Below are 43,346 nucleotides of genomic sequence, written 5' to 3'. Positions count from 1 at the left end.
AGAAATATGGGCAAGAGTAGCAGGAAATCGATCCTAATCGATCGTTCTGTTCCTTTAAAAGCTCAACTTGGCCTTGCTATTCAATCTCTCCTATCAACTTTTATGCAAAACCCACAACCAGTTATAACAAACCGCCGTAGCGATCGTTTGGGTCTGAGTATCAGATAGCGGTTGAGGGGTGTGATGAGTGTTCATTGGAGTGAACTCGGAGGGATGAGGTTACAGGGCAACGGGAATCCACAAGCCCTGCTTTGCATCAATTACCCGTTTAGATTGCGGTACAGCGCGACAGCCAATGCCTGTGGCTCGACCTGTTGATGACAGGTAAACGGTAAACATCAGCAATAGCGATTCATCTTCAAACGAGTAAGTGGGCATTGGGCAGTCCTCCTGATAAACCGCCAACATGTTCTTATACCAGTCCTTATCATCAAAGCTGGGGTCATAGGTATCGATCACTGCTTCATTGTCCTCCCACAGAACAATCCCTGCCCCTTCTCGACCGTAGATGGGCTTTTCCCACACCTGTCCTAGCTGATGAGACTTTGCCTCTTCATAGGTGCAGTAGGTTTGAGGAATGAGCGTTTTGATCCAGTGTTGGGTGTCCGGATCAAAGCGATCCGAGTGAACGCCTTCCCACAGGAATGCGAAGAAACCTTTATTTTGAATGACTTCAGACCGGATGGGCGGCACCCGATAAAGCTGATGCTCCAGCACAAGCTGCTGAAGATAGTCCCATGGTCTTGCCGCAGGAATGGTGCTAAAGTCATGGTCGCTAACCATTTCACCCGTATCTTCAACTAGCCATTCGTTGGGATAGTGAAGAAACAGGTATTGAACGACATCACCCTCCGGTGTCTTCAGGGCAACGTTTTTGGCGATGTCTGTTTCAATCACCAAGTCCTCAGTGTATAGAAATTTAGCCTTGCCGCCAAGCTGCTGGAAGTATCCTATTCTGGCATCGAACGACAGAATATCCTCATGCGCTCCAGCATACGGAAAGGAAAAGTAGACCACATCCTTCCCGTGTCGATAACTTGGGAAAGCCTTCTTAAGGTACTGAACAAAGTCCTGGGTCTGAACCTCTCCCAAGTGTTTGTTTGGACACTGATATCCAAAATGCTCGGCAATCAGCGTGTTGAACACGAATGTCTCTGCCCAGAATCCCGGTGTCGCAGCGTTCGCTTCCAGTACTTTGAAGTCGCTTAGCTGAAACTGACCTTGACTGAAAGCGATGGGATTGACAGCAATATCTAGCCGCATTTCTAAAGCGGGAGTGTTGCATGCCAGGAACTGAGGAACATAATCCTCAGGATAACCCCATTCTAAAATTTCTATATCTGTCAAATTTTGGAAAATCTGAGCGGTTGACGTGGAAAGTGCCCAAAATTCTTCAGCCGCTTTTCGGATGGCTTGACAGAAATTAGAACTGACTACCAGCGGGTCAAAGACAAGATAGGGTCGATGATCTTTGTCGCTTCCTTCGAACAAAGTTAGAACGTCAGCGGGAAGATTGGAATACGCTTCCTCAGATAAGCGATCGAAGAACTGTTTTTTTGATTGGCTACTTAGAGCATCCTGTAGTGATTTCATGTCTAACCTCCAACTCCTCTAGATCCACTACGACCAAAGCTGAGTCCTCGACTGGCACTGGTTGTTTTTCCAGCATTGACCCTGCCAACGCCCGGTGCGTCAAATGAGGCGGTGGAACGAACGGGAGTTGTATTGATCGTTGTTGAAGTGCTCCTTGAAGTTGATGTGATTACCGAATCGCCGTTCATCAACGGACTACCGGATTGATTTGTAATGACCGGGGCTTTTAGAGGAACTGTACCGCCTGTGTTCGTTTGATATCGAGGAACATTTCGTTCCACAACAACTGGATCTCCAGTTCCACTGCGGTAGAAAATGGTGGAGCTACCGGGGTTGTAGTAGTAGCCAGAAGAACCATTGTTGTTATTACAATCGTCCTGGAAGGCAGGCGTGCGCTGTTGATAATCGCAGACCTTGGCACCGTTTACTTCATACACTTGCGTATCTTTTGGAATCGAAGCTTCACATCCGCTGAGGTAAAGCGCAGTGATTAATCCAAGAGAGCCGTAAATCAGAAAGCGCAAATATTTCTTAACCATAATAGGATATACGCTAGGCTTACCTTACTATTCACCAATTTTTCGACACAGCCGGCTTAAGGGGCTAGAAGATACTCGCTTGAAGGAATTTAGGAAGCGTTCCGCACTTCAACAGGGGTAAGTTTAGACTACACCTGGAAGAGAACCAATCCCTAAAGATTATTAAAGCAAGCCAGCAGGTTGTGTCGCAAAAACCATTTATGAAGCCTGTGATGCAGTTTATCCGCTAGAGCCAGAGTTTGACGATCGGGCTGATTTATATTGTCTAATCTGGTATCTTAGTCCCAGGTATTATTCTCCTCACCCTGATGACATTGAGGCTAATAATGCGATCGTCGATCCTATCTTAAACAGATATTTCGGTCAGCATTTCGATGGCAGATTAAAGAAAATATCAGCCATAATGTACGCAGTCTCAGAAATTTCAGATTGATTTCAGTAGGAATTAAAACGATGATGGCTCACTTTTCTAGCCGGCAAAATATGTGACGATCGCGGTGATTAGCTTTACAGCCTTATTTCTCCTCTGGTTCATATCTCCTGTTTTATCTCAGGAATTGACAGAAGAGAAAGTATTCGGCGAAGTGTGGCAAAGTTAATGAGAATTTCCATGATGAAGATTTTAACGGTATTGGCTGGATGGTGATACAGAAAAAATATATGAGCATTGATATCTTTACGAACGCTAATCATCGCAATTAATCAATAAAGCGAACCTTAATCATTCACTTCAGCTTGCGCGCCACCAGCCAGAAAGTAAGAGCCGAGAATTCTATGAGCGCAACCAGATCAATAACGATGTGCTGGAGCATAGGTTTTAGCAACGTTTGTTTTAAGGCTGACGCTGCATAGGTTGCCGGACTCAAATATCCAATGATCTAAACAGTTTCTGGAAGACGACTGGCAGGCAATAAAACGGATCCAACAAACAGTGCCAGCTATCAGTCTCGCAATGTTAACAGCCATTGGTGTAGCATTGGTGATTCGTAGTCTCCTGTATCTTCCTCAATGGAAACGAAAGATCCACGCGACACCCAAATGGCAGATAATATTGGGCATCGCATGGATGTTTTTTCCGTTTGTTGTAGCGCTTGTGGTGTCCTGGCTAATGGGAATGACAAGCGATCTCGAAGAGATATCTGCTAAAGCAGATCGCATCTTCAACTACCAGCAACTATTTCGAGCTATGCCGGATGCCATGCTTTGGCTCAGTCGTTGTGCAGGACTTGGTTTCATCAACGGAACGATACGTCTTATTGCTTGCGCCAATAATGGGCGGTCATGAAGTGCTGCCACTGCCCGTCATCTCTCAACATATGGGAGGTCAATACCCGGTGATCATCGCTTTTGAACTCGATCACATCTTTGTACTTTCCTATTTTCTCCTCACCCGTCATGACAGGTCCATCAGAGTTGAGCGTCAGCACGGTTTCCCCTGCATCTAATTCACCCTCGTATTGCCAGAGATACGTCATCATTGAGCCGATCCAGGTGCCCACATAACGTTGCTTCTGTGGGTCGTAGCCGAGGGTCATTAGCGTTGTTGCATGACCAGTGCAAGGCATCTCGCCCTGTCCTTCTGCCAATATCCAAAGTCCACCCAGTGAGCGCACAGTTTCTGCTCCCGTTGATTTTACGGGAGGTTGATCGGGTCCTATCATCGCTTCGGTTTCATAGGTCCACTCACCGATGAGTTTCTGGAGCCACTGATGTTCTTTTTGAGGTTGAGCAGGCATAGGTGAAGTTTGTTGAGTTTGCGTAGTTTCCATTTTTTGTCTCCTTGTGATGAATGATGGAGGATTCAGATTGCAGTAAAGCTGGCGTAGAAGTGCCGCGTCTCATCCATACGTCGGCTTTTGCGGATACCCAGGTGGTGAGTCTTCAAAGTCTTCCTGCCGTCCGTAGGGAGTCATATCCAGCAGGCTGTAGGCGTCGGTCAGAGATTCAACGCCACGGGCGTAAGTCGAGTAGGTGTGGAAAACATCGTTACCCAAGCGGAAGAAAACGCTGAGTCCGTGACTCTCGCCTTGCATTACATTCGGTCCATTTCGTTTCTTTAACTCCGCTTTGTCCCGATAGTTGTATTCAATAGGCGCGATGTTTTCGTCTAGCGTGACATGGAAATCGTAGTTAAAATCGCTGCCAAAGGAGGAATACCAGGGAACCGTCCATCCCTTCAGCCTCTTGTAGGCTTCCAGTTTGGGGAATGGGGCACGGGAGACCAGCACGAAGGTTGTGTCACGCTCATTCAACGTTGACAGATCACCCAAGGCATTCACGTAGCCTGTGCAACCCATACAGCCATTCTCCCACTCTGGAGCAAACATGAAGTGATAGACGATCAGTTGGGTTCGTTCCTCAAACAAATCAACGAGTTTGGTAGAACCATTTGACCCTTCAAAGGTATATTCCTTCTCAAGTTTGACCATTGGTAGTCTGCGTCGTTCTACGTTGATCCGATCGCGATGCTTGGTCAATTCTTTCTCATGTTCAAGCAATGTTTTACGAGCAGACAGCCATTCGTCTCTTCCAACGATTTCTGGATGTGCAATTGCATTTTGAATCATGCAGATCTCCATAGTGTAATGATTGAACTTAGATCAAAAGCTATGTTGCTGTGATAGCTTACACCTATACCTTCTGGGTAGATTCAGCTTAATCGCTTGCGCTGGGTTCCATGTAAACCAGTTCCCAAATATGACCATCTAAATCTTGAAATCCATGACCATACATAAATCCATGGTCTTGCGGCTCTTTATAGGTTGTGCCACCAAAGGCGACTGCTTGACGAACCATCTCGTCTATTTTTGCTCGGCTCTGAGCCGATAGACATACCAGCACTTCGGTACTTTGGGTAGCATCACAAATCGCATTTGGCGTGAACGTCTTGAACTTTTCATGAGTCAAGAGCATCACGAAGATGTTCTCAGAAACAATCATGCAAGTGGCCGTTTCGTCGGTAAATTCAGGATTGAACTGAAAACCGAGTTGTGTAAAAAACTCGATCGATTGCTTGAGATTTTTGACAGGTAGATTGACGAAAATTTGAGTACTCATGGTTTCTCCTGTGTAGTGTGTTGTAGGACAGTCTGTGAAACTAGAGGTGAAGGGCGGTAAGAGGGTCAAACAACCTGCTCACAGTTGACCATCCAAGGTGTACCGAACTGATCGACCAACATACCAAAGCGAACTGACCAGAAGGTTGGGGCGATCGCCATTTTCACTTTGCCGTTTTCTGCCAGAGCGTGAAAAATTCGTTCTGCTTCGGATGGTTCAGGTACACTAACCTGCACGTAGAAACCTTGAGGGGTTTCAAAATATCCGGGTGGGCAGTCAGATCCCATTAAGAGGCGATCGTCCAACTCAAGACAGGCGTGCATAATTTTGTCATGCCATTCCGGTGAGACCTCTTCTGCGGAAGGTGCTTCTTTGTGAGTCATCATCATAGTGATTTTGCCGCCGAGACATTGCTCGTAGAACTTGAACGCTGCCTCACAGTTGCCGTTGAACATCAGGTAAGGATTGAATTGCATTGATTTCTCCTTTCTTAATTGATTCTGCGTTTTGATGAGCTGATCGTTCGCGCGTGAACATCATTTGCGCGGCAACTGATGAAATTACTCTTGCTGTTGCGTTTCAATCTGGGCGCGAATGCGGTCTTCCTGCTCCCTTAATTCGGGGGTCAGGGCTTCACCAAAATCCTCTGCCTCGAATATGGGACGGATCTCAATCTCGGATTCTCCTGGCATTGGGTTAGGGCAGCGCTTCACCCAAGCGATCGCGTCTTCAATTGAGTTCACCTGCCACAGCCAGTACCCTGCAACTAGTTCCTGCGCTGGAGTGAATGGTCCCTTAATGACAGTGCGATCCGTTCCTGAAAAGTGAACTCGCACCCCTTTTGAACTAGGATGAAGCCCCTCACCAGCTAGCAAGATACCGGCCCTGGCTAATTCTTCGTTGTACTGTCCCATTTCAGTCAAAAGCTGTTCGCTTGGCATGATGCCAGTTTCGGAGTCTTGGGTTGCTTTGACGATGACCATGACTTTCATTGTGAAATCTCCTGTTGAGTGGTTTTAAGTTGAATTGCTAGGGGTTTGGTGTGCTGATTAGCGCAAAGCGCAACTCCGAAGGAACCGCTAACTCGCAGCGACACGCTTGAGTTCATCAATTTCGATCTTCTTCATTTGCAGCATGGCAGTTGTAACTTTTTGAGATGTTGCCGCATCGGGGTGATTGAGCAATTCAATGAGAATGCGAGGAATAATTTGCCACGAGACGCCATATTGATCTTTGAGCCAGCCGCATTGCTGTGCGGTTTCATCCCCACTTACAGACAGTTTTTGCCAGTAATCGTCCACTTCCTCCTGGGTATCGCAAGAGACCTGGAAGGAAATTGCCTCGTTAAATTTGAAGGCCGGACCTCCGTTCAGCGCTGTGAACGGCTGACCATCTAGTTCAAAGCTGACGGTCATAACGGTTCCGGCTGGTTTTCCGTGAATTTCCTGCCCTGCTTCTCCATATCGGCTGATGTGGACGATCTTGGAATTGCGAAAAATTGACGTATAAAACTGAGCGGCTGCTTCGGCTTGATCATCAAACCATAAACAGGGAGTGATTTTGGGATTGTTTTGCATGAAGGTTCTCCTTAAGTTCAAGCGGTTGAGGACGGTCATGACTGTGCTGGTAGTCCCGCAACTTCAATTACAGGACGGATTTCGACGGTACCAACTTTTGCACCTGGGATTTGGGTGGCGATCGCAATGGCTTCATCCAAATCCTGAGCATTAACGAGGAAGAATCCGCCCAATTGTTCGCGGGTTTCGGCAAACGGTCCATCTGTCACCAGTGATTTGCCGTCACGGACTTGAACACTGGTTGCGGTTGCCACAGGATGGAGTGGAGCCGTTGCCACAAATTGTCCCTTCGTATGGAGATCCTGGGCGACTTGGGCAGATTCCACGTAGCAATGCTCTCGCTCAGAGTCGCTCATGGCGGTTTCGTCCATATATATCAGCAGCAAATATTTCATTGGGTTGCCTCCTTTGTAGTTAAGTCGAATGGGAATTACTCAAATCGACATCTTGTTGAAAAACTTCTATTTAGTACAATTGAACCTTACTGCCTTTGTTACTCAGTCGAACGAGAACTCCTCAAATCGACACCTTGCTAAAAAAACTTTGTGTCTTTTTATGACAGGTATGGCTTCAACTCCAAAATCAGATGTTGCTCAAGCAATTGCCTCGATTTATCGAACTGAATGGGGACGCATTGTTGCTATCCTGATTCGGCTGCTAGGAGATTTTGATCTGGCTGAAGAAGCCGCACAGGAGGCGTTTGCAGCAGCAGTAAACCAGTGGGAAACCAGTGGTATTCCCGATCTTCCCCGTGCCTGGATCATCCGAACCGCACGGTACAAGGCGATCGATCGCCTCCGACGACGGACACGACTGACCGAAAAACTAGACTGGTACGCGGCATCAGGGTTGATTCCATCGAGCGAAGAACCAACCTACGACAGCGATGAAATTGGAGATGATCGCCTGCGATTAATCTTTACTTGCTGCCACCCGGCACTAGCGATCGAAACTCAGGTGGCATTGACCCTACGAATGCTCGGTGGACTGGAAACTGACGAAATTGCTCGCGCCTTTCTGGTTCCTACTGCAACGATGGCGCAACGACTAGTTCGTGCCAAACGCAAAATTCGAGACGCAGGCATTCCCTACAAAGTGCCTGACATAACTGATCTATATCCGAGGATAGAGGCAGTATTGGCAGTAATCTACCTCATCTTTAACGAAGGTTATGCCGCGACGAAAGGAGACTCGATGGTGCGGGCGGACCTCTGCACTGAAGCGATTCGACTGGGACAACTGGTGCGGCAATTGATGTCACCCCAACCCCCGTCTGAAGTCACAGCACTGGTGGCACTGATGTTGCTGCACGACTCGCGGCGCGATGCCCGTCTGGATGAAGCTGGCAATCTGATTCTGTTGCAAGATCAGGATCGGAGTCGTTGGAACCACCAACAAATTGCGGAGGCTTTGCCCTTGGTGGAAGAAGCCCTACGCAGTGGAACGGGAGTGTATGCCCTGCAAGCAGCGATCGCCGCCCTGCACTGCCAGGCTGGACGAGCCGAAGAAACAGATTGGGCACAAATCGTGCGGCTCTATGAGGTGTTGGAACGCTTGCAGCCTTCACCCATTGTGACCTTGAATCGAGCGGTGGCGATCGCGATGGCAGATAGTCCTCAAGCGGCGTTTGAACTGATTGATAGCCTTGCCCCAGAACTTGACAGCTATCATCTGTTTCATGCTACCCGTGCGGATTTATTACGGCGTGTCGGAGCATCAGAGGAAGCGACCCAGAGCTATAGGCGAGCACTAGAATTGGTGACAAATGACAGTGAGCGCCGCTTCCTAAAGCGTCGGTTGAGCGAAGTTCAGTCTAACATCCAATCTAATTAGAAATTTGCAACAGTTTAGATTGAGTAAAAGATATGAAAGCTGTCCACTTTCCATATCTCCTAACTGCGTTTCGGCTCGTAATTCAGAGCAACAATACCACATTCAAATGATGTTGATTTTACTAATGTCAAATCTTGTCTACGGTCAAGTTCTCTGAAAATAGTCATTCCATTACCAATTGCAACTGGATTAATAAACAAATAAAACTCATCAATAAGCTTGTGTTGGATGAGAGCCGATACAAAGGTTACACCGCCATAAGCAATGATATCGTTCCCCTCCTGGTTTTGGATTAACGACGCGAGCATAGAATTGGCACGCCATTGCTACCTATCCCACCTTAGTTTAATGCACCACTAAAAACCGCGACTAGAAAGAGAGCTAAAAAGCTGGATCGTGCACCGTGCCAACCCAGATGGGCTGCAAGGTTTACTGGATTCGAGTAATCTGATTCATAGGGTTTCATAGTTGGAATGTGGTAATTCTCATGAAACCCTTTCCTGCTCTTCCTTTGCAAGCTTTTGTCCCGTACTGAGCTCTGAAGGAAGCTGCTGAGAACTCGTCAAACGTTGTAGAGTTTCTGATAAATCAACGCCCGTCGTTTGTTGGAACTGCTCTATAAAGGCAGCGAGTTTGGTGGCTGTCGTGCCGCCCTGAGCATCAATCACTGTCAGATTGTGTACCGTGACATCCGGTACAGCCTCGGTGAGCGTTTTGAGCAAGGTTTCCAGTCGCTGAAGCAGGTAAATATCGCGGGCGTTGGGTCCAGCCGATCGCCAGGATTCTGCCAGACGGCGGGTTCCTTCAGCTCTTGCTTTCCCTTCTTCGATAATTTGGGAAGCATTCCCCTGCGCACGGGCGATCGCTTCCTTACAGCCTGCTTCTGCGAGGGCTACAACATCAGCCTGGAGTTGTTGTTCAACCTGCTTGATCCGTTCGTGCTGGACAGGCACTTCAGCCTGAATCCGCACCAGTTCTGAAGCAATTTCTGCCAGGGCTTCTGCAATTACGGCATCGCGTTTGGTAATGGCATCTTTCACTCGGCGATCAGCATCCGCTCTTGCAATCCCGGTATCACGCTCAATCCGGCTCAGTGCCGTAATTTTTTCGTTCTCAGCCGTTTGGATTGACGATTCAGATTTTGCCTTAGCTTCGGCAATCCGGGCATCGCGCAGCATATCTGCTTGTTGTTTGCGCCCGATCGAATTGAGGTAGCGCACATCATCGGAAATATTCTGGATTTGCAGCGTATCCAGCACCAGTCCCAGTTTGCCCAGATCTTCTTCAGCTTCGTCCAGCAGGCTTTTCGCAAACGCAATTTTGTCTTCGTTCACCTGCTCTGGTGTCAGGCTTGCTAATACGCCGCGCAGATTCCCTTCCAGGGTTTCCTTTGCCATTTGTTCAATCTCCTGGCGGCTCTTCCCCAGCAAACGCTCGATCGCATTATGGATCGCAGGTTCTTCCCCCGCAATTTTAATGTTTGCTACCCCTTCCACCGTCAGCGGAATGCCGCCTCTGGAGTAGGCGTTCGATACACGCAGATCAATAATCATATTGGTTAAATCCATGCGCAGCACCCGCTCTAACAGCGGAACTCGCACACTGCTGCCGCCTTTCACCAGGCGATACCCCACCTTACGACCGTCGCCAAGCTCGTGAGAACTGCCTGCAAAAATCAGCACTTCGTTGGGCTGGCAGATGTAATACAGGTTGCGAATGACGAAAAATCCGGTTCCGGTTCCCGCTCCTAAAATTGCCAGTAAAGCGACGAGTGCCTCAATCATGACTGTTCTCCGTTGTAACCCTTATGGCCCTTATGACCGTTATAACCGTTGCGATGTTTTAGCGTAGCGGCGACATCGATGCCCAAAGTTTGATCAACGCGATCGAGGAATTGACGCACAACTTCGGGATAGACGTTGATTAAGCTCGCGAGTGCCTTGCCGTCACCGTTGTCGATTACGCTCACCTGTTGCAGATTCAACCGAGTTGGAATTTTTGCCGCTTCTTGCAGCACCATCTCAATCTGCTGAATCAGAAAGACTTCTGCCGCATCGACTCCCGTTTCCTGCCACACTTTGGACAGCATATCGTTGACCAGTGCTGCTGCTTTGGCATTTTCTGCAAGCTGAGCCGCACTGCCTTTTGCCTGCAATGCTTTTGCCTGTTTCTCCGCCTCAGCAGGAAGAACCTGATCCGCTTCCAGACGTAACCGCTCCAGTTCAGCGCGAACCGTTTGAAGCTCCTGTTCCGCACGAGCACGGGCTTCCTTTTCGGCAGCTTTGGTTCGTTCTTCTTCCGATCGTGCCTGCTGCTCCAGTTCTGCCTTAATTTTGCGTAGCTCGTTCTGCTTCTGCTGAATGACTGCCAGTGCTTGGGATTTTGCCACCGCTGCCTGCTGGTGACAGTCTGCTTCAATCCGCTCTGCCTGGCTCATTGCTTCCGCTTCCGCGATTTCGGCATCTCGGACAATCTGAGAAATGCGCTTGCGTCCAATCGAGCTGAGATAGTCCACATCGTCAGCAACGCTTTGAATTTTGAGAATGTCCAGCTGCAAGCCCAGTTTTGCCAGATCCCGCGACACATCTCCAGCCATACGTTCAGCAAACTGTAGTCGATCTTCGTTGATCTGTTCCGGCGTGAGCATGGCAACAACGCCCCGCAAGTTGCCTTCCAGGGTTTCGCGCGCCACACGGGAAATTTCAGACCGATCGCGTCCCAAAAACCGCTCGATTGCATTGCCGACTACAACCGGATCGCTGGATACTTTGACATTGGCGATCGCCTGGATTCGCAGCGGAATACCGCCCTTAGAATACGCATTTTTGACTTCTACCGGAACGGGCATCGTAGTTAAGTCCATCCGTGTCACGGTTTCCAGAATGGGTATGACGATCGTGCGTCCGCCAAAGATGACCCGATAGCCAACTTCTTGCCCTTCCTTGGTTCGATGCTTACGCCCCGATAGAATTAAGATTTCGTTGGGATTGCAGATCTGCATGAAGCATTTGACAAACCAGACAAACAGAATGGCTCCCAGGATAGATAGTCCAAACAGCGGAGCCATCGACAGCAAAGAGGATGAGTCGTTTGTTCGATTCTCTCCTCCGATATTCGCCTGAGCAATTTCAACGGTTACACCTTCCGATGTCTGTGCTGCTTTGAATTGATATCTAGGTTCAGTAAATTGTTTGCTCATCACATTCTGCTATCTAATCATTAAATCGGAAAAATCGCTTCTTTTTTGATGTACTAGCACTGCTTCTAAGAAGCTGCGCTATCACTGGTTCAGTACTCGTTTAACCCTCTATCCCAGATTCTTATCCTCCTCACCTAAACTCTCTGCGGCTACAACCCACAGGCGATTCTGCTCTCTGCCAATGACCAGCACTCGGTCTCCCACGTTCAAGGATTTATCGTCACTGGTATAGGCGATCGAATCGATCAAGTTCCCTTTAATCTGTAACCGCACCTTCCCGCGACTCTCCTTGTCAAACGGTAGCTCGACCGTTCCAGTTAATCCCACTAAATCATCAGACCGAATCAGGCTATTCGATTTTTGCTGGCGTAATGCCCGCAGACTACCTGCAACGAGAGCTCCGCATAGGATGCCCATCAGGACGGAAACGATCGCTACTACCAGTGGAGCCACAGAAAAAGAAAGGTGGGATAATACCAGCCCGGTCAGCCCAAAGAAACAAATGCTGAACGTCCAAAACTTGAGGCTACTGAAGATACGGAGCGCGGAAGACCAAGAGTTTTGCTGGTAGATAGAAGCTTGCTGAGGACAATCGGCTGCATCCAACAGCTCTACATCGGGATCGAAGGGAACATCAGCATCGCCAAAATCTGCGCCGTCAAGTCCACCCAGGACAGCCAGAAGTACAAATGCCCCACCGATCGCGAAACAGAGCCAGTAAACGTTCAACATGACGGACGATCAGGAAAATCATCCCCATCTTGGCACCTATTTCTGGCAGACGCTTTAATTCGGAACGATTGTTAATCTATGGCAGTCCGGGTTTAAGTAGCATTGAAACAATAAACAATGCTAAAGCTAGAACCTTGAGTTTACAGGGCTTTCAGGAGGGGTTGTGTCGCAAGAACTTGTTAAGGACAAACGATGGTATCGTCTGCATTCTCGTAACCAGCAATTCTAAAGATCGCTTCGATAAATTTTACTTGAGACATCCTGTCCCCTTGTTTGATGCCGTTTACTTGTCCTTTGCAGACCATGTTCATCGCCTCGATCCCATGCAAAGTGCTTCTCGCGCTGTTGAACGTCTTAAATTCCATCATCGGTTTCACAACGCGTTTAATCGATCGATGCTCTTGCTCAATCCCATTATTCAAATATCCGCCCTGCCTTAATTTGGTCTCTTTTTCCATCGTCTCATCTGCTTTGAGAGCGTCTATTGCCACTGGGTAAGCCGCATTCTTGTCCACTGTAATCACTCGTGGAGCTTGAGTGTGCTGACTCTTGAGCACTTTGCGCAAGAACCGGGCAGCTGCCTTGCCACCCCGCTGGGCACTCAGCATAAAGTCCAGCGTGTTACCCTCTGAATCGACCGCTCGGTACAAATACTTCCACACGCCCTTGGCTTTGATATACGTCTCGTCCACCCTCCAGGAATCGTTCGTTGGCTTTAGATGCGGTCGAATCCGTTTGTTCAGCTCTGGCGCATACTTCAGCACCCAACGATTGATCGTCGAATGATCCACTCCCATCCCCCGCTCCTGCATCATCTCCTCCAGGTCTCGATAGCTGGGGGAGTAACAGCAGTACCAGCGGGCATTGAGCAGGATGATTTCAGGCAGAAAGTGCTGCCACTTAAACAGAGCAGCAGTAGACATCGGAGGGCAAGGGGAGAAGTTTGAGCCTGCTCACTTTACCATTGGCTGTTTTTTGCGACACAACCCTTAGGTTCACATATAACTCATACGACATCTGGCTTGACCGACTGCTAGGGGCACAGAAGTATCAACTACCAGCGTGACCGGAGCCGATGACTCTTGTAGTGGGGACAGTTAAAGCCGACGACTGATTCCTGGAAGGTGGACGAGACGTATATCAAAATTAGGGATGTGTGGAAATATCTGTATCACGCAGTCGATTCGGAAGGTAATAGATTTTTTGTTCTCCACCCGTTACGATCGCCACTTTCCGATCATTCAGTAGCATTTAGATAAAGTCAGCTCCTGTTATCTGTATTGCATTACTGTTGTTAAGAACCGCTAGCGTTTTACCGTTCAATTCGATCGCCACATCATCATTTCGTTGCACGACCTCTAAATTGCTGAACTTCAATCCGTTCAACAACTGTAGACGATCGCGGCTATCCTGATAAGTTTGAATAATGGCAAGTCCGCCTTGTTCAATCCCAAATGTATCCTGCCCTTGCTCACCGATATAGATATTGCGACCTTTTCCGCCGATCAAACTATCATTGCCGAAACCACCGACTAGCCGATCATCACCGCCTTTGCCGCGCAGAGTATCTTTACCCTCATTACCCAGCAAAATATCACGACCTGCCTTACCGTCCAACGTATCATTATTTCTGAGTCCCTTGATCCGGTCATTACCGCCTGTTCCAGACAGCACATCTTTCGCATCTGTTCCCAGTAAGCTAATTTGCTTCGGATTAAAGCCCACTGGATCAATTGTGAACTGGCTGACAATGAACGGTTGTTGTCCAGCAATAGCATCTGGATTTGCCTGTAAATCGGCTTGAGTATAAGGATTAACCCCATAGGTTGTTACTAACAACTTTTGAGTACGCGGGTTAATCTCAAACTCCGTCCAACCATAAGTATGAGCCGCAATATACTGACCTTGGAGCAGTTGAGCATTAATGCCTGAGCCTTCCAAGCCGATCGGATCATTGCCTAATGCTGTAATTCGAGTATCCAATACTTCTCGGACGAACTGATCTTTGGCAGCGCGATCGCTCAATCCAAGATATTGAGCTTGAGACTTGCCTTGAGTTGCCAGCAGACTCGGCGGTGTAAAGGCAACGGTTGCCGTTCCAAACGGAGCAGCAAAGGTTTGATTAAACGGCGCAGGTAAGAATGGAACAGTGAGTTGAATGCCAACCGGACTAGTCATCACATCCACTACCCCCGTCGGAATTTGTGGCTGACCGAATCCTTCTTGATAAGTGACGTTGTTAACTACATTGCCATGAAAATCTCCAGTGACAAATACAACATTCTCAATGTTGTTCTGCTGAATGAAACGCAGTAAATCAGCTCGCTCTGCGGCAAATCCTTCCCAGCGTTCTCCTAAAGTTGGTATGCCAAAATTTTGAATTGGTACGCTTGACATGACGAACTTCCAGGTCGTACCGGCTTTTTGAGCAGCTAATAAATCAGCTTTAAACTGCTGTAGCTGTGCTGCTCCCAGCATGGTGCGTCCAGGCTGAAAGGCGTTTTGCAAATACTGATTGACAGCATCAGGAGAAGCCGTTTCAGCCAAAAACGGTAGCGGTGCATCGCGGAACGATCGCACATCTAGGACAAAGGACGCAGCATCTCGCCCAAATTGGTTAAAGCGATATAGCTTTTGCTCATTGGATGTTCGAGGATCTGCCGTATTGCCATAAAACTCATCACGCAATGGTTTATAGTCTTGAAAGGCGCGCAGAGCTGCATCAAATACAGGCGTGTCGTTGACAAACCCTTCTGTCGCTGTACCAAAAATGCCTTGCTTCTGAGGCGATCGCGCTGGCGTCGCTCCACCAGCAAAGTCATTGGTAATTTCGTGATCGTCCCAAGTCGCATAGGTAGGCGTTGATGCTCTCAAATCAGCCCAGAAATTGCGTCCAAAGCGATCGCTATAGATCTCAGCATGTTTGATACGAAACTGTTCTAGAGTCTTTGCCTGTGTGACTCCAGGTAAAGCTGGAGATTCGCTATCTGCTTCTAGCGTATCGCCCACCTGCATAAAAAAATCTAAGTTACGTTCATCTGCGTTGCTAATTGAAGCATAGGGACTCAGTTCACCTTGCCAATCCCCCGAAACTCCAAATCGTAACCCCTGATAAAATCGTTGTGGGGCAGGCGTTCGAAAGCGACCAACTGTTGCCTGTCCAGTCGGGTCGGTCGCGCGGTAGTAATACTGTGTAGCAGGTTCCAACCCTTTAATCTGCACTTTAACGGGAATGGCTGGATCACTCACCTGTCGTCTTGCCTTGCCGAAAATTGACTTGAAACCAGCATCAGTAGCGTATTCAAACAGGACTCTACCAGGAGTGGTGCTGCGAGTCCAAAGCACTGTGGAAGTTTGAGTTGTGTCGCCGCTAGCCACACCATTTACGAGAGTTCCAGCCATAGAGTATTGAAAAGAATTACTTCTAAGCAGGTATCGCTAACTAGTTGAAAGAAGGGAGCTGAGGCTATACGCCTAGGCAGAGAATATACTCTTTTCAACCCCAAATTCTATCTTCAATAAAGCACCAACTTAGTTTGCTTAGTCGTTTTATCACAGTTAACCTTGCCTTCCATCATTTTCTATTTGAATTTAAGATTCTGTTTACATCAGGACTTACGATCCTTCAAGCTGCTTAACAAAAAAAAGGAGCAGGGAAGATATCTTTATGAATAAAGAGGCGAGATTGAATACTCAGCTTTGATAATTTCTTTGTCAACAGCAGTTCTCCAGAATGATAGCCAATTTACCCTTTATTACACCAGACTGTTAAGCGCGATCGGCTAGAGTTGAGAAGTTACTGGCAGTCGGTGAATGTCGCCGTTAGGCACAAGAAACACATCTGTTAGGAAGATCAGTAGGGAAACTTGCTTACCAAAGCTATTGCTTCAACTTCTTTTTCTTCGCTTATTTCTCCCCTTCGCTACTCTAATTGCCCTTGACTCTAGTTGGAGTTCTGGGATTTCCCTTAATTGAGCATCATCCAGGTTGTATTGTTCACAAACGAGGCTCAGGCGAATACCTGGACTCGTCACAGGATTCACGGAATGGGTCAAATCTCCCTGAAAAAATAGCAGGGTGTTTGGTTGGGGGCGAATCTGTCCAATTTGGCGTTTGTGTGATCGCAGCACCAGTTCCCCTCCGTCTAAATCTGTGGGTACCTCGACATAAAGAACGCTGACTACAACAGGAGGGGCGATCGTTTCGCAGTAGGAGCGCAGGGAGCGATCAATGTGGGGGTCTACCCGAGACCCTAGTTCGAGTAGTAGGGGGTTGAGGTAAAAAGCATTGCACTCTTGTTGCACTACCCGATTCAGGTAGAGCTTGAGATAAGGGAAACGCTGCTTGACCTCCATTAGATGAGACCGCCGAAATACTATAGAAAACCCCTTCGTCCCTACAAAATCACGATTTAGATTATTTACGGCAAAGTAGGGACAAGCTAATATTTGTCCTTGCAACTCACTCAGGTAAGTTTGAGAAAACGCTTGGGGATACTGATGATAGTAGGACAAGGGAAGAAGTTATGCTTTGAGTTGAGCCATCAACATTCTACCTACTTATCTCCCTAGATCTACTAAGCAAAGCAAACTACAATACAACACCTCAGTTAGTTACTCTTTCAGACTCAGTCCGTGCCTAACACATTCTCTGAGGAGGACGAGATCAGGTAGTCACTTAATCTGTTTCATTAGATACAGCCGTTGCCCGCGATGGAAATGCTGCTTCAGCCAATATTTGAGGATGGGCAACCACAGAGTTTTGAGATTCAACTGCGGCAGTTGTAGAAATCGTTAGTTGTAGAAATCGTTGGAGATTCCGGCGGCGACTTTCAAATTGAATCGGTTGAGCAAACAAGGTGGCTAACCGCTCGATGCTCACACAGCGTTCCTGTTGTAACAGGGCAACCAACATTTTCAAAGTGATGAATTGGATTGAACTCAGTTGCGCTTGCAGACAAACCTGATAAATGGAAGCAACATTTTTTGATTCTGGGGTGAGTCTTCGGATTTACCCTATTTTTTCGGCCGCAAAGCGTCGTTTCTCTCTGCTATCAGCCTTACCTCTCTGCCTTGCTGTCACCCCATCAGGCCAGGTAGTCAAAGCGTAGATTGCTGAATCCTTCCCCGCGTCCGGTTTGCTTGCGGATTCCCAACCAGGTAATCACGCTGCCGTTATGCCAGCGGGTGCGCTGAAAGGTCTGCATCACGCGAATACCCGCACGGGGGACTTCTTCTTCGTGGAGAAAATAGGCGGCATTGACGGCTCGCCCCTCGCCCAGTAAGGCAGTTCGCGGACGAATCTTTTCAACCATCGAGGCTGGATTGCGGGCAACAATGCGCGGTAAGGCAGATCGCTGAAGCTGAATTTGCCGATTGTCTCCCGGAACCTGCACGGGGATAAAGGGAATCCAGTTTTCCGGCACATTATTGGACATCACCGTATAGCGAACCGGGGCAGCCGCAGGGGGTGGTTCTGGTGCAGGCGTGGCGTTTAGCAGACGATCGTAAAAGCGAGCCAGATCGATCGCCGCTTCGTGACCGGGGCGACTGCGCCCATGCGGGAGGGGAACACGTGTTTCGATACCCCAGACCATGTTTGCCATCTCATCACGAATCAGCAGCACATCCTCGATCGGATCGCTTTCCTGAATTTTAGGAACTGTGGGCAGCAGCACAAACCGCATATCCGCCTGCAAATCTTCTGTGCCGCTAATTGCCATCGTATACAGATTCCATCGCTGCCAATCTTCATCGGCTCCGCGTCCGGCAGCTTCGATCCAGGTGCGCTCGCCAAAAACATTCGTGACGGCTAAACCCTTGATGCGCGTGGTTGTTCCAATCGGCAGCGTCAGCGGAAACAGAAACCAGTCGTTGGCATAGACCAAACCAAACTCCATGAGCATCAACTTAGAGAGATCCTTTGTGCCAGGGCTGAGGTCGCCGAAGTTGGTGCGGGAGTCTTCAAACGTCCACCAGCGCGTGTTGGGCATTCCTTCAAAGCTGAGCGGAACCGGAATAAAGGATTGGGTAGGCGGGGGAAGTGTCTCTGGTGCTGAGTCAGGAGCGGTCGGTTCCAGCGTGGCGCGATCGGGATCGATGTCCAGGTTATACCAGTCGAGTCGCCCGTGATAGTACTCTTCTGCCTGCATTACTGGGCGATCGGTTTCATCGGGGGCAGAGATGGCAAATTGATATTCTAAATATTCTGGCTTCCAGGCATCGCTGCCATTTGCATCTGGCTCAGGATCGGGCTGGTAATACAGGGCTTCAAACCAGGTGACAAATCGGGTTGCCAGATCGTTCACTGCGGCATGGTCGGCGGCGGAGATGGTTGTGCCGTCGTGAGCAGATCCGCCTGCTTTGAGATGCTGGTAGAGCTGATAGCCGTCCATCGCGCGTCCAGCAACAGCGGCAACGTGCTGCCAGGCTTCGAAATCGGCACAGACGGCTGCATTGGATCGATCGCTGGGGTCAGGTAGGGCGATCGGATAACGGTCGAGAAATTCCTGCCGAAAATTGCCGATTCGCTGCATTAGTTTGAGCCACTGTCGTCCCATCAGCAAACGCAGATCGAGGGCGATAAACTGTCCCTCCCGCTCAAAGGAAATCGTGCGCCGCTCCACCTGTGCTTCCAGCGGAATGTCGGTGTTGAAGGGCTGCGTCGAATGATCGCCTGCTTGAAACGCATCGAGACGTGCAGTGCTGAGGTGAATTTTGGCAAAAACGGGTGAACCGGCATCATCGCCCTTAAACTCGCCCATTTGCCACTGCTTCGTCAGCATCCACAGCGGGTCACGCACAGCGGCTTTGAGTGCCTCGTTGAAGTCATGGGTTCGGGGTCGCCCTTCCAGCCGATTCCACAAAGTAATGGTGGGAAAGCGACGCACCCGCATTGCCTGACGGATGTCGGTAATGGTAGGTTCAGGCATTATTCTTCCCTCGTTTGAAGATTAATTCGGTCATAAACCTGATTTGCCACGGCGTAATTGAGCGCGATCGTGATCGGATTGAACGTGACCGCCGTAATCGTTGCGGGTAAAAAGCGGGCATAATCAGTGCTGGCAATCTGATCGGGTTCGATCGCCCGCCGTTTGGCAAGCTCGATCGTTTCGTGCAGCGTATCGACTAAATCTGTCCATTCCCAGCGTCCGTTAATTTGTGGCGGTGTGACCAGCAGCATCACCTGCGGCGGTTCGGCACTGGGGCGATTGAAGTGAAAGGCAACGCTGGTCGTTTCCTCAGTCGTGGGAATAATCTCTGTCCATTCATCCAGCAACAAACCGCATTGGGGCAGGGTGCGATCGAAGGGGACGGCGAAATGTGCCGTGTATAGCAGCTTATCGGTATCAAACTTCAGATCCGGCGGGTAGGGCAGAGCCAGCCAGCGATCGTCCTTTTGGTAGGGCAATTGCAGCGGATGCAGAAGCAGTTCCCGATTCACAAACGCCTCGCTCAGCATCGTTGCCGTTTCCCAGTGCTGCATCATCGATCGCACACGGGCAACGCCGTACAGCCATTCATCAACAGGGAAGTCGAGGTTGAGCGTGGCGGTCAGATAGGTGAGCAGCGTGTTTTTGTCGGTGTATGCCTTCTGGAGTTCGTCTGCCTGCGCTGGACCGAGCTGAAACTCTGGAACTACCTGGAAGTCATCCCCCAGCAGCAAATGCGCCGCCTCGGTAAACGCAGACTCTCGATTGCGGGCAGTGGTTGCCGTGCCGTATGCGGTCAGGCGATCGCTAATTTTTGCCAACCGCGCCTCGATATCCGTAACGATATTTTGAGCATTCGTGAGCAAATCGCCGCTGAACCGTACAATTTCATCTCCATCCGGGTCAAGCTCCAGCCGCACAAAATCGAAATCTGTCAGATTGGTGCTGGTGCTTTCAATGTCTGCTAGCAGCGTTGCCAGATTGGGCGTTGATGTTTCCCGCAGGGCAGCGAACTGATTGCGTTTAGCAATAAACTGGGCGCGTCGATCGATCACGATTGCCCGATAGTCAGCAGGATTGGCGGGCAGGGGGTCGGTGAGAACGATCGCAACCTTAGCTTCGATATTCGCCAGCAAGGCAAAGCGATCGTCGTCGGTGGTTGCAGCGGGGAGGGCATCGTATTGCGTCAGCAAGGTATCGAAGGCATCGAGCTTATCCTGCCAGCGATTCAGCAAGTCTTCAATTTTGGTAATCAGGGCGCGGTAGCGCAGGCGTTTCCAGTCCAGGGCAAAGCCATAGCCCGTTTGCGGCAAGCCAAATTGGTTTAGAGCACCGGCAGATTCGATGAAGCGATTCAGGCGATCGTCTATGTTGCTAATCAGCGCAGTGCGGTTGGCGATCGGGTCGCTGAGCAAAGCAGTGAGTTCGCTTATGAGAGTTCGCAGGGGCTGAACGGGATTCCCTGAAGCAGTGAGGCGATCGCGCACATGGTTGAGCCGCTCCGTCCGGTATTCGGGCAGGGGTTGAGTCTTCGAGTCGGCTTCATTGGGGAGAATTAGATCGGCAGCATTGAGCGATCGTGCCCCCAGAAGCAGCCCTCGCAGTTCAGACATCAGAGCTGCCAGTTCAAAGAAAGCGAAGCGGGGGGCAATGCGCTGGGTATAAAGAATCGTGATCGGGGTGTCGGGTCGCTTTCCGGCACTGACGGATTTCACGATCTGATCGTCCAAAGCAGTCCTTCCCTGCTCGCCATCTAGATTCAGCAAATACAGCAGATCGATCGGCTGTAGCCCCAGCTCTGCCTGCGTCACAATTTGCTGTCCAGTCGTTCCGTCCGCATCGACGTAAGACACCCTCACGCCAACTCGATCGGGTGGAGGCAGCAACGGGGCTAACCAGTGGTTGATCGCTGGCTCTGCACTGGCGCGAGGCGTAACTGCCAGACCAATCGGAGAATCGGTGGGCAACAGTCCGGGTTGCAGGTGGAGTCCGACGCGATGGGTCAATCCCTTGCCGCTGCGGGGTGTTTGAACCACATCGGGAATGGGCGGCAGATCGCCACTCGCAAACGCATCCACCGAAGCCGCAGCGCGATCGTAGTTGCCCTGCACCACCTGATGAATTCCCTCGGCGATGCCCAGATCGGCGACAGCATCGTGGGTATCGAGCAAGCGACGCACTTCGGCGTTGATCGCGTTTTGCTGGGCTGGTTCTGCGGGAGGCAGCCAGTTTTTGCCAAAAGGATAGGTGGCATTGCCCGTAGACTGAATATGCTCCACCAGAGCCACGCCATCAATCACGTTACGGGCTTCGATCGCTTCGATCGATTCTTGAGTATCGGCAGCACTATCCTCGACGGGGCGGGCAGTGTCGCGAATGCGATCGGCAACTAGGGGAAAGGCTTTTCGCAGCTTAAAGATAAACTGATCGACCTCGGCTTCCTCGTAGCGATCGTGCAGCCCGCGTTCAAACTGATAGCCCAGGAGTGCAGCCAGACTTTGCCCGCTGTGCATTCCTTCAACGATCGCCATTGCCCGCCGCACCCGTTCCGAAGAAAGGTTAACAGCAAACACGCCTGGATCTTCCGGGGTGGCATTGCGAGCATAGCCGTTTCGCAGCACTGCCGCCGTCACTGCATGGTTGGGAGAAGGCGCATGGACATAGCCCAGGTTATCGGCATCTCGCACCAGGGGCACATCCCCCTCGCGGTTAAAGACTTTCGCTAACTCAGGATCTCTCAGCGATACCGGAGTTTGCGCCTTATTTTTCGGACGCACCGCTTCCAGCCAGCCAAACGCCCCCAGATACAGCCCCGATCGCGCCTGTTCTTCCTCATCCACGCCAACATAGCGCATTACGGCAAGCTGATACTGCACCAATCCTTGCAGCCAGGCATCCAGCCGGTAGGTGCAGGTATCCAGGTGTTCCACAAAGGCGCGTTCGAGCTGAGCGGTAGACAAATTCTGTAATCGCTCCAGGGCAAGGATCTGTTCCTGCAAGCGGGCAGCATCATCGGCGGTAGACAGGATAGAGGTAATGTAGTCTGCGACGGTTTGACCTGCGGGACGGTCAGGAATATTCGCAATGTTGTCATAGAGAAGCTTGTAGCGGCTTTCGCTGCTTTCCGTTCCGGCTGCGATGTGGATAAAATTGGCTTCGCGGCGAATCTGCTGGAGTTGAGGCTGCGATAGATTGCCCGCCGTGAGGTTCAGCCGCAGGGCAGTGTCGTAATAGCCAAGCGTCAGCGCGTGTTTCAGCATCAGGTACAGCAGCGATGTAGGCTTTTCGTCTAATCCGGCTTGCTGACGAATCGTTTCGAGCGACGTGCGGGCAGCATCGATGAGCCACTGAATGTAGTTGCGTTTATCAGCGGTGTAGGCACGAATTCCTTCTGTTTCAGAAAGCGGCAGATCGTGGATCAGGTTCTCTGGATTGACCGCGTAGGGTTTGGCGAAAAAATACTTGTCCAGCAGATCGGGACGACCCAATCGATCGGGGTCATAGCCGTGGTCGCGCAGAATTTGGGTTCCCTGCATGAGTAGCGATAGCGTGACCAAAAGCTGATCGAGCCAGCCCTGCAAGTTGAAGGTGTTGATTACCTGCGCCAGGCTTTCCGCATACCGCTGGTCAAACTCAACCGACGTGGGATGCAGACCCAGCACATCCAGCAAAATCTGATGCGGATCGCCCGATTTGCCTACATAAGACACGCGATCGCGCAATGTGCCCCACACGCCATAGGCCCGCATCAGCACTTCGTAGAGCTTGGCAAGTCCTGGTGAGCCGCTGCTGCCAACACTTGCAAATAACGCCGCGCTGAAGCCTTCCTGCCGCGACCAGTTCATCCGGCTATAAACCGTAGCAGGCAAAATGCCATAGGGCTGCTGACCCATCCGAATCGCGCTTAGCATTCCCCGTCCGCTGACAAACCGCGTGAAAAACTGCCGCACAAATTCGATCGATCGATCGTCAAACACCTGCGCCAGCATCGTATCCATAAAGTAGCCCAGGGTTGCCGGAAACAAAGCCAGATTCATTGCCTGAGCATCGCGCACATCAGTCTGGTTTGCCCCCTGCACCTGCTGAAGCAAGGTTAGATCAATCCCTAGCAGCTCTGCCCACCACTGGCCATCGGCGCGATCGTACCAGTCGTCATTTCGCTCAAATAATCGTTTACTTTTGGTGAGGGTCTCATAGCTCGCATCCGCGTCCGCTGTGCTGGAAAAGCCAGACCCTTGCTCATCGGTATTGTTCGTCGGAGTGCCCTGCCGAATCAAACTGAGACCGCCCCGGCTGTAGTGATGGCTTCGCAATAGCTGCTCAAAAATTTGCTTGCTGTTTGTTTCGTCCGAGCTGAGCCGCACCCCCAGCACCAGCAGCTTATCAAAGCCCGCTGCATATTGCGCCTGGCTCAAGTTGACCCGAAATCCCATGCCAACCCGCACCGCTTCCTCAAAGTCCACCATCCAGCGCATTGCAGAACTGACGGCAATATCGTCTCCTTCCTGGCGAATCTGGTCGTCCTCGGCTGCCAGCGGGTCGGGTCCAACAATCAGCGGCGAGGGAATCGGGTTGCCCAGAGCTTGCAGCGTCAGGCTGTTGCCGCTGTAGCCCATGAGAACCAGGCGATCGGGCAACACAGAAACCTGCGGGGCACGCGACCAGGCGCGGCGTTTGGTCTGGGTGGCTTCGTCAGATTCAAAAGCGATCGTTGTGACGATCACGGCGGTTTCAGCGCGATCAGGAGAACCTGCGGGCGGCGGATCGTCCAGGTTAAAGGGGCGATAGTCTTTGAGAATGCGCTGTGCCTGCTCCTCGCCGACCGCTTCAGCCAGAAAATTTTGGGCATTTCTCAGCGCAACCGCATCATCATGGGCACGCCAGACCCGTTCCCAAAAGATGGCAGTTTGTTCAGCCATGCTCCCCGTCAGCGGCTCCCCGGTCGGAATCACTAGGACGATCGTTTGGTCATCGCGTTCGGGAATCTGATCCTCGTTGAGGGGACGGTAGTTTTCCACAATCCACAGTGCCCGCCCAGAACCATGACTGCCCACCAAATTGCGCCATGCTGCCCGCCGCAGCGTTTCATCCTTGCCTGCCCGCCAGACCTGCGCCCAATAGCGACGCGCATTGCGAACTTCGGTTTTGCTGAGGGCGGCTTCAAAGGTATCCACCGCGCAATCATCTGGGAAGACCCGCACCCAAAGCTGATACTGAACGCCCGTCCCGCTTTGCACCTGCTTGAAGCGAGTTTCGATTCGCAAAGGCAGCAGCAGTACCGGATATAGGTCGCTGAGCTGCTCCACCCGTTCGCGGGGGTCGCTGAGGACGGCAAACCGATCGAGGGTAGCTTGCAGCGTGGCATCGGTGGTAGCAACCTGTTCGCCGAGGCGATCGATCTGGCGCACGGTCTGGTCGTGCAGCGTTTGCAGTCGTTTTTGCTCGGCGCGATCGGCTTCTCGATCGGGGTCAAAGGTGCGGTCGAGCTGTGCCTGCTGGGTTTCGATTTGTTTTCGCTTCTCTTCGGTGAGGAAGAGGGACTGTTTATCCTGCTCAAGCTGCCGCCGCGACTGCTGCAACTGGCTCCTAAACATTGGAAACTCGGATACCATAGGACGACCTCGCTCAAGCAAAATAATAAGGATGAATCAGGGTGAAGATTCGGAGCGATTATTTCTAGCGATTATTCAGAAGTTTGGCGCGGCAGCATTTCGGCAGCGTGAACCGCGATCATGACCGGAACCTGATACAGGATGTATGCCACTTGCGCTGCATCCATGCCCGCCGACCAGCGCACCGATCGATCGTCCCTTGCTTGCTCCTGGCGAATATCCGTTGGACTGGGGAGAGTTGGCTCAACGCTGAGGGTGGGGCTGCTGCTGGTAATTTGCAGCATATCGCCGGGCTGCACGTTGGGAATCAGGTTTTCCCAGCCCAGATCATTCCAGGTATAGAGTTTGGGGCTGCTGCCGATGTCCAGCCCGAAACGGGGTTCGCCCGGTCGCTCTTTGATCACAAAAAACCAGCCCGGATCATCGTTCTCGGTTCCTTCCGTGCCGCCCAACGCTTCTTCAACGGTGAGATCAAAGCCGATAAAGGTAATATCTGGATTCACCTTTGCCTCGTAGAGCGGCGTTTTAATCACGTCTCGTGACGGGTTTTGGGCATCGCCAATGCCGGAATCTTCCAGCGCACGCGGTTTAGTGCGATCGATCGCGCCGCTATTGGTGCGAATCCATTTCGCTTTGTGGGCATAAATCACTGCATCGGGATATTTCTTGAGCAACTCGCCCCGAATCACCAGCACCACTTCTTCTTCGACTGCACCATCTTCTTCCCGGTGGTCATGCTGACCCAGCTTGGAGGTTCGCAGCCAGCGATGCAGCGGTGGAATGTCTTTTAGCTTTTCGCGCAGAGTTTCGCGATCGCGATTGGTCGCATCCAGATAACCACTGGGGTCCCAGAACTGGCGGAAGTAGCTGCCGCGCTGATCTGTCACATATTCACGCCACAGCAACTCGCGGGCAAACTCGTGGTTTAAGCCCACCAGGTATGCCTCAATAAATGGCTGATTGCTTTCCAGCAGCGAGATTGTGTTTTGCTCAATGTATTTCAAATTCGGCAAAAAAGACTCTTCCGACGCTTCTACCAGCGGACGATACATCGGCAAATCGATTTCCGGATATGCCATCACTTCCACAAACTGATCGTTTAGGGATTCACTCACCTGGTCGCGAATTCGATCGGGAATTTCGAGCTGCTGACCCACGTAGCGCGGAATCGTAACGCTGGGATTTATCCCTGTCACCAGTCGATCGATCGTTTGATTCAGGTTTAACCGCTGTCGCACCGGTCGTAGAGGCACGCTAACCGTGCGGCTTGCCTGAATAATCGTGTAGGCATCGCGCAGTGCCGCTTTATAGTTCACGGCTTCGCGACTGTCGCTGTTGCCCGCGGTCGGTCGAAACGGATCATTCGGATCGGTAATCACGCGAAAATCTGGGCTTTGGGGCAAATTATCCACCCGATCGGGCGTTTGATTGTCCTCGCGCACACTGACCGACGGAGCCATTAAATCCTGCCATCGCTGCACCAGGGGAATCAGCCAGGCGATCGCCAGAATCACGGGAGCCAGCAAAGCCCCAAACCCTCTCAGCAAAACTGCCAGCACAATCAGCAGCACAATCAGCAAAATCAGGGCTTGCAGCAGCCAGGGAAACCGCCGCAGCAAATTTTTAATGATGTCCGGCACAGTGTTATCTGGCGGTTCAAGTGCGTCTGCCAGATCATCCAGCGTTGGTGCGCCCTCCAACGGAGCCTTGGGCAGATTTGCCGTCACTTCTCCCCGATTGACCCGATCGACCAAATTGCCGGGATTGCGCCCGCTGTCGAAGGGCAGGGTTTTCATTAATCGACTGCCGGGACGCAAAATTCGCCGCGCTTCCGTCGAGAACAGCACCTGCGGCACAATGCTGGTTTTCACCTGCTGATAGACCGTAACGCGATCGGCAAGGATACGCGATCGGACAGGCATAATCAGCGAAAGAGCCAGTTCCCGTTTGGCGGCATTTCTTGCCAGCGGCAGCACCGTTTGCACATACCAACTCCGAGCCACAAATTTGGCGAGCTGCGCCTGTCGAATCTTGCGGTTTGCCTCCAGCACATCGCCAATCTGTTCCCAGGCAGCATTCATATAGGTTTCCTGGTTGCGCTGCACGACTTCCGTGCCAAAATTGGCAGCAATCCGATGGCGCGGGTCGAGGTTGAGCTGATGCACCCAGTTGTCGTTGGGCGTGACTGCTGTGCCGTCTCGTTCAGTTAAAAGGCGAGGCGTGAGCGAATGCCAGCGTCCATATAGCGGCGGCGTAATCAGCGGGTCGGGATCGGTCTGCGTTTCACCCGGATTGCCTGGGTCAGGAATCGTCGCCTCGTAGGAGCTGTCATTATGCGCTTGCAGGGCAGTTTTCTGCTGATAGTCGTCCGCCAAGTTAATAAATGCTGCCAGATCGCGCTGAAACGCCTGGGGATAGCCCGATCGATCCCAGCGATCGTATAACTCAAACGCTTGCTTCTGATCATCATCCAGCGTCTTAAACGGAACGCGCAGTGCCCCACCCAGCCGCAGCACCCCCTTTAGCTTTGGATCAGTGATGCCCCTGATATTCGAGTCGGGAAACTGAACATCAAACTCGCGTTGACCCACCCGGCTATCGATCGGGCGCGGCTCCAGCAGGCGCACCAGATATTCAAAGTCGCCCACAGTCGAAGTGATAAACGTCCAGCGATAGTAATAAGGAAAGAAATTGGGTTCTGTTTCGCCGCCGCTCGGTTCCCAGGCTCCGTGATTAACGCTGGGCGCACCTGCCGGATCATGTCCCAGTCCTGCCAATCGGCCCGATTCAAACGAGGGAACCAGAAAGGCATGATAAGTCGTGCTGGCATCCAGCTTGCGCGGACACAAAAGGCGGGAATAGGCGACATCCGGGTTTTGTCGCAGCACCGCTTCCAGTTTCAGCAGTACAGCATCCATGTTGTTGCTGATGATTTCCTGCGCGTTACTCGCCAGATCTTGATTGACGTGGATATGTGCCCAGGCCCAAAGCTGATCGATCGGCGGAAACACAGCTTCGGGCGCATCGACGTTGAGATAAGGCAGAGGACGGTCTGTCGTTTGCGCGGCTTCGGTGAACTCATCCTCCTTCAGCACCACCAGCGCGATCCAGGGACGCAGGCGATCGTTGTTTGGCACTTCCGGGGTGTATCGCCAGGGAAAATCTTCGTCGTAGAACGCGATATAGGGCAGATAGTTTGGCTCAAAGTTGGTGATCCAGTGCAGCGGCTCAGTTTTGATAATGGCGCGGCGATCGATTCCGATAATGTCGCCGGGACCAAAGAAAGGCACATTGCGGGGAATCGTTCGGGTGAGTTTTGTGCCATCCAGTCCAGCCCCTTCCAGCGTCAGGACAACCGGAATCGTGGCGCGACTGCCGCTGATGCTGCTGGGATCGATCTGGTTGGCAAGACCCTGCCGCAGCCAGGGAAAGAACGAATAGGAACCGATTTGAGGACTCATCTGCTCACATTTGCCTCATCGAAGGGGATGACGTGCATCGCTTTTGCCTGCTTGGGATTGGCAGCCGCGCGATCGCGCAAATATTCCCGCGCCAGTGCCTCGCTACGAAACTGCTGCGCCTCCGCCGCCACGGGCTTGTTGTCGGCAAGATTAGCAACCGTAAACAGCGGACTCTTCACTGCCACCCGATCGTCAAATGGCTGAAGATCTTTTTTGTGCTTGTGCGACAGTTCTGATTTGCTAACGGCGGCTCCGGCAATAAAATGCACAAACAGCCCAATCCAGAACGCGAAGAAGGCGATCGGGTTTCGCCTGTATTCGGTGTCAATGACGATCGTTTCGTAGCGCACATTGCGCTTCACCAGGCGACTGCTTCGCACCTGTTTGCCGCTCGCTGCCAGCCGCAGTCCTCCCGGCACGGGCTGAAACGCCGGACGCGAGAGCTTTTCGGTATCCGAGAGTTTCTGGAACTGCGCCATCGGGAACAGTTCTTCGCGATCGCCCTGTTTTGCCAGGGTGGAGGTGCTGACGCTGAGGGTAAATTGGTTTGCGTCCGTTGCCTGCTTGCTGCCGACTTGATCGATCTTTACGCCCAACGGCACGGCTCTTTGGCTGACGATCAGTTCCCCGATCGGATGCAGCACCAGCGCATCACTTGCGGCTTCCAGTTTCCGCAGCGACACCAGGAGATTGTTGCCGGGAGGCAGTTCTGCCAGCCAGTTTGTCTCCTTTTCTAGCTCGCCTGCAATCAGCGGCATCACGGCTTCGCCCGGCAGCACCGTATCCACCGTTTCGCCCCAGGTTTCATCCACATCTACATCGATCGAGAAAAACAGGATAGAAACCGATGCTGCTCCCCGCAGCCGCCACGGGGTTGGACCTTCCAGCGAACCGCGCAGCCGCACCGAAAACAGCCCTGCACCGAACACCTTGAGTGAAATCGATGCTGAGATTTCAACAATGAAATAGAAAGGCGAAAACTGAAACAGCACATCCAGCCCCAAATGCCCTTCAAGACTAAGGCTGTCGAAGCCAAAGAACAGCTCTGCGCGTGCCCCAAACTGCACTGTGTTCGATGTGACCGCAAAATATGCCATCACCCGAATTCGTGCCAGCGGATAATTCAGAATATTAATCGCCAGGCGATCGGGAATCGGGAAGGGCAGCGGCGGCGGGGTGAACTGCGGATGAAAGCCACCCACCGAAATCACAAAATTGCTTTCGTTGCCCCAGGCAACCAGGACACCCAGTCCGCCTTCCAGCGTCATCTGCAAAATCCGCGAATCGTAGAGCGTGGCATAAAACCAGGCACGCTGACGGTCTGGCTCAAATGCTCCCAAAAAGCCGACCTTGAGCTGCAACAAAGCTGCCTCTGGCGTGGGCAACTGCACCAGCAGCACGCCCAGAATTGCCACGGTACCAGGCGGAATCTGAATAATCACGCCCAGGGATAGCGTCACCAGCGTCGGCGTACCCCAGCCCAGCTTCAGCATTCCGCCGATCAGGAAAGTATTGTTGAGTGGGGGGAAAAAGGCACGTAAATCGCTAATAATCCGCGAGGCGTTGGCAACAATATTGCGCGGAAACAGAATTCGCTCTGCCGCACCGCTCTTGATGCCTGCTGCCATTGCCTCCAACCGCATCGTGCGATTCAGTCCCAAAATGCCGCCAATGCCGTTCAGCGTAAAGCCCAATCCAAGCTGAAACGCCGGACTAAACTCAACCGCCAGAATTGCCAGCAGTGAAAAGCTATCGCTTCCATCCGGCAAGCGCGTCGTAATCAAACCGATCGCCGTCACCGTCAGCGTTAATTTACTCAGCGCGATACTCAGTTCTAGCCCACCCGCATATTCCTGGCGATCGGGATCAAATAATAGAAAACCTCCGCCCCGAACCGCCACCGCATCGACGGCAAGACCCACCCCATTCGGCGGTTTGAATCCGAGCGTGAACTTGCCGCTTTCAAAAATTACCAGTCCCGCTAAGCCAATCCGATCGACCGATGCCTGCAGCGACCCCAGATCCAGCCCAAAGCTGAGGGACGCTTCCAGTTTGATGCCCGGTTCCTCGCCTGCCGTTTCACCGATCGCCAGCCCCACGGTCAGCGTGTGCATCTTCACAAACAGTACAGTCTCATGCAGCGGCAAACTCATCATCAAGCCCATGCCGCCGCCCACAAACCATTTGCGCTTTTTATAGCCAAAATTAAAGTCAAATTCGGTTTCTAGCTTGCCATTGCTGGTCACAGCATCCAGCATCTTTTTCAGGAAACCATCTGCTGCTTTGGTTGCCAGCACAAAGGCATTTTCTTTTAGCTCTAACTTGAAGCTCTGATCGTTAGGACCAGCTTCCCCTTCCAGCTTCGCGCTGCCAATCCGCAGGTGGATGCCGTTGCGATCGCCCCAGATAACCTCCTTTGCTTCCTCTGGCTCGCCCGCTTCTGACTCGGACGGTGGCTTGGATTTATAGATCAGGCTAATACCCAGCGAAGCATCCGTAGACTCCGGGAAATCCAGCGACCCATCGCCGAAATAAATTAGAAAATCAGGACCGTTGACATCGATCTTGAAGCTCAAATTTTTAGTGATCGGCACTTCCAGCGAGCCGTTGCCTTTGATGCGCGTCAGCACCCCCACGCCGCCATGATCGCGCGGCACCAATACCAGGCTCAGCAGCAGCGACCCTTCGACTTCGTTCTCTTCGGCATCTTTGGTTTTGCCTTTGATCTTCAGCGTCAGCGTTCGGTTCGAGGCAGCATCGGCGATCGGGCTTTCGCTGAGTAGTCCTGCATCGTAGCCATAAACAAACTCACATTCAACCAGCGAGGCGATCGCCACCCCTAAAACAAACAGAATCACATCAGAGGCGCGTTTGGCATCTTCGTCGGTTTGCATATCGTCGATCGACACGCCAATGCTTTCAAAGTATTCGCCGATGCGAAACAAAAGCTGCGTAATGCCGCCAAAGCGAATTCCCTGCTCTTCGATTAGCCTCAGGGCACTGGCTGTAATGTAAACGCCCGGATTTCGCACTCGCAAATAGCCAAGGACGATCGACTCCAGATAAAAGCTGACTGCTTCCTCGACGACAAACCCTGCGGGAGCATCGCTATCCGCCGCTGCCGCCGCTGCGACTAAGTCAATCAGTGCCTGAACAACTCGTGTGATGTCCGACAGCACGCTAATAAAGGCTTGCAAATCAACATCGTCCGCCGCCTGCTGCCGATAAGCGTCAATGCTGGCAAGCGATGCCGGGGGAACATTGAGCGCGGGTGTCGAGCCAGACGGGTTTAGCCCCAGCGACAGCAAAATCTCGCGCCGGACGCCTTCATCGCTGACGCTTCTGGAGATCGGCTCCAGGATGTCTCGAATCTCGCTCACTAACTGCTGCAAATCATTGCGAATGTTCTCCGAACTCACCCTTTCCCCCTCCCCGTGCCGGACTAGGAAATTGTTGGCTGACTGTCTGATGTAGAAACTAGCGTCAGGCTGTACACCGTGTATTCCTGCGGATCGTCGTCTTTTTTGTCTTGCGGATGGTCGTAAATCAACGCGTGCTGCACTCCACGATCGACATTCGTGCCTGTAAACCGCACCAGTCCAAAGTTCGAGGCAAACACCACCGATCGGGCAATTTTGGCTTCGAGCTGCTTTTCGCCCCGACCCAGCACTGCTACATAGCCAGCCTCCGAGTCCGCCGGAATCAAATCGGGCTGAATCCGCGTCGCCTGGGCATCTTTGGGGCGAGCTTCGGCGCTTTCGTCATCGGGTCGATTATCCTTCACCAAACTGGTGCGCCAAGCCCAATCCGACGGTTCGTCAATGCTGCTGCCCGCTGCCCAGCCTTCTGCCGGCAGCACAACCGGAGTACGACGCAGCAGGGCGCGTTTACTACGAGGAATCGCTCCTCCCGGCACGTTCACCCGACCCACCAGATCGATCGGACTATCCCAGCCCAGTCGCGCCACCGGATAAAAAGCTTTGTGCAATAGCTCCTGCACGGTCACGGTTTCGAGCGATCGCTTGGCGACTGCACTCCATTCATTCTTGAGGGCACTGGATGTAACCTGCACAAATCGCGTCGGTGTGGGCTGGCCGCGCTTCCAGTAGTCCATTTCTGCGCTGTAGCTGTAGTGAACATCGCCACTGAGAATCACGACTTTTTTGAACTGATTCAATCGGGCAAACAACGCTTCTAACTGAGGTGCGTCTAGCGACCATGCCTCCATGTCAAATTCCATGTAGCCCGTAATCTTCGGCGTTTGATTCCAGATCACGGACATAAAGAAATCAGCGTACCCGCGTGCCCCCAGCGGCTGTGCCACTTCTTCGATCAGTGCCAGGCCCAGAACTGGAGCCGCTGACACGACAAACAGCAGTTCTGCCCCCGGTGAAGGAGCCAGGGACGCAGGCAGTTGGGCATCCAGGCTAGCAGCACTGATCAATCCCGGTGGATTATAGCGACCGACATAGCTGCGCCTTGTGCGGGTATCGAGCACTGCCGTTGTCGTTGGACCCGTAGGCACGGTAAAGTGCCAGTCAATTTTCGGATCTATTCCCCCTAAGCCAAACAGCGTATCGATCTGGTTTGCGACTGAGGTAACGGGTCCGCCTGCCGCCGGAAACAGTGCCTGGGCTTGCGTCAGCAGTTGGGCGTGATCGCCGGTTTCAAATCGCTTCGGATGATTACCCCAGGCTTGAAACAGCGCAAAGCTCAGCAGTCCATTTCGCACCACCGTAACCCCCAACGGACTGGTCAATACCCGGTCGCGCCAATCCTGCGTCAGATACCAATCATCCGTCACCTCATGATCGTCAAAGATCATATAAGTCGGAACATTTGCTAAAACTCGCTGCACATAGGGCAGAGCCTTTTTGAAGGTCTTCACCTCCTCTAGCTGTTTCTTGTAATCCTCTCGTAGTTTGTTGCGATCGTCGATGCGGTCTTTGCGATCGTTTCTAGAACTTCCGGGAGGGGGTGGCGGATACAGATCGCGCAGATGGGCAGGCAATCCGGAGACGATTGTGTTGGCATCCCGACATCGATCGTCCGGGCATTCGGGAAACAGCGTGTCTTTGCTGGCGAAATCGTCCCACAGCACATTCGACCAGTAAAACAAATACAGCGCGCAGAACTCGCCAAACGACAGGACATGGCTGGACGCTTCTCCGCTGCTCATCCTGGCTTGTTGCCGCACGAGTTCCTGCCGCCAAGTCGTCGGAAAGTTGGCAGTCGTGACCTGCACGTTTTGCGTTCCGCTAGAAGTTGTGAGCGGCAGGGTTTCAGGCGCGCCCAGCAGCGCATTTCCCGCCACGGTGAGCTGGGGCAAAAGCATCATCGGCACATCGTCTGCATAAACCTGATCGCCGGTAAGAAAGAGCTGGTGTGGTCGCTGCAAGGGTTCTGCGCGCGTGCGCTCAATCACTTTGTCCAGTGCCACCAGTCCATCTGCCCCATGTCCATGTGCCTTGCGGCAGGAGCCATGCACAATCCGCAAATTTTCGATTTCGGCTGGAGGCAGCGCAAAGGTTGGTAGCCGCCCAGCTAAGTAACCTAATGCTAGCCGTGTAGGTTCGATCGCCGGACCCTTATCTTCTAAATACTTTTCGGTACTGAGGTCTTTGTTATTTGGACCTGTGAAAACGAGGTTGTAAGCGTAATTTTGACCAGGAATTAGCGGCGAAGCCGTCAGGTCGATCGTCGCCAGCGCAAAGTGCAGCTTTTCGCCAATCCGAATTGAAGCGGTACTGCGTCGATGGGCAGCTCCTGCACTGCCAAAAAAGTCGCTAGCAGTTGGCACGACGATTTCACCTACCCACAGCGCCAGTTCCACCGTCCGCGCCGCCGATAATGCAATCCACACCGAAACCAGCGTTGGCTCAACTCGCCGCACGATCGGACCCGCAAGGATCAGCGGTAGCGCATTAAAATCTGGCATAAGGCAACCCATCCTGCTGAGGAGAAATCGAAGATGTGGCGTACCCTGATATCAATCTCCTGATATTGGTCCTGATGCAGCATACTGAATGAAATAAGCTGAATCAAGTGTGCTAAACCAAATGTGTTAAACGGAAAATGACCTGAAGATAACCTGGAGATAATCCCCAAGAGAACAGAACCTGAGCAAGATCGTTGAGGAAACTGTAACGCTGAGGGATGCACCTCAAACACATTAGTCTCCTACTAATTCAATAACAAATTGCCATAAACAAAGTGTGGCACAACTTTTTCAGCAGGTGAGGAAATGACGGATATATTTACAAATTCACCTCAATATGACGATGAAATTCTGAATCGTTCTATACAAGATTTGAAGTCAAGTTTTTCTTAACAAAGATGAAAGCAACAATAGGGTAAATGTATCGAAAATGATGGAGATAAAGGAAAGGAAGCATGAGAAGAGTTGTTGACCTAAGCAGGTAGGTTGCCCCCTGCTCGGTTTCGAAACCATATTTGTCGTAAGGCAGGCGACCAACGAGTGACCATTGCTGGTCTTTTCTCAATTGGCATTCCTGACTCAAACCGCTCCCCTAGCCCCTCAAAATTGAGGAAACTAAACCAGATTAACCTTACTTTCAAAGTTCCCCTCGCACTTAAAGCGCGGCAAAAAACAATTTGAGGGATTTAGGGAGCGACATAGCACATTGAACAGGATCATCGGAACATCAAGCGGGTTGTGAAGCTGATGATGGGGTTCAAGTCGTTTAACAGTGCCAGAAAAACTCTGAGCGGGATCGAGGCAATGAATAGGATGAGAAAAGGACAAGTCAAAGATATAGAACGAGGAGATGTAATTGCTCAGGCAGCACTCGTGTGTCAAATTTTTGGAGCCGTAGCATAGCCTCGTTCTCTGTACAAGAATCATCTGTCCTCAAGAATTATTCGCGATACAACCGTGCTTGGCGCAGAGAAGTGAAATTCATGGCGATGTCCTCTAAGTTCAATTACCTTCGGTTTTTATTAAGCGAAAAACCAAATCTATATCGTTAATGCTTGACATTGCGCTCTGTTTATTCAACTTGTGGTTTCAGGCTTATTCAGCGCTGGTCAAATTCGGGTAGTTGGCGCAACTGCTCTTGAAACCAGCGATCGAATCCCCGCTTTGCCGATCGCACCCGCAGCCAGTTCATCACGATTATGAATAATCTAAACCTGAGCTATCCCAAGAAAATGAATCAGGCAGTATCGGCAAATGAATGCTGCGGTGACTTTATTTCTGACGAAGATCTCAGACTTTTAGTCACAGCAACTCATGATGAACAGGCGAAAGAAGAAGTGACGATATTTATGAATACCGAAAGTCACGATTATTTTGCCATGTATATCTAAAACGCATATCTAGGCAGCCTTAGTTGGAGAGCCGAAACAGCGATCGCAGCCGAATCCCCAATCCTGTTCCTAGTAAAGCAAAGGTAATCCACAGCCAGCCATGCAAACTGGTGGAAGCGATGCCGCTGAAGTAAGCTCCCACATTGCAGCCAAACGCCAGCCTTGCCCCGTAGCCCATCATCAAGCCCCCGATTAGCGCAGCGGCGATCGCCCACCTGGAAACAGGTTTTTTGACCGTCAAGCGTCCTGCCAGCGCAGCAGCGAGGGCAGCTCCCAGCACAATGCCGAAATTCATCACGGAGGTAATGTCAGCAAATATGCTCTGCTCCAGTGCCTCGGCTCCCATCCCCTGACTCCAGAATTCGCTGGTTGCCGGATTCCAGCCCAACGCCTGCGCAATTTTGGCTGTCCACAGGGTAAATCCCCAGGTAACACCCCAGGGTCGACCTGCGATGAGCAGCGTCAATCCATTCAGGATGGCAAGAGCAATTGCACCGAACACGAGCGACCAGGGACCATACAGTAAATGCTTCAGATTAAAAGGCTCAGCAGGAGTAGGGGTTATATCATCCGCAGTCTGATTAGATTTGCCCCATTGCCATAGCAGCAAAGCGATCGCACCCAGCAGAACAAGCTGTAATCCAACCCCTGCCCATCCCCAGGATTTGAGGAGGGAAATGGGGTCAGTCGCAGGAAGTCCTGCCCACACTGATCCGGTCAGACTTGCCCAAAAAGAACCGATGCCAAAGGTCAGCAATGTTAACAGCATCATGCTACTGCCGCCGCCGATCGTGTAGAGCGTACCGCAGGCACAACCGCTGCCTAACTGCATCCCAACACCAAACAAAAATGCGCCGATCGCTCCCTGGACGCCCACTGGCGCAACCGCTGCCCGTAAGCTCTGACCAAAAGCACTTCCGGCTAACAGGAATGGTGCAAAGAGCAGCGTTGCGATCGCCAGCATCAGAAGTTGTGCCAGTACGCCTCTCACATCACGGTGGACAAACAGTTTTCGGTAGGACGAGGCAAAGCCAAAGCTAGCGTGATACAGGCTTATTCCAAACAGTCCGCCAATCAAAAATAAAACACTTTGCTTTAGCCCACCAAAGGGACTGACAACGATCCCTCCCAGCGCAAACAGCCCAAACAGAACGGCGATCGGGATTGTTTGAGGACGGGGAGAAGATTGCGGATACTGGGATAGGGCAATGTTAGACATGGAACTTCTGCGGCGGTTACGACTGAGAAGACGGAGACGGAGACGGAGACGGAGACGGAGACGGTGTTGGAGAAGATTCCTGGGAGGAACCCTCTTTCTTGGGTTCTTCGGGCTGACTGGGGGCGCAGCTTGCGATGTATCCCAGGCTAGTTGAACTCACTTCAACCATCCACGAAAGAAGAGCCAAACCCAGAACAGATGTAGTGGCGATCGCTCCACCAAACAGTAAAAAAATAAATCGCATGAGATGACGCAGAAGAGTAATGAGACATTAAGCAAAAAGGAACAGGAATGGAAAGTAGGGAATAGTTAGCTAAGTTTTTGATGCTCCTGCGATCCCATCCTCCACTTTCCTCAAAATACCTGCATTAAGCACCGGCACCTGTCTCTACAGGCAAGTCTGGATTGGAGGAATATTCTGTCCAAGATCCTTCGTAAACCCGAACGTTGGGGTATCCTAACAGGTGCTTCAGAACGTGATACTGCAACGTTGCTTCACGTCCAGTACTGCAGGTCACGATAATGTTGTCTGTGGGTTTCACATTGCGCGATGCCAGAATTTGACGAATTTCATCCAGAGGCTTCAGTTGGTGGAAGTTTGATTCTCCCACGGTAAATGAAACCCAGGGGATATTTTTAGCACCAGGAATATGTCCATTTCGCGCCCAAACCTGCTGCTGCCCGGAGAACAGTTCCGGTGGACGAGGATCAATGAAAGTCACGCCAGGTTTACCAATTAACTGTCTGACCTCAGCTAAAGTCACTCGTACGGTGGGCTGATCGCGTACTGTAAAACGTCCAAGATCGTAAGCAGGAAACTCCTTACTAACGGGCAATCCGGCTGCTTTGTACCCTGCAAAGCCCCCATCCAAAACCGCAGCATCGGCATGTCCAGTGCGTTCGAGCAGATAAGCGACCATCGTTGCTCCTAACACATCCCGACCATCGGAATAAACGAGGACTTTACTATCGTCACTCACGCCTGCCTGAGAAAAGAGCGATCGTAATTTATCGGCTTCCCAGTACTGCACGGGAAGTGTACCATTGGGTCCCCGGAAAGTGTTATCTGCAATATGCACTGCATTCGGGATATGTCCACCAAAGTAATCGAACGGACTAATTCGGACATCCAGGATGCGAAGTTTAGGATCGTTCGCGTGCTGAGTTAACCAAGTGGGCTGCACAAATTGCACATCAGATGTTTCAGTCGCTAGCGAGGGCAGAATTGATAGAGATGGAATTACGATCGCTGCCAGAAACATTGAAACAACAAATGCAAATCCTTTAATTCGCAAGGATTTTGCCGTCCATAATTTCAGCTTGAGACAACCTTGCCAAAGTCTAGAAGCCATGCCATTACTCCATTAGAGAAACCAAAATTAAGGCGAAATTAGTCAGAAGCCGTCCATTTCTGATGGCTTGAAAGTAAACGTCTTCTATCATTTCTATAAAGTACGGTAAATACATCGACTTACCGTGGATGCTAAAGAATATCCCATAATGCTGGATCGATTGCAAGGAGAATCTGCTCGATCAGGTATTTAAGCGGATTAAAGTAGGAGTAACCGCAAATTAAGAATGGGGGTACATCAGTCGACATCAGGTTGAACCTACGAACCCCCGCACGATATTTTTGTTCAGGAATCCTTAACGGCGGTTGTGTCGCAAGAACTTGTTAAGGACAAACGATGGTAACGTTTGCATTCCCTTAAGCAGCAATGCCAAATACCTCAATAGCAGAGGCTATCAAGCACAGAAAATTTCTCTATGTAGGGACAGTAATCAGAAGATTGCCTGTAGAGTGATTTCAGTCCAAAATATACTTAAAATCACTTCCTACTGCCAATGTCAGATAGCCGGATTCATCTGGTCAACAGTCAAACTGGAAATATCTTTCCGGCTGCTCCTGCTGGAAGTGTGTTGTTTTCGAGCGTGAATGCAGGTTGGCAGGGAATCACTGTTGAACTTCACCGAATTTCATCGTTTGAACTGCCCGAACACTATATCGATGGACATCGTTTGGCGGTCAACATTGGTCAACCTGTTCACTACGAATGGAAAGAGGGCAAGCGTTGGCGACAAACGACTTTGAACCCAGGTGATTTTTGCTTACAGACACATGGAGATATCAACTTTCCTCGATGGTGGGGAAACTTTGAGCTTTTGGCGATCGCCCTTGACCCTCAATTTGTTCGCCAAGCGTTTCAAGATACGGGTGCTTCAGAAAACATTAGTTTTCTAACCCGTCGAGGTGAAGCTGATACAACAATTGCTGACTTTACTCGTCGCTTTAGAGCAGAATTAGCTTCTGGAAGCTACTGTGGCACGCTTTATGGTGAATCGCTTGCGGTCGCCTTTGCTCTTCATCTGATTGAGTATCACAGCGGTCGTTCCCAAAAACTGCGTAAAGCAGCTGGAAAGCTCTCATCACAGCAGCTAAAGCAGATTATCGAGTACGTTCATGAACATCTAAGCGAGGAGTTGAGTTTAGTTGACTTAGCCGAACAGATGAACCTGAGCGCATTTCACTTTGCGCGTCTCTTCAAAAATTCGTTGGGACTTTCCCCACATCAATATCTGTTGCAAAACCGAGTCGAGCGTGCCAAGAAGCTGATTGCGATCGCCGGTAAACCAGATCTGACAGAGATCGGGTTGCAGGTGGGCTTCTACGATCAAGCGCATTTTACCAAAGCCTTTAAGCGAGTCGTCGGCATTCCACCCAAAAGCTTCTTCAAGCAGGTTGCAAGCTAAGCAAGATTTTACAATTTTTCGACACGGCTGTTTCGATAAGCTGTCCTCAGAGTTTAGGAGGAGCGAACCAGTGAAGAAGCTAAATCGTTCACGTCGTGGATTAATCAAAGGTGCTGCCTTGGCTGCAACTGGAATGACACTAGGAGCAGGACTATCCCCTTTACGAACCCAAAAAGCAACAGCACAGGCTCCCACTCAGCCCGCTGCACAGCCTCAACCCTCCAGCCCGCTTCCTTTGACTGGAAAGGTCGCATTCGTTACTGGAGCGGCGCGAGGGATTGGACGGGCAATTTCAGAAGTTTTCGCAATGAATGGTGCCGATGTTGCCATGTTGGATATTGCCGATCCCTCTCGTCTGAACTCTTCACGGGGTTATCGTGTTGCCAACCTGGATGAGTTTAGCGCAGCCGTTGCTTCTGTCAAGCAATACGGCACAAAGGTGCTGCAAATTCAGGTTGATGTTCGAGATTTAGCAGCAATGCAGTCTGCGGCAGAACGCACGAACCGGGAATTGGGTGGAATTGATGTTGTCGTTGCCAATGCAGGCTATGTGGCATGGCACAGCTTTGAGGATGGAACCCCTCAACTCTGGCACGATGTATTCGATGTCAATGTTCACGGAGTTTTCAATACAGCAAAAGCTGCCGTTCCGTTTCTCAAGCAGCGGGGTGGTGGACGCATCATCAATATGGCATCTGTGGGGGGCAGGGCTGGATTTGCTGGAAACGGTGCTTATACATCGACGAAGTGGGCTGTGATTGGGATGACTAAGCAAGCTGCTCAAGAGTTGGGGCAATACAACATCACAGTGAACGCGATCGCGCCAGGTGCAGTCAACACGGCAATGTATCGTAGCGAGGGACAGATGCGATCAATGGGTGTCTCCACTCCAGAGCAACAGGACGCACTAATTAATCCAGTGAGTCCACTGGGCAGTGCTGGAGCGATTGAGCCAGAGGATATTGCCCAAACAGCACTTTTCCTGGCAAGCAATGCAGCAAAAACAATTTCAGGAACGACGATCGATAATGCGCTGGGCTTCAATGCGAGCTATACAGCGTGAGCCTCGTTTCTTGAATGTTGAGTATATTATCCTACTGTCTAACAATTGCGTTGCAGCTGCAGACGAAAGATTTTGGTCTAAATATAGAAGCTACCTGCCGCCGCTGAACGCAGCCTTTAACACTCAACACACTGCCAAAAATGACTAGGAACGGCAGCGCTCCTTGCCCCCATCCTCGATAGAGCGAGGCTCTAGGGCGTATTACAGGCGATCGCTCAGCGTTTATTTTCGGCAGTGTGGTTTAGCTCAAGGTTGATGTAGCGGTGGTAAGTGGGACGGCTAATTCCCAAATGCTCACAGATGGAAGTGACCGATCGCTTTGGATCTGCTGCTAACGATCGCCCAATCTCAATCTCTTGGGGTGGCAGCTTCTGCTGTCGTCCCCCTTTCCGACCTCTGGCTCTTGCCACTTGTAGTCCTGTTTGGGTGCGTTCTTGGGCGTTGCAGAATGGGGATATGAAACCAGGGTAAAACCAATGCAATGTTCCGAATGTCGCTCAACTGATATTAACCTGGCAAGTATAGAGAGTGCATAAGGTCAGGCAGCATAAGCAATGGCAGGATGTTTAAAGTACCGCACGATGCGCCCCGGCAACTTCTGAAGCTTATGCAGATGAGATGACACCCGCTGTTCCAACTGCGCCTGGTTTCGCGTCGGGGGCTTCGCGTGAACTCCCTGCTTGACATCACAGTTGAGATACTCGGCTGGATTTAACTGGGGCGAGTACGACGGCAGGTAGAGTAGCTCAATTGCCTGCTCATGTTCCGCTAACCACTGCTGCACTGCCCCTGACCGATGCACCGGATGCCTATCCACGATCCACAGCAACTTGCGCTGGCGCTTCTGAATCAGTCGCTTCAGAAACGCGATGAACACCTGCGCGCTCAGCGTCTGGGTGTACAGCATGAAGCGCACCGTCCCTTGATTGTCAATGCTGGCAATGGAGTTCACGTTCGCTCTTTGGGTATTGAGCCGAATCTCTGGCGTTTCTCCCCTCGGTGCATACCCGCGTCCCCCTTGAGCCCCCGACCGCACTCCGGCTTCGTCGCCCCAAGCAATTTCTGCTCCTTGTTGCTTCGCACGGGCTTGAATCTGCACATACTCCGTCTCTAGCCACTGCTCGACCGCTTTAGGGTCTTGTTCATACGCCCGCTTCAGAGGCTTTTGTGGCGTCATACCCCACCGCTTGAGATACTCCCCCACGCTGCGAAGTGGCATCACAACGCCGCACACTTGAGCAACCAGACTTGCCACAGCTTGACGAGTCCACAAGGCACTGTCTATCTCCAACTCATCCGGGCAATAGTCTCGCATCAACTGTTGCAGGTATGCCTCTTCGTCAGGATTGAGCGTCCGCCCTTGCCCCAATTTTTTGCCTCTAGGGTATTGCTCTAAGGCGGCTTCTCCTTCCTGCTGATATTGCTGCCACCAGTCAGATACGGTATTGCGATGCACGCCCAGGTACTCGGCGATATCAACTATCCGTTTGCCTTCCTCACGCAGCCGAATTGCCTGCTGCCGCAGATAGTTTTGAGTGGCTAGATTCAGCGTTCGAGCATCGGGTTTGTTCATACCTCTATGCTAACAATTTCTCTCCTAATCCTGCCCTCTCTTTCCTTGCCGGGTTAATATCTGAGTGAACACACAGTAAAAACCTATGTGCGCAGAATTTTGAATAAACTATTGGTCAACGATCGCGTTCAGGCAGCCGTTGTCGCGTTGCGTTCAGGCTTGCTTGGATGATCATCGGTATGATCCAGAGTCAGAGCGTGCATCTCAATGGGTTCGACGTGTATGTCAAAAGCCGCGCGCAAGTTGCTCAGTCGCACCGAAGACGGTTTCGTCACTGGTTGTCGAACCGACGGATTGATCTCGTTGCGGCTCATCATGTTCTGATCAAGCAAGCCTTGTCCGAGTGGAGCAGTGAACAGTTATATCTAAGCCTGGATACAACCGTGGTGTGGAATTGTTTTTGCATTGTCTGGGTGGGAGTGGTGTACCGGGGCAGAACGGTTCCTATAGCTTGGCGAGTGGTGGCACAATCTAGCAGCACTGTCCGGTTGTGGACGATTCAGAGAGTGCTACGACAAGTCCAAAGAAGCCTGCCCGATGATGTCGCAATTGTCCTTTTGGCAGACCGAGGCTTTGCCGATGGCAAGTTGATGAAATATCTCCGAGACAATCTGGGTTGGCATTTTCGGATTCGAATTAAACGGTCGTTTCAGTTTCAGCACCAAGGACAATGGCGCAAAGTATCATCGGTGCAGTTACAGCCTGGACAGGCTTACTTCACAGATGCGGTATCGGTCGGCAAAACGAGACCTTACCCTAACATTTATAGCTTTACGGAAAAACGTTCGGACAATGTTTGAAGGCAGCATCGACACAAACGCGAAAACTGTCAAACTCGTCCCAGCGTTGGCGCATCCAATTCTTGAGCACGAACCAC

Annotated in this window: 33 protein-coding genes and 4 pseudogenes; 9 read left to right on the top strand and 28 right to left on the bottom strand. The window is 51.3% G+C overall.

Annotated features, from left to right (window positions below; translation table 11 throughout):
• Positions 1-219: 219 nt before the first annotated feature.
• Both NDA02_RS23360 and NDA02_RS23355 read right to left on the bottom strand, forming a co-directional pair.
• Positions 220-1,593: a glutathionylspermidine synthase family protein gene (locus NDA02_RS23360; RefSeq protein WP_190794876.1), complete on the bottom strand. Its 1,374-nt coding sequence runs from the start codon at positions 1,591-1,593 to the stop codon at positions 220-222.
• Between the two features lie 2 nt (positions 1,594-1,595).
• Complete coding sequence (locus tag NDA02_RS23355; protein WP_190794877.1) at positions 1,596-2,132, bottom strand: phage tailspike protein; 537 nt, start codon at positions 2,130-2,132, stop codon at positions 1,596-1,598.
• 952 nt (positions 2,133-3,084) lie between these two features.
• On the opposite strand from NDA02_RS23355, the gene NDA02_RS23350 reads away from it, so the two are divergent.
• The gene (locus NDA02_RS23350) at positions 3,085-3,417 is read left to right on the top strand and encodes a hypothetical protein (RefSeq protein ID WP_348249294.1); all 333 of its coding nucleotides are present in this window, start codon (positions 3,085-3,087) and stop codon (positions 3,415-3,417) included.
• On the opposite strand, the gene NDA02_RS23345 is transcribed toward NDA02_RS23350, so the two are convergent.
• The 7 genes from NDA02_RS23345 to NDA02_RS23315 all read right to left on the bottom strand — a co-directional run bounded on the left by NDA02_RS23345 (position 3,386) and on the right by NDA02_RS23315 (position 7,161).
• Positions 3,386-3,901 carry a DUF1579 domain-containing protein gene (locus tag NDA02_RS23345; protein ID WP_348249293.1) on the bottom strand — a complete coding sequence of 172 codons (516 nt, stop codon included), beginning with the start codon at positions 3,899-3,901 and terminating at the stop codon, positions 3,386-3,388. The genes NDA02_RS23350 and NDA02_RS23345 overlap by 32 nt on opposite strands.
• Positions 3,902-3,970: 69 nt before the next feature.
• Positions 3,971-4,699 (bottom strand): DUF899 domain-containing protein, encoded by a 729-nt coding sequence (locus NDA02_RS23340; RefSeq protein WP_190789747.1) that lies wholly within the window; start codon positions 4,697-4,699, stop codon positions 3,971-3,973.
• Positions 4,700-4,787: 88 nt separating this feature from the next.
• The gene (locus NDA02_RS23335; protein WP_190789748.1) at positions 4,788-5,189 is read right to left on the bottom strand and encodes a VOC family protein; all 402 of its coding nucleotides are present in this window, start codon (positions 5,187-5,189) and stop codon (positions 4,788-4,790) included.
• Positions 5,190-5,254: 65 nt separating this feature from the next.
• Positions 5,255-5,665, bottom strand: a complete 411-nt coding sequence (locus NDA02_RS23330; protein WP_190789749.1) for a VOC family protein — start codon at positions 5,663-5,665, stop codon at positions 5,255-5,257.
• An 84-nt stretch (positions 5,666-5,749) separates the two neighbouring features.
• Positions 5,750-6,181, bottom strand: a complete 432-nt coding sequence (locus NDA02_RS23325) for a YciI family protein (RefSeq protein ID WP_190789750.1) — start codon at positions 6,179-6,181, stop codon at positions 5,750-5,752.
• Between the two features lie 87 nt (positions 6,182-6,268).
• Positions 6,269-6,766, bottom strand: coding sequence for a VOC family protein (locus NDA02_RS23320; RefSeq protein WP_190789751.1), 498 nt, complete (start codon positions 6,764-6,766; stop codon positions 6,269-6,271).
• A 35-nt stretch (positions 6,767-6,801) separates the two neighbouring features.
• Positions 6,802-7,161, bottom strand: a complete 360-nt coding sequence (locus NDA02_RS23315) for a YciI family protein (protein WP_190789752.1) — start codon at positions 7,159-7,161, stop codon at positions 6,802-6,804.
• Positions 7,162-7,321: 160 nt separating this feature from the next.
• Between NDA02_RS23315 and NDA02_RS23310 the strand changes: the two genes are divergently transcribed.
• Positions 7,322-8,599 carry an RNA polymerase sigma factor gene (locus tag NDA02_RS23310; protein WP_190789753.1) on the top strand — a complete coding sequence of 426 codons (1,278 nt, stop codon included), beginning with the start codon at positions 7,322-7,324 and terminating at the stop codon, positions 8,597-8,599.
• 59 nt (positions 8,600-8,658) lie between these two features.
• Here the strand turns inward: NDA02_RS23310 and NDA02_RS23305 are convergent, their stop codons facing one another.
• The 5 genes from NDA02_RS23305 to NDA02_RS23285 all read right to left on the bottom strand — a co-directional run bounded on the left by NDA02_RS23305 (position 8,659) and on the right by NDA02_RS23285 (position 13,453).
• Positions 8,659-8,907 (bottom strand): dihydrofolate reductase family protein, encoded by a 249-nt coding sequence (locus NDA02_RS23305; protein WP_190789937.1) that lies wholly within the window; start codon positions 8,905-8,907, stop codon positions 8,659-8,661.
• A 177-nt stretch (positions 8,908-9,084) separates the two neighbouring features.
• Positions 9,085-10,383 (bottom strand): SPFH domain-containing protein, encoded by a 1,299-nt coding sequence (locus NDA02_RS23300; protein ID WP_190789938.1) that lies wholly within the window; start codon positions 10,381-10,383, stop codon positions 9,085-9,087.
• Positions 10,380-11,798, bottom strand: coding sequence for an SPFH domain-containing protein (locus NDA02_RS23295; protein WP_190789939.1), 1,419 nt, complete (start codon positions 11,796-11,798; stop codon positions 10,380-10,382). The genes NDA02_RS23300 and NDA02_RS23295 overlap by 4 nt, the downstream gene beginning before the upstream one ends.
• 108 nt (positions 11,799-11,906) lie before the next feature.
• Positions 11,907-12,530, bottom strand: coding sequence for an NfeD family protein (locus NDA02_RS23290; protein ID WP_199296311.1), 624 nt, complete (start codon positions 12,528-12,530; stop codon positions 11,907-11,909).
• A 179-nt stretch (positions 12,531-12,709) separates the two neighbouring features.
• The gene (locus NDA02_RS23285) at positions 12,710-13,453 is read right to left on the bottom strand and encodes an IS6 family transposase (RefSeq protein WP_190789940.1); all 744 of its coding nucleotides are present in this window, start codon (positions 13,451-13,453) and stop codon (positions 12,710-12,712) included.
• A 174-nt stretch (positions 13,454-13,627) separates the two neighbouring features.
• Between NDA02_RS23285 and NDA02_RS23280 the strand changes: the two are divergent.
• A pseudogene (locus NDA02_RS23280) lies at positions 13,628-13,726 on the top strand (DDE-type integrase/transposase/recombinase); the annotation flags it as partial.
• 55 nt (positions 13,727-13,781) lie between these two features.
• On the opposite strand, the gene NDA02_RS23275 reads toward NDA02_RS23280, so the two are convergent.
• From NDA02_RS23275 to NDA02_RS23240, 8 genes are all read right to left on the bottom strand, one after another.
• Positions 13,782-15,932 carry an alkaline phosphatase D family protein gene (locus tag NDA02_RS23275; protein WP_348256025.1) on the bottom strand — a complete coding sequence of 717 codons (2,151 nt, stop codon included), beginning with the start codon at positions 15,930-15,932 and terminating at the stop codon, positions 13,782-13,784.
• Positions 15,933-16,417: 485 nt separating this feature from the next.
• Entirely contained in the window at positions 16,418-17,044 is a 627-nt protein-coding gene (locus NDA02_RS23270) for a 2OG-Fe(II) oxygenase (protein WP_190791481.1), read from the bottom strand.
• Between the two features lie 163 nt (positions 17,045-17,207).
• The gene (locus NDA02_RS23265) at positions 17,208-17,444 is read right to left on the bottom strand and encodes a hypothetical protein (protein WP_190791480.1); all 237 of its coding nucleotides are present in this window, start codon (positions 17,442-17,444) and stop codon (positions 17,208-17,210) included.
• Positions 17,445-17,616: 172 nt separating this feature from the next.
• Complete coding sequence (locus NDA02_RS23260; protein ID WP_190791479.1) at positions 17,617-19,461, bottom strand: hypothetical protein; 1,845 nt, start codon at positions 19,459-19,461, stop codon at positions 17,617-17,619.
• Positions 19,461-25,073: a hypothetical protein gene (locus NDA02_RS23255; RefSeq protein WP_190791478.1), complete on the bottom strand. Its 5,613-nt coding sequence runs from the start codon at positions 25,071-25,073 to the stop codon at positions 19,461-19,463. Before NDA02_RS23255 ends, NDA02_RS23260 begins: the two co-directional genes overlap by 1 nt.
• A 71-nt stretch (positions 25,074-25,144) precedes the next feature.
• A complete protein-coding gene (locus tag NDA02_RS23250; RefSeq protein ID WP_348256024.1) occupies positions 25,145-28,534 on the bottom strand; it encodes a hypothetical protein in 3,390 nt (1,129 codons plus the stop codon).
• Complete coding sequence (locus NDA02_RS23245) at positions 28,531-31,953, bottom strand: DUF6603 domain-containing protein (protein ID WP_348256023.1); 3,423 nt, start codon at positions 31,951-31,953, stop codon at positions 28,531-28,533. Before NDA02_RS23245 ends, NDA02_RS23250 begins: the two co-directional genes overlap by 4 nt.
• A 23-nt stretch (positions 31,954-31,976) precedes the next feature.
• Entirely contained in the window at positions 31,977-34,472 is a 2,496-nt protein-coding gene (locus NDA02_RS23240) for a hypothetical protein (protein ID WP_190791606.1), read from the bottom strand.
• A gap of 705 nt (positions 34,473-35,177) precedes the next feature.
• Between NDA02_RS23240 and NDA02_RS23235 the strand changes: the two are divergent.
• Together NDA02_RS23235 and NDA02_RS23230 are read left to right on the top strand one after the other, a co-directional pair.
• Positions 35,178-35,375, top strand: a pseudogene (locus NDA02_RS23235) (DDE-type integrase/transposase/recombinase); the annotation flags it as partial.
• 329 nt (positions 35,376-35,704) lie between these two features.
• The gene (locus tag NDA02_RS23230) at positions 35,705-35,863 is read left to right on the top strand and encodes a hypothetical protein (protein ID WP_348256022.1); all 159 of its coding nucleotides are present in this window, start codon (positions 35,705-35,707) and stop codon (positions 35,861-35,863) included.
• A 19-nt stretch (positions 35,864-35,882) separates the two neighbouring features.
• Here the strand turns inward: NDA02_RS23230 and NDA02_RS23225 are convergent, their stop codons facing one another.
• The 3 genes from NDA02_RS23225 to NDA02_RS23215 all read right to left on the bottom strand — a co-directional run bounded on the left by NDA02_RS23225 (position 35,883) and on the right by NDA02_RS23215 (position 38,434).
• Positions 35,883-37,082, bottom strand: a complete 1,200-nt coding sequence (locus tag NDA02_RS23225; RefSeq protein ID WP_348249279.1) for a YeeE/YedE family protein — start codon at positions 37,080-37,082, stop codon at positions 35,883-35,885.
• 16 nt (positions 37,083-37,098) lie between these two features.
• A complete protein-coding gene (locus tag NDA02_RS23220; RefSeq protein WP_190792611.1) occupies positions 37,099-37,326 on the bottom strand; it encodes a hypothetical protein in 228 nt (75 codons plus the stop codon).
• Between the two features lie 124 nt (positions 37,327-37,450).
• On the bottom strand, positions 37,451-38,434 hold the full coding sequence (locus tag NDA02_RS23215; protein ID WP_190792610.1) for a sulfurtransferase: 984 nt from the start codon (positions 38,432-38,434) through the stop codon (positions 37,451-37,453).
• Between the two features lie 493 nt (positions 38,435-38,927).
• On the opposite strand from NDA02_RS23215, the gene NDA02_RS23210 reads away from it, so the two are divergent.
• Both NDA02_RS23210 and NDA02_RS23205 read left to right on the top strand, forming a co-directional pair.
• Positions 38,928-39,833 carry an AraC family transcriptional regulator gene (locus NDA02_RS23210; protein WP_190792609.1) on the top strand — a complete coding sequence of 302 codons (906 nt, stop codon included), beginning with the start codon at positions 38,928-38,930 and terminating at the stop codon, positions 39,831-39,833.
• A 70-nt stretch (positions 39,834-39,903) separates the two neighbouring features.
• Positions 39,904-40,896, top strand: a complete 993-nt coding sequence (locus NDA02_RS23205; protein ID WP_190792608.1) for an SDR family NAD(P)-dependent oxidoreductase — start codon at positions 39,904-39,906, stop codon at positions 40,894-40,896.
• A 215-nt stretch (positions 40,897-41,111) separates the two neighbouring features.
• Here the strand turns inward: NDA02_RS23205 and NDA02_RS23200 are convergent, their stop codons facing one another.
• Together NDA02_RS23200 and NDA02_RS23195 are read right to left on the bottom strand one after the other, a co-directional pair.
• Positions 41,112-41,306 (bottom strand): hypothetical protein, encoded by a 195-nt coding sequence (locus NDA02_RS23200; protein ID WP_190792607.1) that lies wholly within the window; start codon positions 41,304-41,306, stop codon positions 41,112-41,114.
• Between the two features lie 128 nt (positions 41,307-41,434).
• Positions 41,435-42,469 carry an IS630 family transposase gene (locus NDA02_RS23195; RefSeq protein ID WP_190791414.1) on the bottom strand — a complete coding sequence of 345 codons (1,035 nt, stop codon included), beginning with the start codon at positions 42,467-42,469 and terminating at the stop codon, positions 41,435-41,437.
• Between the two features lie 57 nt (positions 42,470-42,526).
• On the opposite strand from NDA02_RS23195, the pseudogene NDA02_RS23190 reads away from it, so the two are divergent.
• Together NDA02_RS23190 and NDA02_RS23185 are read left to right on the top strand one after the other, a co-directional pair.
• Positions 42,527-42,640, top strand: a pseudogene (locus tag NDA02_RS23190) (LuxR C-terminal-related transcriptional regulator); the annotation flags it as partial.
• 8 nt (positions 42,641-42,648) lie between these two features.
• A complete protein-coding gene (locus tag NDA02_RS23185) occupies positions 42,649-43,269 on the top strand; it encodes a transposase (RefSeq protein ID WP_348256021.1) in 621 nt (206 codons plus the stop codon).
• Here the strand turns inward: NDA02_RS23185 and NDA02_RS23180 are convergent.
• Positions 43,241-43,346 (bottom strand): annotated as a pseudogene (locus NDA02_RS23180) (IS630 family transposase); the annotation flags it as partial. The gene NDA02_RS23185 and the pseudogene NDA02_RS23180 overlap by 29 nt on opposite strands.

The organism is Leptolyngbya sp. ST-U4 (genome assembly GCF_039962215.1).
In the GTDB taxonomy this organism is placed as follows: domain Bacteria; phylum Cyanobacteriota; class Cyanobacteriia; order Elainellales; family Elainellaceae; genus Leptolyngbya_A.
This window is presented reverse-complemented; position numbering and strand designations above follow the sequence as displayed.

Coding starts and splice junctions, on each gene's coding strand:
- NDA02_RS23360 (WP_190794876.1), bottom strand. CDS start 1,593: ATGAAATCACTACAGGATGCTCTAAGTAGCCAATCAAAAAAACAGTTC.
- NDA02_RS23355 (WP_190794877.1), bottom strand. CDS start 2,132: ATGGTTAAGAAATATTTGCGCTTTCTGATTTACGGCTCTCTTGGATTA.
- NDA02_RS23350 (WP_348249294.1), top strand. CDS start 3,085: ATGTTAACAGCCATTGGTGTAGCATTGGTGATTCGTAGTCTCCTGTAT.
- NDA02_RS23345 (WP_348249293.1), bottom strand. CDS start 3,901: ATGGAAACTACGCAAACTCAACAAACTTCACCTATGCCTGCTCAACCT.
- NDA02_RS23340 (WP_190789747.1), bottom strand. CDS start 4,699: ATGATTCAAAATGCAATTGCACATCCAGAAATCGTTGGAAGAGACGAA.
- NDA02_RS23335 (WP_190789748.1), bottom strand. CDS start 5,189: ATGAGTACTCAAATTTTCGTCAATCTACCTGTCAAAAATCTCAAGCAA.
- NDA02_RS23330 (WP_190789749.1), bottom strand. CDS start 5,665: ATGCAATTCAATCCTTACCTGATGTTCAACGGCAACTGTGAGGCAGCG.
- NDA02_RS23325 (WP_190789750.1), bottom strand. CDS start 6,181: ATGAAAGTCATGGTCATCGTCAAAGCAACCCAAGACTCCGAAACTGGC.
- NDA02_RS23320 (WP_190789751.1), bottom strand. CDS start 6,766: ATGCAAAACAATCCCAAAATCACTCCCTGTTTATGGTTTGATGATCAA.
- NDA02_RS23315 (WP_190789752.1), bottom strand. CDS start 7,161: ATGAAATATTTGCTGCTGATATATATGGACGAAACCGCCATGAGCGAC.
- NDA02_RS23310 (WP_190789753.1), top strand. CDS start 7,322: ATGACAGGTATGGCTTCAACTCCAAAATCAGATGTTGCTCAAGCAATT.
- NDA02_RS23305 (WP_190789937.1), bottom strand. CDS start 8,907: ATGCTCGCGTCGTTAATCCAAAACCAGGAGGGGAACGATATCATTGCT.
- NDA02_RS23300 (WP_190789938.1), bottom strand. CDS start 10,383: ATGATTGAGGCACTCGTCGCTTTACTGGCAATTTTAGGAGCGGGAACC.
- NDA02_RS23295 (WP_190789939.1), bottom strand. CDS start 11,798: ATGAGCAAACAATTTACTGAACCTAGATATCAATTCAAAGCAGCACAG.
- NDA02_RS23290 (WP_199296311.1), bottom strand. CDS start 12,530: ATGTTGAACGTTTACTGGCTCTGTTTCGCGATCGGTGGGGCATTTGTA.
- NDA02_RS23285 (WP_190789940.1), bottom strand. CDS start 13,453: ATGTCTACTGCTGCTCTGTTTAAGTGGCAGCACTTTCTGCCTGAAATC.
- NDA02_RS23275 (WP_348256025.1), bottom strand. CDS start 15,932: ATGGCTGGAACTCTCGTAAATGGTGTGGCTAGCGGCGACACAACTCAA.
- NDA02_RS23265 (WP_190791480.1), bottom strand. CDS start 17,444: ATGTTGGTTGCCCTGTTACAACAGGAACGCTGTGTGAGCATCGAGCGG.
- NDA02_RS23260 (WP_190791479.1), bottom strand. CDS start 19,461: ATGCCTGAACCTACCATTACCGACATCCGTCAGGCAATGCGGGTGCGT.
- NDA02_RS23255 (WP_190791478.1), bottom strand. CDS start 25,073: ATGGTATCCGAGTTTCCAATGTTTAGGAGCCAGTTGCAGCAGTCGCGG.
- NDA02_RS23250 (WP_348256024.1), bottom strand. CDS start 28,534: ATGAGTCCTCAAATCGGTTCCTATTCGTTCTTTCCCTGGCTGCGGCAG.
- NDA02_RS23240 (WP_190791606.1), bottom strand. CDS start 34,472: ATGCCAGATTTTAATGCGCTACCGCTGATCCTTGCGGGTCCGATCGTG.
- NDA02_RS23230 (WP_348256022.1), top strand. CDS start 35,705: ATGAATCAGGCAGTATCGGCAAATGAATGCTGCGGTGACTTTATTTCT.
- NDA02_RS23225 (WP_348249279.1), bottom strand. CDS start 37,082: ATGTCTAACATTGCCCTATCCCAGTATCCGCAATCTTCTCCCCGTCCT.
- NDA02_RS23220 (WP_190792611.1), bottom strand. CDS start 37,326: ATGCGATTTATTTTTTTACTGTTTGGTGGAGCGATCGCCACTACATCT.
- NDA02_RS23215 (WP_190792610.1), bottom strand. CDS start 38,434: ATGGCTTCTAGACTTTGGCAAGGTTGTCTCAAGCTGAAATTATGGACG.
- NDA02_RS23210 (WP_190792609.1), top strand. CDS start 38,928: ATGTCAGATAGCCGGATTCATCTGGTCAACAGTCAAACTGGAAATATC.
- NDA02_RS23195 (WP_190791414.1), bottom strand. CDS start 42,469: ATGAACAAACCCGATGCTCGAACGCTGAATCTAGCCACTCAAAACTAT.
- NDA02_RS23185 (WP_348256021.1), top strand. CDS start 42,649: ATGATCCAGAGTCAGAGCGTGCATCTCAATGGGTTCGACGTGTATGTC.